Source organism: Planotetraspora kaengkrachanensis, assembly GCF_016862895.1.
Lineage (GTDB): Bacteria > Actinomycetota > Actinomycetes > Streptosporangiales > Streptosporangiaceae > Planotetraspora > Planotetraspora kaengkrachanensis.
The window spans coordinates 57,672-115,342 of the sequence record NZ_BONV01000007.1 but is presented as its reverse complement, the minus strand read 5'-3'; the positions used below and the strand labels follow the sequence as shown (position 1 = coordinate 115,342).

Annotated in this window: 51 protein-coding genes (2 of these 51 cut by a window edge); 27 read left to right on the top strand and 24 right to left on the bottom strand. The window is 69.5% G+C overall.

The window, feature by feature from the left end; all coding sequences use genetic code 11:
- A protein-coding gene (gene recA / locus Pka01_RS11640) for a recombinase RecA (protein WP_203882688.1) crosses the window boundary here: on the top strand, positions 1-932 show its 3' portion. The gene continues 166 nt to the left of window position 1, outside the view; the window shows 932 of its 1,098 coding nt (coding positions 167-1,098); its start codon lies off the left edge, out of view; its stop codon occupies positions 930-932.
- 65 nt (positions 933-997) lie between these two features.
- Here the strand turns inward: recA and Pka01_RS41215 are convergent, their stop codons facing one another.
- Complete coding sequence (locus Pka01_RS41215) at positions 998-1,129, bottom strand: hypothetical protein (protein ID WP_275414447.1); 132 nt, start codon at positions 1,127-1,129, stop codon at positions 998-1,000.
- Here Pka01_RS41215 and recX point away from each other — a divergent pair.
- Both recX and rny read left to right on the top strand, forming a co-directional pair.
- A complete protein-coding gene (gene recX, locus Pka01_RS11635; protein WP_239114913.1) occupies positions 1,076-1,795 on the top strand; it encodes a recombination regulator RecX in 720 nt (239 codons plus the stop codon). The two genes, Pka01_RS41215 and recX, sit on opposite strands and share 54 nt — an antisense overlap.
- 288 nt (positions 1,796-2,083) lie before the next feature.
- Entirely contained in the window at positions 2,084-3,709 is a 1,626-nt protein-coding gene (rny, locus tag Pka01_RS11630; protein WP_203882686.1) for a ribonuclease Y, read from the top strand.
- Positions 3,710-3,848: 139 nt separating this feature from the next.
- Here rny and Pka01_RS11625 read toward each other — a convergent pair whose 3' ends face one another.
- The 6 genes from Pka01_RS11625 to Pka01_RS11600 all read right to left on the bottom strand — a co-directional run bounded on the left by Pka01_RS11625 (position 3,849) and on the right by Pka01_RS11600 (position 9,970).
- A complete protein-coding gene (locus Pka01_RS11625) occupies positions 3,849-5,771 on the bottom strand; it encodes a S9 family peptidase (protein WP_203882685.1) in 1,923 nt (640 codons plus the stop codon).
- A gap of 39 nt (positions 5,772-5,810) precedes the next feature.
- Positions 5,811-6,599 (bottom strand): type 2 periplasmic-binding domain-containing protein, encoded by a 789-nt coding sequence (locus Pka01_RS11620; RefSeq protein WP_203882684.1) that lies wholly within the window; start codon positions 6,597-6,599, stop codon positions 5,811-5,813.
- Positions 6,600-6,663: 64 nt separating this feature from the next.
- Complete coding sequence (locus Pka01_RS11615) at positions 6,664-7,557, bottom strand: amino acid ABC transporter permease (RefSeq protein ID WP_203882683.1); 894 nt, start codon at positions 7,555-7,557, stop codon at positions 6,664-6,666.
- Positions 7,554-8,222: an amino acid ABC transporter permease gene (locus Pka01_RS11610; protein WP_203882682.1), complete on the bottom strand. Its 669-nt coding sequence runs from the start codon at positions 8,220-8,222 to the stop codon at positions 7,554-7,556. Before Pka01_RS11610 ends, Pka01_RS11615 begins: the two co-directional genes overlap by 4 nt.
- Before the next feature lie 65 nt (positions 8,223-8,287).
- Positions 8,288-9,160 carry a glutamate ABC transporter substrate-binding protein gene (locus Pka01_RS11605; RefSeq protein ID WP_203882681.1) on the bottom strand — a complete coding sequence of 291 codons (873 nt, stop codon included), beginning with the start codon at positions 9,158-9,160 and terminating at the stop codon, positions 8,288-8,290.
- A 54-nt stretch (positions 9,161-9,214) separates the two neighbouring features.
- Positions 9,215-9,970, bottom strand: coding sequence for an amino acid ABC transporter ATP-binding protein (locus Pka01_RS11600; RefSeq protein WP_203882680.1), 756 nt, complete (start codon positions 9,968-9,970; stop codon positions 9,215-9,217).
- A 290-nt stretch (positions 9,971-10,260) separates the two neighbouring features.
- On the opposite strand from Pka01_RS11600, the gene miaB reads away from it, so the two are divergent.
- Positions 10,261-11,772 (top strand): tRNA (N6-isopentenyl adenosine(37)-C2)-methylthiotransferase MiaB, encoded by a 1,512-nt coding sequence (miaB, locus tag Pka01_RS11595; RefSeq protein WP_203882679.1) that lies wholly within the window; start codon positions 10,261-10,263, stop codon positions 11,770-11,772.
- Between the two features lie 1,517 nt (positions 11,773-13,289).
- Positions 13,290-14,009 carry a class III extradiol dioxygenase subunit B-like domain-containing protein gene (locus tag Pka01_RS11590; RefSeq protein ID WP_203882678.1) on the top strand — a complete coding sequence of 240 codons (720 nt, stop codon included), beginning with the start codon at positions 13,290-13,292 and terminating at the stop codon, positions 14,007-14,009.
- 12 nt (positions 14,010-14,021) lie between these two features.
- Here Pka01_RS11590 and Pka01_RS11585 read toward each other — a convergent pair whose 3' ends face one another.
- Complete coding sequence (locus Pka01_RS11585) at positions 14,022-14,429, bottom strand: hypothetical protein (RefSeq protein WP_203882677.1); 408 nt, start codon at positions 14,427-14,429, stop codon at positions 14,022-14,024.
- Between the two features lie 97 nt (positions 14,430-14,526).
- On the opposite strand from Pka01_RS11585, the gene Pka01_RS11580 reads away from it, so the two are divergent.
- On the top strand, positions 14,527-15,540 hold the full coding sequence (locus Pka01_RS11580) for a GlxA family transcriptional regulator (protein ID WP_203882676.1): 1,014 nt from the start codon (positions 14,527-14,529) through the stop codon (positions 15,538-15,540).
- Between the two features lie 2 nt (positions 15,541-15,542).
- On the opposite strand, the gene Pka01_RS11575 is transcribed toward Pka01_RS11580, so the two are convergent.
- Complete coding sequence (locus tag Pka01_RS11575; RefSeq protein WP_203882675.1) at positions 15,543-16,466, bottom strand: ribonuclease Z; 924 nt, start codon at positions 16,464-16,466, stop codon at positions 15,543-15,545.
- 507 nt (positions 16,467-16,973) lie between these two features.
- Between Pka01_RS11575 and Pka01_RS11570 the strand changes: the two genes are divergently transcribed.
- On the top strand, positions 16,974-17,627 hold the full coding sequence (locus Pka01_RS11570; RefSeq protein WP_203882674.1) for a TetR/AcrR family transcriptional regulator: 654 nt from the start codon (positions 16,974-16,976) through the stop codon (positions 17,625-17,627).
- Positions 17,615-17,908: a DUF6204 family protein gene (locus Pka01_RS11565; protein ID WP_239114908.1), complete on the top strand. Its 294-nt coding sequence runs from the start codon at positions 17,615-17,617 to the stop codon at positions 17,906-17,908. The genes Pka01_RS11570 and Pka01_RS11565 overlap by 13 nt, the downstream gene beginning before the upstream one ends.
- Before the next feature lie 220 nt (positions 17,909-18,128).
- Here the strand turns inward: Pka01_RS11565 and Pka01_RS11560 are convergent, their stop codons facing one another.
- Positions 18,129-20,993, bottom strand: coding sequence for a helix-turn-helix transcriptional regulator (locus Pka01_RS11560; RefSeq protein WP_239114907.1), 2,865 nt, complete (start codon positions 20,991-20,993; stop codon positions 18,129-18,131).
- Between the two features lie 491 nt (positions 20,994-21,484).
- Here Pka01_RS11560 and Pka01_RS11555 point away from each other — a divergent pair, with 491 nt between their 5' ends.
- Positions 21,485-22,387 (top strand): aminoglycoside phosphotransferase family protein, encoded by a 903-nt coding sequence (locus tag Pka01_RS11555; RefSeq protein WP_203882672.1) that lies wholly within the window; start codon positions 21,485-21,487, stop codon positions 22,385-22,387.
- Positions 22,388-22,710: 323 nt separating this feature from the next.
- Positions 22,711-23,250 carry a hypothetical protein gene (locus tag Pka01_RS11550; RefSeq protein ID WP_203882671.1) on the top strand — a complete coding sequence of 180 codons (540 nt, stop codon included), beginning with the start codon at positions 22,711-22,713 and terminating at the stop codon, positions 23,248-23,250.
- 109 nt (positions 23,251-23,359) lie between these two features.
- On the opposite strand, the gene Pka01_RS11545 is transcribed toward Pka01_RS11550, so the two are convergent.
- The gene (locus Pka01_RS11545; RefSeq protein ID WP_203882670.1) at positions 23,360-23,557 is read right to left on the bottom strand and encodes a hypothetical protein; all 198 of its coding nucleotides are present in this window, start codon (positions 23,555-23,557) and stop codon (positions 23,360-23,362) included.
- A 67-nt stretch (positions 23,558-23,624) separates the two neighbouring features.
- Positions 23,625-24,329 carry an SDR family oxidoreductase gene (locus tag Pka01_RS11540; RefSeq protein ID WP_203882669.1) on the bottom strand — a complete coding sequence of 235 codons (705 nt, stop codon included), beginning with the start codon at positions 24,327-24,329 and terminating at the stop codon, positions 23,625-23,627.
- Between the two features lie 117 nt (positions 24,330-24,446).
- On the opposite strand from Pka01_RS11540, the gene Pka01_RS11535 reads away from it, so the two are divergent.
- The 12 genes from Pka01_RS11535 (at position 24,447) to Pka01_RS11480 (ending at position 38,687) form a co-directional block, all read left to right on the top strand.
- Positions 24,447-25,154: a CGNR zinc finger domain-containing protein gene (locus tag Pka01_RS11535; protein WP_203882668.1), complete on the top strand. Its 708-nt coding sequence runs from the start codon at positions 24,447-24,449 to the stop codon at positions 25,152-25,154.
- Positions 25,155-25,220: 66 nt separating this feature from the next.
- Positions 25,221-25,751, top strand: a complete 531-nt coding sequence (locus tag Pka01_RS11530; RefSeq protein ID WP_203882667.1) for a methylated-DNA--[protein]-cysteine S-methyltransferase — start codon at positions 25,221-25,223, stop codon at positions 25,749-25,751.
- Between the two features lie 29 nt (positions 25,752-25,780).
- The gene (gene miaA, locus Pka01_RS11525; protein ID WP_239114906.1) at positions 25,781-26,686 is read left to right on the top strand and encodes a tRNA (adenosine(37)-N6)-dimethylallyltransferase MiaA; all 906 of its coding nucleotides are present in this window, start codon (positions 25,781-25,783) and stop codon (positions 26,684-26,686) included.
- Positions 26,687-26,744: 58 nt separating this feature from the next.
- Positions 26,745-27,557: a diaminopimelate epimerase gene (gene dapF, locus Pka01_RS11520; RefSeq protein ID WP_203882666.1), complete on the top strand. Its 813-nt coding sequence runs from the start codon at positions 26,745-26,747 to the stop codon at positions 27,555-27,557.
- Positions 27,558-27,660: 103 nt separating this feature from the next.
- Positions 27,661-28,428 carry an SCO6745 family protein gene (locus Pka01_RS11515; RefSeq protein WP_239114905.1) on the top strand — a complete coding sequence of 256 codons (768 nt, stop codon included), beginning with the start codon at positions 27,661-27,663 and terminating at the stop codon, positions 28,426-28,428.
- Positions 28,429-28,517: 89 nt separating this feature from the next.
- Positions 28,518-30,800: a tetratricopeptide repeat protein gene (locus Pka01_RS11510; protein WP_203882665.1), complete on the top strand. Its 2,283-nt coding sequence runs from the start codon at positions 28,518-28,520 to the stop codon at positions 30,798-30,800.
- 78 nt (positions 30,801-30,878) lie between these two features.
- Positions 30,879-31,640: an SDR family NAD(P)-dependent oxidoreductase gene (locus Pka01_RS11505; RefSeq protein ID WP_203882664.1), complete on the top strand. Its 762-nt coding sequence runs from the start codon at positions 30,879-30,881 to the stop codon at positions 31,638-31,640.
- Between the two features lie 549 nt (positions 31,641-32,189).
- Entirely contained in the window at positions 32,190-33,266 is a 1,077-nt protein-coding gene (locus Pka01_RS11500) for a quaternary amine ABC transporter ATP-binding protein (RefSeq protein WP_239114904.1), read from the top strand.
- 2 nt (positions 33,267-33,268) lie between these two features.
- A complete protein-coding gene (locus Pka01_RS11495; RefSeq protein ID WP_239114903.1) occupies positions 33,269-35,191 on the top strand; it encodes an ABC transporter permease in 1,923 nt (640 codons plus the stop codon).
- Positions 35,188-36,168 (top strand): ABC transporter substrate-binding protein, encoded by a 981-nt coding sequence (locus Pka01_RS11490; RefSeq protein WP_203882663.1) that lies wholly within the window; start codon positions 35,188-35,190, stop codon positions 36,166-36,168. The genes Pka01_RS11495 and Pka01_RS11490 overlap by 4 nt, the downstream gene beginning before the upstream one ends.
- A 131-nt stretch (positions 36,169-36,299) precedes the next feature.
- A complete protein-coding gene (locus Pka01_RS11485; protein ID WP_203882662.1) occupies positions 36,300-37,244 on the top strand; it encodes an ABC transporter substrate-binding protein in 945 nt (314 codons plus the stop codon).
- Positions 37,245-37,928: 684 nt separating this feature from the next.
- Positions 37,929-38,687 (top strand): HNH endonuclease family protein, encoded by a 759-nt coding sequence (locus Pka01_RS11480; protein WP_203882661.1) that lies wholly within the window; start codon positions 37,929-37,931, stop codon positions 38,685-38,687.
- 3 nt (positions 38,688-38,690) lie between these two features.
- Here the strand turns inward: Pka01_RS11480 and Pka01_RS11475 are convergent, their stop codons facing one another.
- The 3 genes from Pka01_RS11475 to Pka01_RS11465 form a co-directional block, all read right to left on the bottom strand.
- The gene (locus Pka01_RS11475; protein ID WP_203882660.1) at positions 38,691-39,362 is read right to left on the bottom strand and encodes a response regulator; all 672 of its coding nucleotides are present in this window, start codon (positions 39,360-39,362) and stop codon (positions 38,691-38,693) included.
- Positions 39,359-40,948, bottom strand: a complete 1,590-nt coding sequence (locus Pka01_RS11470) for a sensor histidine kinase (protein ID WP_203882659.1) — start codon at positions 40,946-40,948, stop codon at positions 39,359-39,361. The genes Pka01_RS11475 and Pka01_RS11470 overlap by 4 nt, the downstream gene beginning before the upstream one ends.
- A 152-nt stretch (positions 40,949-41,100) precedes the next feature.
- Complete coding sequence (locus Pka01_RS11465) at positions 41,101-42,222, bottom strand: RNA-guided endonuclease InsQ/TnpB family protein (protein WP_203882658.1); 1,122 nt, start codon at positions 42,220-42,222, stop codon at positions 41,101-41,103.
- 102 nt (positions 42,223-42,324) lie between these two features.
- Between Pka01_RS11465 and Pka01_RS11460 the strand changes: the two genes are divergently transcribed.
- Positions 42,325-43,695: a cation:dicarboxylate symporter family transporter gene (locus Pka01_RS11460; protein ID WP_203882657.1), complete on the top strand. Its 1,371-nt coding sequence runs from the start codon at positions 42,325-42,327 to the stop codon at positions 43,693-43,695.
- 182 nt (positions 43,696-43,877) lie between these two features.
- On the opposite strand, the gene Pka01_RS11455 is transcribed toward Pka01_RS11460, so the two are convergent.
- The 9 genes from Pka01_RS11455 to aceB form a co-directional block, all read right to left on the bottom strand.
- Entirely contained in the window at positions 43,878-44,927 is a 1,050-nt protein-coding gene (locus Pka01_RS11455; protein ID WP_203882656.1) for a CU044_5270 family protein, read from the bottom strand.
- On the bottom strand, positions 44,924-45,574 hold the full coding sequence (locus Pka01_RS11450) for an RNA polymerase sigma factor (RefSeq protein WP_203882655.1): 651 nt from the start codon (positions 45,572-45,574) through the stop codon (positions 44,924-44,926). Before Pka01_RS11450 ends, Pka01_RS11455 begins: the two co-directional genes overlap by 4 nt.
- A 110-nt stretch (positions 45,575-45,684) precedes the next feature.
- Complete coding sequence (locus tag Pka01_RS11445; protein WP_203882654.1) at positions 45,685-45,921, bottom strand: DUF2277 domain-containing protein; 237 nt, start codon at positions 45,919-45,921, stop codon at positions 45,685-45,687.
- 40 nt (positions 45,922-45,961) lie between these two features.
- Complete coding sequence (locus Pka01_RS11440) at positions 45,962-46,696, bottom strand: IclR family transcriptional regulator (protein WP_239114902.1); 735 nt, start codon at positions 46,694-46,696, stop codon at positions 45,962-45,964.
- A complete protein-coding gene (locus tag Pka01_RS11435) occupies positions 46,693-47,952 on the bottom strand; it encodes a (Fe-S)-binding protein (RefSeq protein ID WP_203882653.1) in 1,260 nt (419 codons plus the stop codon). The genes Pka01_RS11440 and Pka01_RS11435 overlap by 4 nt, the downstream gene beginning before the upstream one ends.
- A 49-nt stretch (positions 47,953-48,001) precedes the next feature.
- Positions 48,002-49,222: an FAD-binding oxidoreductase gene (locus Pka01_RS11430; protein ID WP_203882652.1), complete on the bottom strand. Its 1,221-nt coding sequence runs from the start codon at positions 49,220-49,222 to the stop codon at positions 48,002-48,004.
- Between the two features lie 49 nt (positions 49,223-49,271).
- Positions 49,272-50,723 (bottom strand): FAD-binding oxidoreductase, encoded by a 1,452-nt coding sequence (locus Pka01_RS11425; RefSeq protein ID WP_203882651.1) that lies wholly within the window; start codon positions 50,721-50,723, stop codon positions 49,272-49,274.
- Between the two features lie 46 nt (positions 50,724-50,769).
- Positions 50,770-51,849, bottom strand: a complete 1,080-nt coding sequence (locus tag Pka01_RS11420) for a PDDEXK nuclease domain-containing protein (RefSeq protein ID WP_203882650.1) — start codon at positions 51,847-51,849, stop codon at positions 50,770-50,772.
- A gap of 109 nt (positions 51,850-51,958) precedes the next feature.
- The gene (gene aceB / locus Pka01_RS11415; RefSeq protein ID WP_203882649.1) at positions 51,959-53,545 is read right to left on the bottom strand and encodes a malate synthase A; all 1,587 of its coding nucleotides are present in this window, start codon (positions 53,543-53,545) and stop codon (positions 51,959-51,961) included.
- 154 nt (positions 53,546-53,699) lie between these two features.
- Here aceB and Pka01_RS11410 point away from each other — a divergent pair, with 154 nt between their 5' ends.
- From Pka01_RS11410 to Pka01_RS11395, 4 genes are all read left to right on the top strand, one after another.
- Positions 53,700-54,395, top strand: coding sequence for a DUF4097 family beta strand repeat-containing protein (locus Pka01_RS11410; protein WP_203882648.1), 696 nt, complete (start codon positions 53,700-53,702; stop codon positions 54,393-54,395).
- A gap of 108 nt (positions 54,396-54,503) precedes the next feature.
- The gene (gene hflX, locus Pka01_RS11405) at positions 54,504-55,916 is read left to right on the top strand and encodes a GTPase HflX (RefSeq protein WP_203882647.1); all 1,413 of its coding nucleotides are present in this window, start codon (positions 54,504-54,506) and stop codon (positions 55,914-55,916) included.
- A gap of 469 nt (positions 55,917-56,385) precedes the next feature.
- Positions 56,386-57,594 (top strand): imidazolonepropionase, encoded by a 1,209-nt coding sequence (gene hutI / locus Pka01_RS11400; protein ID WP_203882646.1) that lies wholly within the window; start codon positions 56,386-56,388, stop codon positions 57,592-57,594.
- A gap of 63 nt (positions 57,595-57,657) precedes the next feature.
- A protein-coding gene (locus Pka01_RS11395; protein WP_203882645.1) for a DegV family protein crosses the window boundary here: on the top strand, positions 57,658-57,671 show its 5' end (the start). It continues 832 nt past the right edge of the window; only the first 14 of its 846 coding nucleotides appear in the window; it begins with the start codon at positions 57,658-57,660; its stop codon lies beyond the right edge, outside the window.

The window sequence follows — 57,671 nt, the reverse complement described above, 5'->3', positions numbered from 1 at the left end:
ATCCCCGCGGCCGGATCGTGGAGGTCTACGGCCCGGAGAGCAGCGGTAAGACCACGGTCTCGCTGCACGCGGTGGCCAACGCCCAGAGGGGCGGCGGGATCGCGGCGTTCATCGACGCCGAGCACGCCCTCGACCCCGAGTACGCCAAGAAGCTCGGCGTCGACGTGGACGCGCTGCTCGTCTCGCAGCCCGACACCGGTGAGCAGGCCCTCGAGATCGCCGACATGCTGATCCGTTCGGGCGCGGTCGACATCATCGTGATCGACTCGGTGGCGGCGCTGGTCCCCAAGGCCGAGATCGAGGGCGAGATGGGCGACAGCCACGTCGGCCTTCAGGCCCGCCTGATGTCGCAGGCCCTCCGCAAGATCGCGGGTGCGCTCAACCAGACCCGGACGACCGCCATCTTCATCAACCAGCTGCGCGAGAAGATCGGCGTCATGTTCGGATCGCCCGAGACCACCACGGGTGGCAAGGCGCTCAAGTTCTACGCCTCGGTCCGGCTGGACGTGCGGCGGATCGAGACGCTCAAGGACGGCACCGAGCCCGTCGGCAACCGGACCCGGGTCAAGGTCGTCAAGAACAAGATGGCCCCGCCCTTCCGCCAGGCCGACTTCGACATCCTGTACGGCCTCGGCATCTCGCGCGAGGGCGGCCTCATCGACATGGGCGTCGAGCACGGGTTCGTCCGCAAGGCGGGCGCCTGGTACACCTACGAGGGCGACCAGCTCGGGCAGGGCAAGGAGAACGCCCGCAACTTCCTGAAGAACAACCCCGACATCGCCAACGAGATCGAGAAGAAGATCAAGGAGAAGCTCGGGGTCGGGCCGCGACTGGACACGCCCAGCGAGCCGGCGGCCGCCGCCCCCGCGGCTGCTCCGTCGACCGGCCGGGGCGCCAAGGCCGCCGCCGCGCCCAAGCCGGGTGATGTCTGAGCTCCGCCATGAGGGCTGACGACACCCCCGGCCCGGCCGAGGAGATCAGGCCGGGGGACTGGAACTCAGGTCCATGGGACGGCTCCTCCGGAGACGACCGCCCACGGGACACCGCCGCGACGCTCGACGGCCTCCGCGAGCGGATCCGGCAAGGTGAGAGCGCCGGGGCGGGTGGCGCCGACAGGCCCGACGGCCATGCCGGTGACGATGATGACGGTCTCTTCGGAACAGGCGGCCGCCGATCCGCTCGTGCCTCTGACGAACGGCGTGGCAGCGCTCGCCGGGACCGGAGACAGGGCCGTCGGCGGGGATGGTCGCCCGACGGCCCTCAGGAGGGCTCTGCGGCGAGCCAGGGGCCCGATGCGGACCCCGAGGCGGTGGCCAGGGCGATCTGCCTGCGCCTGCTGACGATGGCGCCGAAGACGAGAGCTCAGCTTGCCGAGGCGCTGCGCAAGCGGGAGGTGCCCGAGGAGGCGGCCCAGGCCGTGCTCGAGCGGTTCTCCGAGGTGGGGCTCATCGACGACGAGGCGTTCGCCGCGGCGTGGGTCAGTTCCCGGCACATCGGGCGGGGACTGGCCCGCCGTGCGCTCGCCCAGGAGTTGCGCCACCGCGGAGTAGAGGAGGAGACCGTCAAGGAGGCGGTCGGCCGGCTCGATCCTGAACAGGAGGTCGAGACGGCTCGCGCCCTGGTGGCCCGGAAGCTGGCCGCCACGCGCGGAGCGGATCCGAAAACCCGCACGCGCAGGCTGGCCGGGATGCTCGCCCGCAAGGGCTACTCCCCGGGCCTGGCGTTTCGCGTGGTCCGGGAGGCTTTGGAGGCCGAAGGCCTGGACACCGACGACCTTCCCGGGGAATTCGGTTGACCAAGAACGCCCGATCAAAGTGACTTGACAGACCGTCTTTGCTTGCCCGTTACCTCTCTGACGCTTAATCTCGACCGCAGTGAGGAGTTACTCCGCGCGGCGCGGATTGGCCATAACGGTGAACGACGGACAAGAGAGTTAGACGGGCCTTCGGGTCGTATCGGGTGGCCTACCAGCCGTCCGGCTATCGTGACGATATTTGTCCTGGTGACGCCACCGGGTGGAGCTGTGCTGCGCGTGTGACCCTTCGCTTGCCGGGAAGTGCTGAGGCGAGAGGGGTGAGCGAGCATGAACACGATCGTGATCGTTCTGGCGGTTGCGGTGGTCTTGCTGGCTCTCGTGGCGATAGCCGCGCTCATCCTCGTCGTCCGCAGGACCGCCGCCTCCGGCAAACCGTCCGGCCCCTCACCCGAGCAGCTCGCCGAGACCAAGGCCGAGATGAACGAGGAACTCGAGCGGGCGAGGCAGGAGGCGGAGGAGATCCGCGCCAAGGCCGAGCGGGACGCGGGGGAGATCCTCAAGCGATCGGAGTCCCTGGCCGAGGTCGCCGCGCTGTCGCGCAAGGAGGTCGAGGAGGAGTCCCGCCTTCACAAGAACGAGCTCAAGGAGCTGCGCTCCGACCTCGAACGCCGGGAGAACCGGCTCGGTGAGCGTGAGCAGCGGCTCGACGAGGAGGCCCGTCGGCAGGCCGATCGGGCGCGCAAACTGGCCGAGACGGAGACCGAACTGGCCGACCGTCGCGAGGAGCTCGACCGGGTCGCGGAAAAGCGCCGTCAGATCCTGCAGCGGGTCGCGGGGCTCACCGCGGAGCAGGCCAAGTCGGAGCTGGTCAAGGAGATCGAGAACCAGGCCAAGCGGGAGGCCGCGCTCATCGTCAGGGACATCGAGAGCGAGGCACGCAAGGAAGGCGAGAAGCGCGCCTGCAAGATCGTGACTTTGGCGGTCCAGCGAGTCGCCACGGAGCAGACCGCCGAGTCGGTGGTCAGCGTGCTTCATCTGCCGGGCGACGAGATGAAGGGCCGGATCATCGGACGTGAAGGCCGCAACATCAGGGCCTTCGAGTCCACGACGGGCGTCAACCTCATCATCGACGACACCCCCGAGGCCGTGCTCCTGTCCTGCTTCGACCCGGTGCGGCGGGAGACCGCCCGGTTGACGCTGGAACGCCTCGTGCTCGACGGGCGCATCCATCCGCAGCGGATCGAGGAGGCCTACGAGCGCAGCCGCGAGGAGGTGCGGGAGCTGTGCGTGCGGGCCGGCGAGGACGCACTGGTCGAGATCGGCATCACCGACATGCACCCCGAACTCGTCACCCTGCTCGGCCAGCTCCGTTACCGCACCTCCTACGGGCAGAACGTGCTGAAGCACCTGATCGAGTCGGCGCACCTCGCCGGGATCATGGCGTCGGAACTGGGGCTCGACCGCGAACTGGTGAAGCGGGGCGCGCTGCTCCACGACATCGGCAAGGCGCTCACCCACGAGGTCGAGGGCAGCCACGCCCTGATCGGCGCCGAGATCGCCCGGCGGTACGGCGAGCACGAGGACGTCGTCCACGCGATCGAGGCGCATCACAACGAGGTGGAGGTCCGCACGGTCGAGGCGGTCCTCACCCAGGCCGCTGACGCGATCAGCGGCAGCCGTCCCGGCGCCCGGCGGGAGTCGCTGGAGGCGTACGTGAAGCGGCTGGAGCGGCTGGAGGAGATCGCCCAGTCCTACGAGGGCGTGGACAAGGTCTTCGCCATGCAGGCCGGCAGGGAGATCAGGGTGATGGTCCGTCCCGACTCGGTGGACGACATCCAGGCCCAGGTCATCGCCAGGGACGTGGCCAAGCAGGTCGAAGAGGAGCTGACGTATCCCGGTCAGATCCGGATCACCGTGGTTCGCGAGTCCCGGGCGACCGAGTTCGCCCGCTGAGCCCCGGACACCCGCGAACCCCGGCGAACCCCGAATCTCCGAACCGCCGCGAAGCCCGGGATCCCGAAACCCCTCGGATCCCCCGGAACCCCGGCGAACCGCCGAATTTCTCGCGCGCTTCGAATGCGCCCGGTGGGTGTCAGCCGGTCGTCTGGAAGATCTGCAGGTAGAACGACAACTCGGCGGCCAGGGCGGCGGTCCTGGTCTCCAGCCGCCGGAACCCGTGGGCCTCGCCTTCGAAGGTGAGATACGTGCAGGGGACGTCGCGGGCGGTGAGGCGGTCGGCGAAGGCCTGCGACTGGGACGGCGGCACGACCGGGTCGGCGAGTCCCTGCATGAGGAGCATCGGGCAGGTCACCTCGTCGGCGCGGGACAAGGGTTCGCGGGAGCCGTACAGGGACTCCGGGCCGACCAGCCACTCCACGTAACGGGACTCGAAGTCGTGCGTGGCGGCCACGAACGGTTCGAGGGCGCTGACGCCCGCGACCGCGACCCCTCCCGCGAAGACCCCGGAGGCGCAGCAGGCCGCCATGACCGTCCAGCCTCCGGCGCTCTCGCCGCGGATGGCGATGCGCGCGGGGTCGGCGAGCCCCTCCGACGCGAGCCACTTGGCCGCCGCGACGGTGTCCTCGACGTCGGCGATGCCCCACTGGCCGCGCAGCCGTTCGCGGTAGGCCCTGCCGTACCCGGTGGAGCCGCCGTAGTTGACGTCCAGCACCCCGATGCCGCGGCTGGTGAAGAACGCCTTGTCCAGGCTCAGCGCGGTGGTCGCGTGCGCGGTCGGCCCGCCGTGCACGAAGACGACGTACGGCGAGAGCCCCTCCGCGGCGTGATCCGGATTGGCCGGCGGATAGAGGTTGCCGTGGACGCGGCGGCCGAGACCACCCTCGATCTCGACGGCCCGCGGGCGGGGCAGGTAGGCGACGTCGGGCAGTTCGGGGATGTCGCGGCGCAGTCCCTCGACCCTGCCGGTCACCATGTCGATCCTGACGACGGAGCGAGGGGTGTCCGGGCCGTACGCGATCCCCGCGAGGACCGTCCCGTCGGCGCTGAACGCGGGCATCCACCCCTGGTACGGCACGTCGACGTCGGTGAGGACACCGGTGTGGGGGTCGAGGACGCCCAGGCGCAGGTCGCCCCGCCCGTGGACGACGGCGAGCCGTCCGTCCTCCAGGACGAGGTACGGCAGGCCGCCGAGTTGCCACAACGGCCCCGCGAACTCCTCCTCGGCGGGGAACAGGGCCAGCGGCGAGGTGCCGAAGATGCCGATCTGGTAGAGGTTCCACCATCCCGACCAGTCGGAGATCAGGTACAGATTGCGGTCGTCGCGCCACCGCGGGGCCAGGACCGACTCGGTGACGCCGCCCTTGATGGTCCACGATCTGCCGTCGGCGACGCTGGTGATGCGCAGTTCGGTGCCGACCCACGGCATGCGCGGGTGGTTCCAGCAGATGTAGGCGACGTGCTCCCCGTCGGGGGAGACGGCGGGGGAGGCGTAGAAGTCGCTGCCGCTCGCCCGCTCGACGATCGCGAGGGGCCTGCCGTCCGGCGTGGCGTCCGGCTGCGCGGCCGGCGGCAGCGTGATGGACACGATCGAGCGGGTGACCGTGGCGTCCGGATGGTGCCGCTCCTGGACGCACCACACCTCGGTCCCGTGGGGGAACTCGTGGACCAGCAGGTCGGCGTAGCGCAGGCCGGCCGGCAGTTCGGGCTCGGGGGTCAGCGCCCGGGGCTGTGCGTCCTCCTCCAGGAAGTAGAGCCGCTGGTCCGCATGGTGTGTGAAGACGATGCCGCGGCCCGGGACGACCACGTAGGACCGCCCGCCGTACTCGTGGACGCGGGTGCGCGCGTCCCACGGCGCGGCGAGCAGTTCGCGGCGCGTTCCGTCCTCGGCGCGGTGCACGACCGTGCGCCGTCCGCCCTCGGCGGGCCTGCTCTCCTCCCACCAGACCTCCTCACCCAGGACCGTGGGGAAACCGAGACCCAGACCGGAACGGGCGACGTCGGTCGTGGAGATCGGTGACGGCCAGGGAGCGAAGGGCGCCTGGGACTCGGGGGGCATGACCGCATCCTGCCGGAAACCGGGTCCACGTGAGGCCGGTTACCCCTTTTCGGGAGTGGAGGGAGAATCGAGGGCAGGGGGAGCGGTGTACCGGGTGGCCAGGACGCCGAGATAGTCGATGACCGCCTGTTTCCAGGTGCCGTCGTCGAACATGTGCCGCAACGCCTCGTCGACCTGGTCGCGGAGGGCGACGGACCCGGTGGCGATGCCGTACCTCTGGGCGGCCAGCGGTCTGCCGCTGAACCTGAACCTGCCCGGGTACTGCGCCTCCAGGCCGGCCAGGACGGGGGCGTCGGCCACGATGGCGTCCATCCTCCCGTCGGCGAGCAGGGGGGCGCAGGCCGCCGGGACGTTGGCCTGGGCGAGGAAGACGTCCCGCCACTTCGTGCCGAAACGGTCAACGAGCGGCTTGGCCGACGCCTTGGTGGCGCACACCCGCTTGCGGGCGAGGTCCCTGACGCCGTTGATCGACAGGTCGCCGGCGCGGGCGAGGATGTCGGTGCTGGTCACGAGATAGGGACCCGCCGCGGGACCGGGGCTTCGCGGCCCGATCACGATGTCGGCGCTGGAGGGATCGTAGGTGTAGCTGATCTGGTCGTCGCGATACCCCAGCTCACGGGCGACGTAGGTCGCGACGGCGATGTCGAAGCCGGAGTACCTGCCGTCCGGTAGGCGGGTCACCAGCCCCGGCTCGCCTTGGCGCACGCCGATGACCAGGGGGCCGCCGCCGATCCCGCATCCTGCGAGAAGCCCTGCGGGAAACACGGCCACCAGGCAGGTCACCAGGCTGACGCCACGCCACACCCGCTCAATATCGAGGTCTCGCACGGCGGGAGCCAACCAGCGACACGGCAAGTTCCGCTAATGGGGAGGTGTGGTCCTGTCTGCCTGATCACATCGTCGACTGCTCGGGCAGACCGGCTCCGGCACCCACCCCGACGGCACCCGGTGGGGCGATCGGCCCAGCGGCGGTCTTGCGGCTGCGCCTGCTGCGCTTCTCCAGCCACGTCGCCAGGGCGCTGAGCGCCATGTTGAGGCCGATGTAGATGACGCCGATGACGATGGCCGCGGGCACGAGGGAGCCGAAGAAGACCGCAGGGATGATCTTGAAGCCGTAGTTCAGCAGGTCCACGTAGGCGATGATGTAGCCGAGCGCGGTGTCCTTGAGCAGGACGACCAGTTGGCTCACGATGGCCGGCATCATCGCCGTCACGGCCTGGGGCAGCAGGACCAGCCGCATCACCCCGCCCTTGCGGAGCCCGATGGCGTACGCCGCCTCCGACTGCCCCTTCGGCACGGCCAGGACGCCCGCCCTGACGACCTCGGCGAGAACCGAGCCGTTGTAGAGGGTGAGGCCCGCCACCAGCGCGGCGAGTGTGTAGTCGCCGCTGCCGAGGACGCTGGGCGCCAGGTAGGCCAGGAAGAAGATCAGCAGCAGCAGCGGGATCGCGCGGAACGTCTCGACGACCGTGCCGGCCGGGATCCGGATCCAGCGATGGTCGGAGAGCCTCGCGAGGCCGAAGACCGCACCGAACGCCAGCGCGCACACGGCGCCGAGACCGGCGGCCTTCAACGTGCCGAGCAGTCCGGGGATGATGAACTCGGTCCAGGTCGTGGCCTCGGTGAACGGCTTCCAGATCTTGCCCTGCCACTGGCCCTTCTGGTCGAACTTGACGTAGACGAAGTAGGCCAGCGCGGCGAGCGCGATGACCGCGAGCAGGGTCAGCGCGTTGTTGCGCAGTCGCGCGCGGGGGCCGGGCGTATCGAACAGGACGGTCGAGCTCATCGGACCACCGCCAGGCGACGCGACAGCCAGCCGGTGAAGAAGCCGACCGGGAGGGTGACGGCCATGAAGGCCAGGACGAGCCCGATGAAGATGGGGATCGACACTCCGGTGTCGTCGAAGGTGTCCTTCATCACGAACGCGGAGTCCGCCAGGTAGCCGGCGGCGAGAGCCACCGTGGTGTTCTTGATCATCGCGATCATCACGCTGCCGAGGGGGCCGATGACCGCCCGGAAGGCCTGCGGCAGGATGATCAGGCGCAGGGACTGCAGGAAGGTGAGCCCGATCGCGCGTGCCGCCTCCGCCTGCCCCAGCGGCACGGTGTTGATGCCCGAGCGCAGCGCCTCGCCGACGAAGGTGGCGGTGTAGGCGGACAGACCCAGCACCACCAGCCAGAACCCGTTGGTGGAGGGCTCTTCGGAGAAGGTGAGCCCGATGGTGTCGCTCAGGCCGAGTGCCGAGAAGGCCAGCACCAGCGTCAGCGGGGTGTTCCGCACGACGTTGACGTAGACGGTTCCGGCGGCGCGCAGGACCGGTGTCGGTGAGACCCGGAACGACACGAGGACCGTGCCGAGGACCAGGGAGATCACCGCGCACACGAGGGCGATCTTCACGTTCACCAGGAAACCCGCGGCCAGGTCGGGCGCGTATTTGATCAGGTCATCCATCGTGCTCCACCACGGGTACGGCGGCGGCCGGTGAGCGGGTCACCGGCCGCCATGAGGTGACGGGCTCAGGCGCAGGGCTCGAACGTGGGGGCGCTGGTCGGGGCCGTGAGGCCCTGAGCCTTGCCGAACCACTTGGTGAACAGCTGCTGCGCGGTGCCGTCCGAGTACATCTTGGTGATGGCCTTGTTGACGGCCTCACAGGTCGCGGTGTCGCCCTTCTTGAGGCCCACGCCGTACTTCTCGTCGGTGAACGGCTGGCCGAGGATCTTGAAGTTGCCGCCGCCCTGCTCGGCGGCCTGGGTGGCGAACCCGGCAAGGATCAGGTCGTCGGTCGTGACCGCGTCCAGGTTGTTGCCGCTGAGCTTGGCCACGCACTCGGAGTAGTTCGCGGCACCCACGAGCTGGGCGTCGAGGTCGAGCTCGCCGTCCGGCGGCGGGTCGGTGATCCGCTTGTAGGAGTTGGAGCCCGCGGCCTGGCAGATCCGCTTGCCGGCGAGGTCGGTGGGCTTGGTGACGGCGGTGTCGTCACCGCGGACCATCACGTCCTGGTGCGCCACGACATAGGGCCCGCCGAAGGTGACCTTCTCCTTGCGGCTGTCGGTGATCGAGTAGCTCGCGAAGATGATGTCGACCGTTCCGTTGGCGAGGAACGCCTCACGGTTGGAGGAGGCCGACTCCTTCCAGGTGATGTCGACGTCGTCGGCGCCACCGGCGAGTTCCTTGATGACGTACTTGGCGACGTCGACGTCGTAGCCCTCCGGCTCCGCGCCCTTCTTCAGGCCCAGGTTCGGCTGGTCCCACTTGGTGCCGACGACCACCGTCTTGCCGTCCTTGACCTTCTCGGCGACGGTGGCGTACGTCTTGTCACCTCCACACGCCGCCAGGCTCGCGGACACGGCCGTGACAGCGAGCACAGCCCCGATTCGGCGTAGTCGCATAACTTCCCCCTTCTCTTCCCTGCGCCTGGCCGTTCAGGGCCGACACATATGTGGTCAGTGCGTAAGGATCTTGGACAGGAAGTCCCTGGCCCGGTCTGACTTGGGCTGGGTGAAGAACGCTTCTGGCTCGCTCTCCTCGACGATCTGGCCGTCGGCCATGAAGACGACCCGGTCGGCGGCCCGCCGGGCGAAGCCCATCTCGTGGGTGACGACGAGCATCGTCATGCCGTCGCTCGCGAGCCCGACCATCACGTCCAGGACCTCCTGGACCATCTCGGGGTCGAGCGCCGAGGTGGGCTCGTCGAAGAGGATCATCTTGGGGTCCATCGCGAGCGCCCGGGCGATGGCGACGCGCTGCTGCTGACCGCCGGACAGCTGCGCCGGGTACTTGGCGGCCTGTGAGGCGATGCCGACCCGCTCGAGCAGTTCGAGGCCGCGCTGCTCGGCCTGCTGCCGGGCGATGCCCCGGACCTTGATCGGGCCGAGGGTGACGTTCTCGAGGATCGTCTTGTGGGAGAAGAGGTTGAACGACTGGAACACCATGCCGACCTCGGACCTCAGCTGCGCGAGGGCCTTGCCCTCCGCGGGAAGTGCCTGCCCGTCGAACGTGATGCCGCCCGAGTCGATCGCCTCAAGCCGGTTGATCACCCTGCATAAGGTCGACTTGCCGCCGCCTGAGGGGCCGATCACGACGACGACCTCGCCGCGCGCCACGCTCAGGTCGATGTCCTTCAGCACGTGCAAGGTGCCGAAGTGTTTGTTCACTGCCTCAAGCTTGACTAGAGGGGAAGAGCCACCGGCCTCGGTCATGGTCAACAACGTAGGGGCGTAAATATCGCCAAGTCACTAATCCCTCGGTACCGATCCGATCACAGCCCGCGCACTAACGGGGGATCCGGACGGTTGTCCACGTGGCTGAAAAGGGCCGGGCGGGCCGATCCGGCGGTGTCGCGATGCTCGTCAGGACCGTTCCCATGCTGGGAACCGGGGTTTTCGGGCCGCCCGCATCGGGCTTGCGGCCACCGCTCAGGAACCGTCCAGCCGTACGGGGTTCGCCTGCCGTACGGGATGGGCGGGGGAGAGCCTAACCTTGTACTGCGATGACTGTGACCACTCAGGGCCCCGAGGGCGCGACCCGGACCTACGAGGTGCGCACCTACGGCTGCCAGATGAACGTGCACGACTCCGAGCGACTGTCCGGGCTGCTGGAGGACGCCGGATACGTCCGCGCCCCCGACGGCGAGACGGCGGACGTGGTCGTGTTCAACACCTGCGCCGTGCGTGAGAACGCCGACAACAGGCTGTACGGGAACCTCGGTCACCTGAGGCCGGTCAAGATGGCCCGTGAGGGCATGCAGATCGCGGTCGGCGGATGCCTCGCGCAGAAGGACCAGGGCGAGATCGTCCGCAGGGCGCCCTGGGTCGACGTGGTCTTCGGCACGCACAACATCGGCTCGCTGCCCGTGCTGCTTGAGCGGGCCCGCATCGCCGAAGAGGCCCAGGTCGAGATCAAGGAATCCCTGGAGACCTTCCCCTCCACGTTGCCGACCAAGCGGGAGTCGGCCTACGCCGCCTGGGTGGCGATCTCGGTCGGCTGCAACAACACCTGCACCTTCTGCATCGTGCCGTCGCTGCGGGGCAAGGAGAAGGACCGCCGTCCCGGCGACGTGCTGGGCGAGATCCGCACGCTGGTCGACCAGGGCGTCCTCGAGGTCACCCTGCTCGGGCAGAACGTCAACACCTACGGCGTCGAGTTCGGCGACCGGCTGGCGTTCGGGAAGCTGCTGCGGGCGTGCGGGGACGTCGACGGACTGGAGCGGGTCCGCTTCACCTCGCCGCACCCGGCGGCGTTCACCGACGACGTGATCGCGGCCATGGCCGAGACGCCGAACGTCATGCACCAGCTCCACATGCCGCTCCAGTCGGGCTCCGACCGGGTGCTGAAGGCCATGCGCCGGTCGTACCGCTCGGACCGCTACCTCGGGATCATCGAGCGGGTCCGCGCCGCGATGCCGGACGCGGCCATCTCCACCGACATCATCGTCGGCTTCCCCGGTGAGACCGAGGAGGACTTCCAGCAGACGCTCGACGTCGTGCGGCAGTCGCGGTTCGCCAACGCGTTCACGTTCCAGTACTCCATCCGCCCCGGCACCCCCGCGGCCACCATGGACGGCCAGGTGCCCAAGGAGGTCGTCCAGGAGCGGTACGAGCGTCTCGTCGCCCTCCAGGAGGAGATCTCCTGGGAGGAGAACAAGAAGCAGACCGGCCGCACGCTCGAGGTGCTCGTCGCCGAGGGCGAGGGCCGGAAGGACGACGCGACCCGCCGCCTGTCCGGCCGCGCCGCCGACAGCCGCCTCGTGCACCTGGCCCCCGTCGACGCGCGTCCCGGCGACATGGTGACGGTCGAGGTCACCTACGCCGCGCCCCACCACCTCGTGGCCGACAAGGTCCTCGGCGTGCGCCGTACCCGTGCGGGCGACGCCTGGGAGGCGCGGCAGGGACGGCCCGCGACGGGCAACGCGGTGAGCCTGGGCATGCCCACCATCGGGCGTCCCGCCGCCTCTCCCGAGGCGTCGGACGGATGCTCCGTCCTGTCGCCGCTGGGGAACTAACGGCCGGTCGTCAGTTCGGCGACGACCTGGTAGCAGTAGTCGCGGCGGACGTCGCGGTAGGTCGCGCAGGGGTCGGGAAGCCGGCCGGGACCGAGCCGAGGCGCTCCGGGTTGAGGTGCACCGGGTTGAGGTGCACCGGGCTGTGGTGCTCCGGGCTGAGGTCCTGCGGGTTGGGGTGCTTTCGGCTGACGCGCGGCGGAAGCGGGTCCGGATGGGGCCGAGCTCGGCCGGGGCTGAGGCGCTTCGGCATTCGGCCCGGGCTGGGGTGCTGACGATCTCGCGGCGGGTGGCGCCTGGGCCACTCCCCGGGCCACTCCTGGAGGCGCTCCAGCGCCGGGCGCGGCCGGGGCCGCGGGAGCCGGCCGGGCGGGCCTCTCGCCGGGCGTGTGCGGGGGAACCACCGCGACGGGTGTCCGGTCGGCGTGCCCTGGATGGCCGGAGCCCCGCTGTCGCGGCTGCTTTCCAAGGTCGTCCCGCTGCTTCGAGGGGTGTGCGGGGGAGGCCGCGCCGGGCGGCGCTTCGCCGATGTCCTGTGCGCCGGGAGCCATCCCGGCGATCACGCCGGGCGCCCACGGCACCTCCGGGTACTCCGGGGTCTCCCGGGTCGCCGGGGTCTCCGGTGGCGTGGTCGGCGCCTGGACGACGAAGGACGCGGGTGCGGCCGACGGCGTCGTCGATCCGCGGACGACCCCGGCGTTCGACGACAGGGCAAGAACGATGCCGAGGCCGGCGAGGCCGATGATCGTTATGACACCCGCCAGGGCGAGAGCTGTACGAGCTCGTTGGGGAGGCCCGGGATGAGGCGGGGGAGAAAAGTTCGACAATGTCGTAATTCTTCCGTTATGATTTCGCGACTGTTTCGTTATCTCCTCCAGTCTGCTGGTCCATCTCCACCCGCGCCCCCGAATTTCCAACACCGACCACCCTCACCGCAGCCTTGTGGTGATCATGCACAAGCCTCGTGGTGATCACGCACAAGCCTTGTGGTGATCATGCACAGGTTCGCCGGCAGCCCCCGTGGCCTCCACCAACCCCTGCGCGTGATCATGCACGAATTCGGAGCACTACCCGCTCGCCTGCGCGCACAACGTTCGTGATCATGCACGAATTCGGGGAAACGCCCGCTCGCCTGCGGGTACAACGTTCGTGATCATGCACGGATTCGCGCACATGCCCGCCGACGTGCGCGTATGGCGCCCGTGATCATGCGCGTGCATGATCACGGGCGGCGAAACCGCAGGTGGTCCACCCTGTGGTCGAACCTGCGCATGATCACGCATGGTGTCGTCACAGGTGGATGCGGCGATGGACGAACTCGTGCATGATCACGCGCGGTGGATGCGCAGGTCGGCGGCTGCTTGCCCGAGCCTGTGCATGATCACCCCAGGGGTTCTACGAGCCTGTGCATGATCACCCCAGGGGGTCTACGAGCCTGTGCATGATCACCTCCAGGTTCGTGTGTGATCACCCCCGGGCTTGTGCGTGATCACGTCAAGGGGGGTGGGTAGGCTGGGCGGGTGCTGGTCGCAGCGGGTGTCTGCCCGCATCCTCCGCTGATCGTGCCGGAGCTTGCCGGGGCCGCGGCGTCCGAGCTCGACGATCTCCGTGCCGCTTGTGCGGAAGTGATTCGCTCCCTCGTCGAGTGCGATCCCGATCTGCTCGTGGTCGTGGGGCCCGCCGAGCGGTCCGCCGACTACCCGGGCGACGCGGCGGGGACCATGAGGCCCTGGGGGGCCGACGTACGCGCCGGTCGAGGCGAGCCCGTCCTCCCGCTCTCGCTGACCGTCGGCCGATGGCTGCTCGACCGATACGCCCCGGACCCCGATGCACTGCCCGCGCTGCGCCTGGAGGCCGTCGCGGCGGACGCTGCTCCCGCCGGCTGCGCCGCGCTCGGAGAGGAGATCGCCCGGTCCGCCGGCCGGGTCGCGATCCTGGCCATGGGGGACGGCTCCGCCAGGCTCACCGAGAAGTCCCCCGGCTATCTGCATCCTGGTGCCGTGCCGTACAACGACATGATCGGCAGGGCGATCGCGGCGGGGGAGGCCGGCCTGCTCGCCGGCCTGGACCCGGCGGAGGCCGACGAACTGTGGGTCGGGGGCAGGGTGGCGTTCCAGGTTCTGGCGGCCGCCGCGGCCGAAGCGGCCGGCAGGTGCGCCAGCGGTTCGCTCTACGACGACGCCCCGTACGGCGTCGGCTACTTCGTCGCCAGGTGGACCTTCGAGCCAACGCCGTCGTGAGGACGTCACAGGTCAGTGCACGTGCCCGGTGTACTCGTCGCGGCGCCACAACATCGCGACGAGCATGAGCGGGAACATCGCCACGTGCGCGAGGACCATCAGCGACTCGCCGTCGACGATGTCCAGCCACAACAGTGGGAAGAGCGGCAGCGCGGGAGCGAACATGGCGCCGCACATCTCCAGGGTCGGCGCCCAGCCATGCCCGCGAAACCGCATCCACGCGGCCATGCCCACGGACATGTCGAACGCCATGAGCAGGTAGGCGAGCTCGGGATCCCGTTCGTGTGAGAACCCGAGCCCGGCGGCGTGCCGGAGCATTCCGAGGAGGATCATCCCGGCGAACATGGCGATGATCATCTCGATGTAGTGCCGGATGAATCGCAGCCGGCGGGAGCGGGTGTCCGATGTCGTCGAAGCCATGCCCCAACGATGTTTCCCCGCCGGCCGGTGGCCAAGAAAGGTGGATGTGCCGGTCCGAATACTTGGGCTCCCTGTCTTTGCGACATACTGTCGCGCCATGACGGAACGGCGGGTCGTCGTCATCGGGTACGACGCGGCGGAGTTGCTCGACATCGCATGTGTGACCACGGCGCTCCAGGTGGCGAACGCCGAGGGCGCGTCGCCCTGCTACATCGTGCGACTGGCCGCCCCGGGAGGCCGCCCCATCACCTGCGGCACGGGACTGACGCTCCACGCGCAGGAGCCGCTGGAACGGGTCATCGGCCCCCTTGACACGCTCGTCGTGGTCGGCGGCATCGGGCACGAGGGCGCGGCCCGCGACCGGTCGATCCTCGGTCATGTCAGGCGTCTCGCGCGGGAGAGCCGCCGTACGGCGTCGGTGTGCACCGGAGCGGGCATCCTGGCGGCCGCGGGGCTGCTCGACGGCCGGCGGGCCACGACTCATTGGCAGTGGGCGGACACGTTCGCCGCGCGCAATCCGGATGTCGTCTTCGATCCGGGCCCGATCTTCATCAGGGACGGGGACACGATCACGTCGGCGGGGGTCACCAGCGCGCTGGACCTCACGCTCGCCCTCATCGAGGAAGACCACGGCCCCGAACTGGCGCGCAGGGTGGCCAGGATCCTGGTGACCTACATGCAGCGGCCCGGCAACCAGGCCCAGATGAGCATGTTCACGACCGCGCCGCCGGTCGCGGACGGCCTGGTCAGGAGGATCGTCGACCGCATAATGCGCGATCCGTCGGCGGACCTGACCACGATGACGTTGGCGGCCGCCGCCGGGGTGAGCGAACGGCATCTGACCCGGCTGTTCCTGCGGCACGTGGGACGGACACCGGGCCGGTTCGTACGGCAGGCGCGCATTGAGGCCGCGGCGAACCTGCTGGCCTCCACGTCGCTGCCCGTGGCCGTTGTGGCGGCGCGCTGCGGTTTCGGCACGGCGGAGACCCTGCGCCAGGCGTTCGTGGACCGGTACGGCATTCCGCCGTCGCGCTACCGGTCCGTGAACTCGTCCACCGCCGGGCCCCAGGACACGGCCGCCGCCACGGCCATGTCCACGTCGCGCGCCTGAGGTCAGGGACGCCGGCGCGGCACCGGAACCCGCGACAGGTCGCGAGCGGCGACGATCTCGCCTGCGAACTCCTTGGCGGCCTCCCCGACGAAGCGCGGCTCGTCGGCGAACGAGTATCGCTCGGAGAAGTGGGTCAGCACGAGGCGCCGCACTCCGCAGGCCTGCGCGACCTGGCCGGCCTGGGCCGCCGTCAGGTGGCCGTACTCGGCCGCCAGCGCCGCCTCCTCCGACAGGAAGGTCGACTCGATCACCAGGAGGTCGACCCCCTCGGCCAGCGCGTACACGCCGTCGCAGAGGCGGGTGTCCATGACGAAGGCCGCGCTCTGCCCCGGCCTCGGCACGCTGCAGTCCTCAAGCGACACGACCGAGCCGTCGTCCAGCGTCACCGAGCCCTCGCGCTGCAACTCGCCGATCAGGGGTCCGGCGATCCCGCGCCGGGCCAGTTCGGCGGGCAACATCCGCCGGCCGTCGGGCTCGTCGACGCGGTAGCCGTACGACTCGACGGGATGGGAGAGGGGCCGTCCGGTGAGGGTCACGGGTCCCGCCGGCAGCCGGACGACGTCACCGGCGACCGGCCGCGGAGTGATCACGGACGTGTCGGCGAACGCGGCGGCATGGCGCAGCCGCCCCCAGTACTCCTCGCCGCTCGCGGGATAGGCCGCCTGTACGGCATGGCCCACCTTGTCGCGCGCGATGCGCTGCACGATGCCGGGCACGCCCAGGCAGTGGTCTCCGTGGAAGTGCGTGACGCAGATCCACGTCACGTCGTGCGCGCTGACCCCCGCCATCGTCATCTGCCGCTGGGTGCCCTCGCCGGGGTCGAACAGGAAGCCCTGGCCGTCCCACATGAGCAGGTATCCGTTGTGGTTTCGATGCCGCGTGGGCACGGCGCTCGCCGTCCCGAGCACCACGAGCTCGCGCGTCATGCGGGTCAAACTACCGCCTGCGGGGTGCCGGTCGTTCACTCAAAGCCGCCGCCCTCTGGTGCGGCCGTCGGGGGACGAGGCCCAAGGCCAGGACGGCCCTGAGCGGGACGCACGCGCCGCCGTCACGGGGCACGCCGCCGTCTCCCGCTGGCGCTCCCGGCGGACAGCGCGCAAAGAACGCCGGACGGCCGGCGCGGACGAGAGGAAGGGCCGCCAGGCGACAGTACAAGTCCGCTTACAGGTCGTCGGGCTGAGCAGAACAGCCGTCAGGAACCTGTCAACCGGCGCTGTGCAGGTAGGACGACCAGCGCGCGTGGAAGGTCACCGGGAACATGGACACGTGAAGCACCAGTTGACAGAACCCGGGCGGCAGTCGCGAATCCGGCAGCTATCGGGGAGGCCGACGGATGGGGAGCTTCCTGGTGCGGCACCAGAGGACTGACGATTCGATCTCGCGCCAAATAATGCAGTCGACTCTAAATATAGAGTTCAGTTAAAGTCTTCGGCATGACCGAAGGGCTGCGTGAACGCAAGAAACGCGAGACACGGCGACACATCTCGGATACGGCCATCGGGCTGTTCGTCGAGCGAGGCTTCGAGCACGTCACGATCACCGAGGTCGCCGCCGCGGCCGGGGTCTCGGCCAACACCGTCTACAACTACTTCGAGACCAAGGAGAACCTCGTCCTACCGCCCGACCAGGCGTCCCCGCAACGGCTCGCCGACATGGTGCGCGACCGCGGGCCCGGCGAAGCCGCCGTACCGGCCGTGCTGCGAACCCTGCGCGAGGAGGTGCGCCGCCGCGACCGAAGGCTCGGCCTGTCCGACGAGTTCGGCCGCGTCTTCGAGATGATGCGAGCAGCACCCACGCTGACCGCCCGGCTTGAGGACCTCGGCCGGCAGATGACCGACGCGCTCGCCGCCGTCCTCGCGGAGGAGACCGGCGCCGCCCCCGCCGACCCGCTGCCCTGCGTGGTGGCCTGCCAGGTCGGCGCCCTGCACGAACTCGTCTACACCGAGATCGGCAGGCGTACGGCCACCGGCGAGGACCCCGGCACCATCGCCGCGGCCGTCCTCGACATCGTCGACGCCGCCGAGGACCTGCTCGGCGGCCACATCCTCACCTATGCCGTCCGAGAGGAACCACGGTGTTCAGAGTGATCATCTCCGGCCGGTTCGGCGATCTCGGCGAGTCCGGCCGCGCCTCCGTGCTCGCCGCGTCCGGGCTCGCCTTCAGCGAGCAGGGCGCCTTCACCCACGACGGCACCCTGTCTGCGTTCACCTTCCGCTGCCAGGTGCCGGCCCAGCCCGACGATGGCGAGCAAGACGCCACCCGGCGGGCCCTCGCGGCACTCGACGCCTACGGTCAGCCGTACGACGTGCTGCGCGTCGCGGTGACCGACATGCGCACCATCAAGGTCCGCCGGCGTCCCCGGCCATGATCCACTCGCGTCGTCAGATGGCGCCGCCGTTGACATGGATTACCTGCCCCTTGATTCAGCGGCCCGGACCGGCGAGGAAGTTCACCACTTCGGCCGCGTCGGCGATGGCGCGATCGCGCTCCAATGTTCGGAGCCGCGCCTGTTCGGCAAGAGGTAACGAGGCGCCGCCTCCATCAATGGCCTGCTCGACTGGCCTGCAGCCTCATCTGCCTTCGCCGCCCTACGCCTCTGCGCCTTTGATGAGCTCAGGGCATTCTTCGGTGACGATGCAGGCCAGCTCGGTACGGGATGCGATGTCGAGTTTGCTGAACATCCGGCGAAGGTGGGTGGACACCGTGTGGTGCGAGAGGAACATCCGCTCGGCGGCCTGGCGGTTGGTCATCCCTCTGGCGATCAAGCCGGCCACCGCGCGTTCTGTGTCGGTAAGGCTGTCCCATCCGAAGGTCGGCCGCTGGGATTGAGTCCAGTGGCGGCGCCGCACACCCAGCGCCCGCAGCCGGGCTCGCACCCGGGCCACGTCCCAGAGCGCACCGATGCGCTCATAACCGTCGAGCGCCTCATCCAGGCTGTCGACGGCCTTCGCCGAGGCATCGGCGCCGGACGTGGTGGCCCACAAGACGCCGAGGTCTTCGGCGACCAAGGCGCGTGCCCACGGCTCAGGCTGATCGGCGGCGGCGGCCAACGCGTCGGGGTCCTGGTGGAAAATGCCGCGGGCGTGGGCGAACGTGATGGCGAAGACGGGGAAGTCCGGGTTGTTTCGGGCCAGGTACTCGGCCGTGTCAACGATGGCCTGCGCATACGGACGGTTCGCCGCGGCCAGCGCCAGCCGAGTCATCCAGGCGGCCGTGAGAGGCGTCGTGAGGAGTGCCCAGCGCCGCTCCTCCTCGTCGGTGTAAATGGCGTGGAGTATCTCGATCGCCCGCCCGGTGTCACCCTGGGCGTCGGCCACCGCCGCCATCACCCACCGTTCCCACACCGATCCGAACAACATCTCGGGCGCGGCGGGGATGGACTGGCATCGCTCGATGTGCCCGACCGCGGCGTCGAGGTCACCCCGCCGCAGGGCAACGACAGCGAGCATGGACAGCCCGACGCGGATGAACCCGTGCGTGCCCAGCTCCTCGGCGATCATTTTCCCGGCCTGGGCCTCGGCGGCGGCGTCATCAAGTCGACCGACGCCCAGATTCAGCACGGAGCGGAACAGTGCGGGTTGTGCGGCGAGCACGGTCAGCCCGAGGTCGTTGATTTCCTCCTCGGCGGCCTGGATAGCGATGTCGGCCGCATCGAACTCACGCATGGCTCTGTAGTGGAGGCTCAGTATCAGGCGCGTATACGGGCGCTGGATGGCTTCGACGGTGCCGCGGTCGGTGATGTGCAAGGCTTCGCGTAGATGCGCGAACGAGTCGGCGATCCGCCCATCGACCATCGCGAACCGAGCGAGCAGCAGGAGAGCTCCGACGACGGCGGCATCGGCGTGCCGCTCGCGGTCGGCCAGAACGGCTTCCGCCCGGTGCCGTCCTTTCCGGAAGTCGTTCAGGCAGGTAAGCCCCCAGAACATCGTCCATTCGGCGATGCCGCGAAGGTCATCTGGGATGTCCTGCTGGGCGAGCAGGCTTTCTGCCTCGGATACCGCATCCGCCGGTCGGCCGCTCAGGAGCAGGATGTGCGCCAGCGCGCATCGCAGGCGAGGGCCGTGCAGGGGCGGGGCCCTGCCGAGTGCGGCACGGGCAAGTTCGGCTGCCTCGGACAGCCGTCCGATCACCGTCAGGGCGTCGACCGCTGTGGCGGCGCGACCGAACCAGCCAGGGTCGGCGGAGCCGCTGAGTTCAAGCGCCCGCAGGGCGAGGTCGGCGGCGGTCTGAGGTGAGGACCGCAGCACCTCCCGCGCCGCCTGGTCCAGTCCGAGCAGTGCGGACGTATCACCACGGCCGGCACCGTGAATCAGGTGCGTGGCGGCGGGAACAGCCGACCCGCCGCGTTTGAGCAGCATCTCTGCTGCGTCGTGGTGTAGGGACCGGCGTACGGGAATGGGGATGGTCCCGATCACCGCCTGCCACAGCAGATCATGCCGGAAGGTGAGCTCCTCCCCGGCGGGTTCGATGATGCCCGCCGACGTCGCCTCCTCCAGCATCGGCAGCAGACCATTGGTCGTTTGGCCGAGCATTTCGGCCAGATCCTTCACCGAGAACGAACGGCCTAAGATTGCGGCGCACTGAAGCAGATACCTGGTCCGTGCGGACAACTCCTGCAGGCGTTCCTGCGTCACCGCCTGAGCATGCGGCAGGCATGCCGCCATCCGCGCGTGACCATCGGCGATCTGGAAGACGCCCTCGCTCTTGAGCTTCTCAAGAAGATCGACGAGCAGGAAGGGATTGCCGTCCGCTATGCCGGCCAGGGCCAGCACGTCCGGCTCGGGCGCTGCCCCGAGGACGTCGGTGACGACGTCCGCCACTGCTCGCTCGTCCAGCGCCTCCAACGTGATCCGGATCGCGCCATCACGTTCCAGCACGTCGAACAGACAGTCGAGGCGGGGACAGTCGCCGCTGCCGCTGGTGCGGGCCAGCATCCAGACGAGCGGATAGGAGGCGAGATCTCTGGTCATCGACCGCAGCGCCAGCAAAGTTATCGGATCGGCCCAGTGCAGGTCATCCAACGCGAGGAGCATCGGTTCCTGAGCCACCCGCTGCTCCAGCGGTCCCTGCAGTTGTTCCACCAGCAGCAGTCGCTGATCGGCCGGACCGCGGAGGTTCATGTGACCGCCCGCGGGAGGCGCGCGGCCCGATTTCCCGAGCGCCGATGTCAGCGGGGCCAGTGGTATCAGCTGGGTCAGTTCGTCCGCCTCGCCCCGGGCGACTCCCAACCCCGCCCTCGCGGCCGCGGTGGCGGTTATGCCGAGCAGGCGACTCTTTCCGACGCCAGACCGGCCTTCAACCAGTAGGACCCCGCCCCGGCCTACCTTGGCCGCCTGCAGCAATCCGACGACAAGCTTCCACTCCCGGGCGCGGCCACGCCAACCAGGCCACGATGATCGGCAGAAATTGGACCTGTCGACAGCTTCGCGGTCAGCATGGGTTGAGTGCCCCATAAATCCATAAATCACCCATGCGTCAGCCGTGTCAAGCGCGGGGCCCGAGGGAGACCTGCGGGGCGGGGTTCTCCGTCTTCTTGACGTCACCTTCGGGAGGAAAGCCGTCGCACGTTCGCGAATGCAAGGCTTTTGCCTGGATTCATCCTCCTTGCGCTCTTCATCATTCGACATCGTCGTTATAGCCAATATTTGATCTCAAATGTCCGTCAAAACAGGATTACGCCCCACCCCGCTGCGAACCTAGTCACGACGGTAACCGGAACACCACATGCGGGCACACCCCGGCCAACGGATGGATTGCCGGCGTGCCCGCTGCGTGCCCGTACGGTCGGCAAGCAGCGGGGACTCACGGTCGCTCGACCGGCATACGGGCAGGTCACCGTTTCCCCAGGTTACCCGGCATGATGTTGAAAGACTCCAAAACCTCCCCGCCTGCCACGCAGAAAATACAAGGCACGCAAGCGAGTTGGTGGCCTACCGTGCCGTGAGTGAAGGATCACATTCCCCAAGCAGTGCTGGATGCGGTGCTGGAGCACCCCGGAGGCTCGCTCGTGTGGTGCTGCAGTGAACCGATCACCGGCAGTTCCGGGGCCGCCACCGGCGCCGTGACCAGGTTGTCGGGCCTGGCACAGCTCGATCACGACCAGGTCGCCTTCACCGTGATCCGCAAAGCCTGCCGACCAGTGACCGCTGGACGCCACTCCGCCGGTGCCGCCGATCCCCGGCACTGGGCCTACTGGCGGCGGGAATCTCTCGCCTACGCCAGCGGACTGCTACCAGAGGGACCCGGTCTGGCCTCCGCACGCTGCTACGGCGTCATCGACGACATCATCTATCTCGCCGACGTCGGCACCACACCACAATCGCCACACGTGGCTGCGCACCAGCTGGGCCGCTGGCAGGCCAATTCCCCTGTGCCAGACGTACCGTGGCTGACAGGGCACCAGCTCGCCCAGCGGATCGCGGTCAGTGAGCTGGACTGGACCGGCATGGACGTGCATCCGCACATCCCGGCATTGTGGCAACGACGCCGGGAGCTGCTGAAGCGGCTGGACGGGGTACCTCGAGTGCTCGTGCATGGCGACTTCTCCAGTGGCAACCTCATCGCTGCCGACGACGGTGCCGACACCGTGGTGCTGGACTGGGCGACGTTCGGGGTGGGCCCGGTGGGCGCCGATCTTGCATCACTGACGCTGACCACGCTCGGCCGCCATCTCGCCGACTATCTTGACGGGTTGGCCGGCTGCTTCGATGCCGGCGACGTCGAGCTGGGCTACCGGGTGACGCTCGCACTGACCGGAGCTGGTCGCATCCACTGGATGCTGTCGCGCGGGATGACGCTTCCCGCCGGTTATGTCGACATCATCACAACCGAGACCGCCTCAATGTGACCCGGATGCAGAAAATCGGCATCTGATTCAGAGGGTGCCGCCCACGGGGCGCACCAGGCCAGACGAGTAGGAGCATGCCACCTTCGAGACGGTGCCGTCCGCGCGATGAGCCGTCCATCCACACGGCCCCGTGCCACATCCATGCCGGTCATGAGGGGGAATCACGGGGACTCCGGATGATCCCCAAAGCCATGGGGAATGGCGCATGACGCAATGGCTTACCAGCTGAGCATGAGACGGACAGGCCCGCGTTGATTACTCTCCCGCAGAAGGGCACGTTCGTGGCTGCTCCTGATCAGGTCCAGTACTAGGTGGCGACGCAAATGAAATGGGAGATGGATCGCCACAAGTGGACAGATCTCGGTGAGGGCGGAATAGCTCTCTCGGAGCGGATTATGGAGTTCATCTCCGCTCGCGATCCTGATCGTGTGCGTGAGCTCTTTTTTCTGATCGAGGAGGCTGTCGTACCGGTAAACGGACCAATGAGAGTCGGTGCAGAGGCTGTCTCGGCCTGTTTGGTCCAAGGGTTGTTGTCCGCGACTCCAAGCTCCAGGCGTGAAATTCTCTATCTACTCTTTCAGCTTGCAGGAGGAGTGGTAGATACGCCGGACTCTAATCTCGTTCACGGTGTGCGGCGAGAGCTGGAACTCGGGTTTCCGATATACGGCCAGATTGCCGAAGTGGGAACGAGTGATGAGAGGCTTCAATGTATAGATTTGTTGTCGCTGTGTGCGAGATTCAATAAGCCATGCCTGGACCGTGCAACGTCGCTAATGCGTCGAATTGCTGAGGTCGGAGATAGAGAGGCATCGACTGTCTCCGTCGAACTCGAAGATCTAAGACGGGACGGTTACATTCCCTAGCCTCAATCCTTCTCGATCTTGGCGTAGTTGGCCAGGTGCCCGTTGCGGTGGCCAAACCCTCGGGGGTCCCCTCGCATTACGCCGGCCTCACACGTCCCGCACGGATGCGTCAGCGGTCAGGCGGGTTAGGCGGAACGTCGGCAAGATCGCCCTGGTCCTCCTCGACGGTGTCATGGGCGGGGTTCCGGCCGGAATATGCGCCTGGGCTGACCGCGGGGCCTCCGGGTTCATCTTCGTCTTCCTCAAGTCCGGCGAACAGACAGCGGCCGAATTCGTGAAGATGCGCGGTGAGATCGAGCAGCGCCACTGAGCCACAACACGCTGCGATTCCAGACCGGCGCGGGAACCGACCGCTCCCGCGCCGGCGGCGCGCCTCAGCCGGACACCGTCAGGCCTTCGACCGGGCCGGAGAGCGCGGCCTTGAAGTGACGGCTGAAGTCGTCCGCGAGCAGCTCTGACTCCCCCTTCTGGAGGGCCGAGACGATGTCCGCGGCCACCGCATGCGGATCGTTCTTGGGTCCCTCCAGCCGCCTGACCAGGTCCGTGTCGGTCAGGCCCAGCTGAACGCCGAGGACCTGGGTGCCCTGGGCGCCGAGCTCCACCCGGAGCGTGTTGGTCATCGAGATCAGAGCGGCCTTCGCGGCGCCGTAGGTGCCGGAGCCGGGGAACCCGGCGATCCACGACGTCAGCGAGTGGAGGTTGACCAGCGCGCCGCCGCCGTTCGCCGCCAGCACGGGGGCGAACGCCTTCGCGACGCGCAACGGGCCGAACGCCACGATCTCGAAGACGCGGCCGACCTCCTCGTCGTCGTCCTCGAGGAGCGGCCCGAAGGTCATGATCCCGGCGTTGTTGACGACGATGCCGACGTCACCGGCCACTCGCGCGAGCGCGGCCGCCGAACGGCGGTCCTCCAGTTCGAACGCGAGCGGGACGATCCTCGGGTCGTCCTCGGCCGCGGGCCGGCGGGAGGTGACGTACACCTTCGAGGCCCCGGCCCCCAGCAGTTCCCGCACGATCTCCTTGCCCAGGCCTCGCTGTCCACCCGTGACCAGGGCGGTCGCTCCACTGGCAGTGGTCATTTCGCACTCCTTCAACCGGCGAAGCACCCCGTCGCTCATGACAGAGGTGTATGTGATTTTGCCTCTGTCAGCCAACGATGCCCGTCCCGAGTGACGTAGTCAAATAGACTTTGGTCTATGTCATGGGTGGCGACTGAGAGGTTCGGGGCCAGGACGGCTCCCGACGGCCTCACGCTGGTGCAGGAACTGGTCAACACGCACGCCGTCGAACGCGGGGGCGGTGCGGATCTGCTCGCCGACCGCACGTCGGCGGAGGAGTGGCTGCGGGGAGCCGCACGGCAATGGGCCCGCGGCCGGAAGGTGGACGCCCCGGAAACGGCGCTCTCCCCAGACGGCTGGGAGACGCTGCGGAACCTCAGGGCGACCGTGGCGGAGTTGCTGTCCGTTCCCGCCGACGAACGGGCCGCCGCCATGCCCGCCGCCATGCCCGCCGCCATGCCCGCCGCCATGCCCGCCGCCATGTCCGTCGCAGAGGCGGGCGTCAGGCGTCGCGCCGAGGTGGTCCTCGTCTCCGACGACGCCGGGCGGGTGGCGATGGTCCCCTCGGGGGCGGGCGCCGCGTGGCTGGAATCGGCCGTCTGGTCGGAGATTCTGCTCGCGCAGCGGACAGGCGAGTGGTCCAAGCTCAAGTTGTGCCGCGAACCGGGATGCCGGTCCGCCTTCTACGACACCTCACGCAACGGCAGCGGCGTCTGGCACAACGTCCGCACCTGCGGGAACATGGCCAACCTTCGCGCGTCCCGCAGTCGCAGGAAGATGCGGACCCGGACGGACGACGGTGCGGCCACGAATCCCGCCGATCCGCGAGACGCCCGTCCGGCGTGACCGGCTGATCATCATCGCGCGGCGTCACAGGTCGCCGTCAGGACGGCGAACCGGGAGAATGGGGGAATGGCGGAGACTGTTGCGTTCGGCAGCGTGCCCACGAAGCTCGGCGACGTGCTCGCGGCCGTCACCGAGACGGGCGTCGTGGCCACGTCCTTCAACGACGGTCCGGACGTCCGGGCGCACATCGCCGGCCGCGTCGGCCTCGCCGTCGCCGACGACCCCGCCCGTACGGCGGCCGCCCGCCAGGAACTCGAGAGGTACTTCGAGGGTGAGCTCAAGGAGTTCGCCGTCGCCGTCGACTGGCGGCTCATGTCGGACCTCCAGCGACGGGTCCTCGGCACGCTCTACACGACGGTTCCGTACGGGCAGGTCGTGACCTACGGCGAGTTGTCGGTCAGAAGCGAAACCGGCGTTCCGGCCAGGGGCATCGGATCGATCATGGGCAGCAACCCGATTCCGATCATCGTGCCGTGCCACCGCGTCGTGGCGGGCAACCGGCTCGGCGGATTCAGCGGCGGCGACGGGGTGGAGTCCAAACGCTGGCTGCTGACCCTGGAAGGCCGTCTTCCCCCGACACTCGACTGGGACCTGTGAGCACTCCCGGCGCTGGGAGACTGGTCGGTGTGGGGCAACTACCAGTGATCGCCGTCGTGGGCGCCACGGCGGCAGGCAAGTCGGACCTGGCGGTCGAGCTGGCGCTCGAACTCGGCGGTGAGGTCGTCAACACCGACTCCATGCAGCTCTACCGCGGCATGGACATCGGCACGGCCAAGCTCTCCCTCGCCGAGCGCATGGGAGTGTCCCACCACCTGCTGGACATCTGGCCGGTGACCAGGACGGCCAGCGTCGCCGAATACCAGGCGCTGGCGCGCCCGCTGATCGAGGAGATCCGGGGCCGCGGCCGTGCGCCCATCCTGGCCGGCGGCTCGGGTCTGTACGTCAGGGCGGCCATCGACGACCTGGAGTTCCCCGGAACCGACCCGGCGATCCGCGCCCGGCTCGAGGAGGAGCTGTCGTTGACCGGCCCGGCCCCTCTCTACGAGCGGCTGAAGAGTCTCGACCCGGCCGCCGCGGAGAACATCCTGCCGAGCAACGGCCGCAGGATCGTCCGGGCTCTGGAGGTCATCGAACTGTCCGGCCGCCCGTTCTCCGCCACCATGCCGTCGTTCGACGCGGTCTACGACAGCGTGCAGATCGGAGTGGAGGTGCCGCGGCCGGTCCTCGACGAGCGGATCGAGCTGCGAGTCGGCCGCATGTGGGATGCGGGCCTGGTCGACGAGGTCCGCGCGCTCGCGGCGGAAGGCCTGGCCGAGGGCAGGACGGCGAGCAGGGCGCTCGGGTACGCCCAGGTGCTCCGGTTCCTCGACGGCGAGTGGACCGAGGAGGAGGCCCGTGCGGAGACCGTCCGCGCCACCAGAAGGTTCGCCAGAAGGCAGGAGTCGTGGTTCCGCCGCGATCCCCGGGTGGTGTGGCTGCCGTACGACGCGCCCGACCTGACCGCCCGGGCGCTCGCCCTGGTCACCGGGTGAACCCGGAGGCGGGACCGGTCGCCGGAGAAGACCGGCGGGACGCCTAGAATTCGTTCACATGCGGTTCGTGAAGGGGCACAGCACCGAGAACGACTTCGTCATCCTGCCGGATGCCGACGCCCGTCTCGATCTTGGTCCGATGCTGGTCAGATGGCTGTGCGACCGGCGGGCGGGCATCGGGGCCGACGGCGTGCTGCGCGTCGTGCGGACCAAGCTCTGCGCCGAAGTGGCCGACCAGGCGGACGAGGCCGAGTGGTTCATGGACTACCGCAACGCGGACGGCAGCGTCGCCGAGATGTGCGGCAACGGGGTCAGGGTCTTCGCCCGCTACCTGGTCGACTCGGGGCTGGCCGGTGCGGGAGAGCTGGCCGTCGCCACCCGAGCCGGCGTCAAACGGGCGCGGCTCGGCACGACGGGCGACGTCTCCGTCGACATGGGCATGCCGCGGGTGCTCGGGGTGAGCAGCACGACGGTGAACGGCCGCGAATACCAGGGCCTGAACGTGAACGTCGGCAATCCGCACCTGGCCTGCGTCATCGACGACCCGATCGCCGGCCTCGACCTGACCAGGGAGCCGGGCTACGACCGCGAGGTCTACCCCGCGGGCGTGAACATCGAGCTGCTCAACCGCGTCGGCGACCACGCGGTCTCGATGCGCGTCCACGAGCGGGGCTCCGGCGAGACCCGCTCGTGCGGCACCGGAGCGGTGGCCACCGCCATGGCCGCGGCGCACGCGGCCGGGGAGACCACGGGCACCTGGACCGTGCGCGTCCTCGGTGGAACGGTGACGGTCACGCTCGACGACCGGACCAGCCATCTGGCCGGCCCCGCCGCCCTCGTCGCCTCTGGCGAGTTCCCCGCCGTCATCTAGTCCGCGCTCCGCTGGACTCTGATCCCCACCCCCACGGTGGGTTGCAGAATGTTGTTCTGCTGCCTCATGCTCGGTTCGTTTAGTAGACCGAGAAGGAGGACGCATGGACTCGCGCGGCACGGTGGCGGCGACGAAGGCGGCGATCTGGGCCCTGGGCGGTGGCTTCATGATGTCGCGGGAGGTCAAGACTCTCTGCGACCGCTACGCCCTGAGCAGCAGGGAGATGTACTTCCGCGGGCGGTGCGGCGTCCTCGGCGAGGTCCATCCCGACGTGGTGGTCGCGGCGTCGATCTTCTTCCCCGCCGACCGCGTGCGCGAGTGGTGGGAGGGCGGCAGGAAGCTGGCGGCCGACGAGGCGGCGAGCCTGTACGCCTCGGCCTGTCACCAGTGGGGGCGGCGCAGGCTGGCCGGATTCGAGGAGGCGGGACGCCTCGCCGAGCTCCTCGCCGCGGTCGCCGACGGTTCGGACGTCTTCTGCGCACCCCTGTTCGCCGGCTGGCGCGCCATGCCGCGCCCGACGGCCGACGTGGAGCGCGCGGCCCACATGCTCCACGTCATGCGGGAACACCGCGGGGCCCAGCACACGACGGCCGTCGTCGCGTGTGGTCTCGGCCCCCTCGAGGCCACCCTCATCGGTGCGCAGGGGGCCGGCGCGTGGGACCCGCAGACCGGCAACGCCTCCGTGGCCCGCTTCCTCGAGTGGCCGGAGCCGTACGGCACGCCGTCGGCCGAGGCCGTCGAACGGCGGGCCAGGGCCGAGGAGATCACCGACGACCTCGTGGCACCCGCGTTCGGCGTGCTTGACGAGGCGGAGCGAGCCGAGCTCGCCGATCTTCTCACCGCGGCCGCCGCCACCGCTTTCCCCCGGTGACATCCCCGGTTCTTCTTGGCGACATCCCAGGTGTGACAGCCCTCGAGGCTGTTTGGGACACGCTTGCCGACCTGGCAGACTGACTGCCCATGGACGTGGACATCTGGGCCTGGGTCGGCGGCACCCAGCGCGAACTGCACGAGGCCGGCAACACCGGCCTGGCCATGGCGCTGGGCGACGTGCCCGGGCAGGCCCTCGAGGGGCGCTACGCGCAGCTGGACGTCGTGGCGCCGGCCGTCGCCGAGCAGGCGGAGGCGCTCGGCCTGCCCTGGCTGGAGCTGTTCGTGCGCTACTGGCACCTGCTCGGCAGGGTCGGCGACCGGGCCAACGGCGCAGTCGCCCTCGGCGACGCCGCCGACCTGGTCGAGTACGCCAGGCGAGACGACGTCCGCGAGTGCCCGTCCGCGCCGGGGGCCGTCGAGGTGCTGGCCATCGCGCAGGCGAACACCGACGGTCCCGGGTACGCCGAGGAGCGGCTCGCGGCGCTCGGTGCCGCCCTGGACGGGGTCGAGCCGGACTCGCTCGCCTTCTCCGGCCTGACCACCCAATACGTCGCCGCTCTGCTGGACGCCGGACGTCCCGAGGAGGCGGTGACCTACGCCGAGGCGGCCGTCGAGCGGCTGGGGCAGGCGGGCCGGGAGGCGAGCTGGGAGCTCGGTGCCGAGGCCGCCCGCGCGCTGCTCGCCGCCGGGCGCGGGGAGGACGCCCTGACCGCGCTGCAGTCCGCGACCGGCTTCAAGCCGGACGACCCGGTGGCGAAGGGCCGCCGTGAGGCGTTGCTGGCCTCGCTGATCCAGGGCACGATCGGGCGCATGGACGGGGCCTTCGAGGCCCTGCCCGACCTCGACGTCGTCGGCGACCACCCGCGCGACTGGGTGGAGTGGTCCCGGGCAGTCAGCCTGCTGGCCGGCAGCGGCTCGATCGCCAACACCTGGCAGCTCGGCCGCGTCCTCCAGCAGTGGATCGCCTACTTCGAGACGACGGGCGGCCACCGGGCGCGGTTCGAGCTCGCCCTGGCCGCCGGCCACCTCGCCGTCGCCCGCCAGGGGATCTGGCAGGCCCGGCTGCTGGCCGACAAGGCGGAGGCGGCGCTGGCCGACCTCAGGAGCACCGAGGGCCTGCCCGAGCGGATCGCCGCGCTGCGCGCCGCCGCCGACGGCGCCGCCGAGCTCCCGCCGCCGGGAGGCCCGGACGAGCTGGTGGCCCTCTTCGACGCCGCCGACGGCCAGAGCGCGGACCCGGAGCGGTGGGTCGGCTGGCTCGCGCCGCGCTCCGGCCCGGATCTTGAGGTCACCCGCCGCCACACGACCACGCTCGGCTTCCTCGGGTACGCCTCCGTCGGTGCCGACATCTACTGGAAGGCGATCGCCGAGGACGGCGATCCCGCCGCCGCGGGCGAGGAGGACATCGCCTATCTGACGGGCCTGCTCATCGAGGCGGGGCAGGACGACCGCGTCGAGCAGCTGGCGGCACGCCTTCCCGCGTCTGGCTCCCACCTCGCCCTGGCGCGCCTCTACCGTGCCCGCGAGCGCTGGGCGGAGACGGCCGCGGAGGCCGAGGCGGCGGTCGCCGCCCACGAGACGGCGGAGGGCCGCCGCCTGTGGTCGGTGGCCACGCAGCATCTCGGCGACAGCGCCGCCGCGGCCGAGATCCTGCGGCCGATGCTCGACTCGGAAGAGGCCGAGGAGGAGGACATCTGGCGGCTGATCGTGGTCGCCACCGCCGCGGAGGACTGGGCGACCGTTCACGCCGCCTCCGCCAGGCTGAACCTCCCGGTGCAGACGAAGGAGGGGCCCATCGACGAGCAGTGGCACCTCATGCGCGCGGTCCTCCCGGCTCCCGACGGAGGCCGGCGCGAGGTGCTGTCCCTGCGCACCGGCCCGGCGACCGCACGCCTCGCCGTCCCGCAGCCGCGCGGCATGGAGTACAACGCGGGCGACGTGATCGTCTTCGACCCCAGCCCGCTGGAGCCGATCCCCGAGGACCCCAAGGCGCAGGAGGACTTCGTCATCCCGTTCGCGGGGGTCACGATGTTGCGGCCCGGCGGCTTCACGAGCTGGTTCTTCGACGGTGTCGCGCCCACCGAGCACGAGTGGACCGAGTTCAACGAGGTGCTCGCCGAGCGCGGCTGGCCGATGTGGGTCTACAGCGACGAGACCTACGGCGTCACCAGCCCGGCGACCGGCGAGCGCCTGCCCGGAGTGTTCGGCTGGATCGCGGTGCCGCCGACCGTCGAGCCGGCCGAGCTCGACGCCGTCCTCGACGACGCCACCGAGCAATGGACCCACCCGATCACCTGGGTCGACCTGGCCCGCGAAGTCGGCGTCGAGGTCGAGCGGCACGAGCGCATCGCCAAGGAATACGGGCTGTGACCCGCCGCCGGTCGCTGCTCTAGGATCACGTTCGGTCGATCCCGGGGACGGGAAACCCCCGGGGCCAAGGAGGTCGGCGTGGTACTGGAGCGCTTCCGGCTGGACGGCAGAGTCGTGATCGTCACCGGGGCCTCGTCGGGTCTCGGCGTGGCCTTCGCCCGCGGCTTCGCCGAGGCGGGCGCCGACGTCGTGATCGGGGCGCGCCGGCTCGACATGCTCGAGAACACGCGGCGGCTGGTCAAAGAGACCGGCCGCCGCTGCCTGGCCGTCGCCACCGACGTCGCCGTCCCCGAACAGTGCCAGGCTCTCGTCGACGCGGCGGTCGCCGAATTCGGCCAGGTCGACGTGCTGATCAACAATGCGGGCGTCGGCACGGCCATGCCGGCTCTCCGTGAGACGCCCGAGCAGTTCCGCCAGGTGATCGACGTCAACCTGCACGGCACCTACTGGATGGCGCAGGCGTGCGCCCGGGTCATGCGGCCAGGATCGGCGATCGTCAACATCGGCAGCGTGCTCGGCGAGACGACCGCCGGATTGCCGCAGGCGGCCTACAGCGCGTCCAAGGCCGCCGTCGCGGGGCTGACCCGGGACCTGGCGCAACAGTGGACCTCCCGGCGAGGCATCCGCGTCAACTGCCTGGAGCCCGGGTTCTTCCACTCGGAGATGACCGAGCAGTACCCGCCCGGCTACCTGGACCGGGTGATGGCGCAGCGCGTGCTGATGGACCGGGCGGGTGAGCCGGTCGAACTCGTGACCGCCGCCGTCTTCCTGGCCTCCGACGCGGGCTCCTACATCACCGGCGCCGTCATTCCCGTCGACGGCGGAATCCTGATCACCTGATCGGCCGGCGCCCAGCCGGGTGCGTGCTCTTCGGCGTTCTTCTCTTTCCAGCGGTCGCCCTGCGACCCCCGGCCTGCGCTCTGCCGTCCCGCGGCGGCTGCCGTGTGGTTCTCAACCGGCCGCCTGGTTGTCGTCGGCGCGTGCCGTGTCGTCCCACTTAGTGGTCGCGCGTCCCAATTATTGACCAGCGATCTTCGTCGGGCGGTCCCTCGGGCACCCCTCCAGGGCGACAGCTTTCCCTGTCCTGCAGTGGTTCCCGTGCTCGGACGGGCGCATACTCGAGGCCCCCACGGCTAGATCACTGAATGATCACGATATGGAGCTTATCGTGTTATTTCCGCCCATCTGTGGGGCTGATGGGGCCTAGCCTCATCACTGTTCAACACGATGAGTTGCGCATCACGCAACTCCTGTGCATATGCCCAATGAGGAGTCGTTGACCCCCAGCTCTTCATCGACGGCGTGCGAGCGACGATCTCCACGCCGTGCTGTGGCGTTCCCGGGCGTTCACGCCGCTTCTCGGGCGATAGCCGAGTGAGGGGAAACAGAGTGGGCACTGCCGCGATCGAGGTTCGCGGGCTCTGGAAGATCTTCGGCCCCAAGGCCGACCGGATCATCGGTAGCCCCGACGCGGAGCTCGACTCCGCCGCGCTCCGGGCCAAGACCGGATGCACCGCCGCCGTGAGGGACGTCAGCTTCGAGGTCCGTCCGGGCGAGGTCTTCGTCGTCATGGGGTTGTCGGGCAGCGGCAAGTCCACGCTCGTCCGGTGCCTCACCCGGCTCATCGAGCCGACGGGCGGCGACATCGCCATCGGCGGCGAGGACGTGCGGGGCATGTCCGCCGCGCAGCTGCGCGAACTGCGCCGCCACCGGGTCAGCATGGTCTTCCAGCACTTCGGGCTGCTCCCGCACCGCCGGGTCCTCGACAACGTCGCCTACGGCCTGGAGATCCAGGGCGTGGCGAAGGCCGTACGGCACGAGAAGGCGCGCGCGATCCTCTCCCTCGTCGGGCTGGAGGGGCACGAGGACTCCTATCCGGACCAGCTCTCCGGCGGCATGCAGCAGCGCGTGGGCCTGGCCCGGGCGCTCGCCGTCGACCCGGAGGTGCTGCTTTTCGACGAGCCGTTCAGCGCGCTCGACCCGCTGATCAGGCGGGACATGCAGGCAGAGGTCGTCCGCCTGCACCGTGAGGTGGGCAAGACGATGGTCTTCATCACCCACGACCTGTCCGAGGCGCTCAAGCTCGGCGAGCGGATCGCGATCATGCGGAACGGCTCGATCGTGCAGGTCGGCACGCCGGAGGAACTGGTGGGTGCACCCGCCGACGACTACGTGGCCGACTTCGTGCGCGACGTTCCCAAATCGCACGTGCTGTCGCTGCGCTGGATCTCCCGGCAGCCTGACACGGACGAGCCGCTGGACGGACCGGAGCTGCCGGCCGACACGGTGATCCACGACGCGATCCCGGCCGCGATGGCGTCCGCCCGGCCGATCCGGGTGGTCGCCGACGGTGAACTCGTCGGCGTGGTCGACCGGGTCGACCTGCTCGGCGCGGTCCGCCTCGGCGAAGCCGGCGGCGACCCCGAGCACGCGGCCCTCGCGGGCTCGACGGCCGAGGAGGCGTAGTGGTGGCCGCCCCCGCCGACATGGCGTCGCCCGTCCCCGTGACGGCGCGCGCCCAGCGGTTCGTGCGATGGCTCCCGGCCGCCGTGGCCGTGCTCGTCGTGGCGCTCTACGTGGTGTTCAAGAACACCGCCGTGCTGCCCCACGACGACGACGCGTCGTTGTTCCACTGGGTCAACGACGCCCGCGACTGGGTCGACGAGAACCGCAACACCAGCCCGTTCTTCCTGTTCTTCGTCAACTACGTCCGCCTCGGGGTGGCCGAGCTCTTCACCCTGTTCCAGACGGCGCTGACCGCTCTCGGCTGGCCTGGGCTCGTCGGCGTGGCCGCGGGGCTCGGCTGGCTGGCTGGCGGGTGGCGGATCGCCGCCGTCTCCGTCGCCGCGTTCGCCGGCATCGGCGTGCTCGGCCTGTGGGACGCCAGCGTCGACACGCTCGCGCTGACTCTTTCTGCCGTGCTGCTCTCGCTGGTCATCGGCATCCCGATCGGCGTGCTCGCCGGCCGCTCGCCGTCGGTGCGGCGCATCGTGTCGCCCGTGCTCGACGTCATGCAGATCATGCCGACGTTCTCGTACCTGTCGCCGGTCGTGCTGCTGTTCCTCATCGGCCCCGCCTCCGCGACGATCGCCACCATGATCTACGCGATTCCGCCGGCGATCCGGATCACCGCGCTGGCCATCGAGCGCGTCTCGCCCACGGTGGTCGAGGCGTCGGAGTCGCTGGGCGCCACCCGCTGGCAGACCATGCGCAAGGTGCGGCTCCCGATGGCGCTCAACACGATCACCCTCGGCGTGAACCAGACGATCGCGGCGGCGTTGTCGATGGTGCCGCTCGTCGCGCTGATCGCCGCTCCCGGACTCGGCGTGGACCTCATCCGGGCGCTCGCCCGGGTCAACGTGGGCGCCGCGCTCGTGCCGGGCATCGGGATCGTCCTCATCGCCATCGTGCTCGACCGCATCACCCGGTCGGCGGCGGTCTCGCGCGTGCGTTCCAGGATCGTGAGCTGGTCCGGCTTCGCGGTGCTGGTCGTGGCCGGGGTGGCGCTCACGCCGGTGCTGGCGCCTGAGTTCCCCGAGCAGTGGGAGATCCAGATCGTCCGCCCGATCAACGATGTCGTGAACTGGATCGAAGGCAACTGGTACGGCTTCACCGGCTTCCTCAACGACACCGTGGCGTACGGGCTGCTCAACCCGCTCCAGGACGTGCTGACCACCGCGCCGTGGTGGTTGATCACGCTGGCCGTACTGGCCTTCGCCTGGCGGATCAGCGGACTGCGCGCCGGCCTGATCGCGGCCGGATGCCTGGTCGCGATCGCGGCGCTCAGCCTGTGGGAGCACAGCATGGAGACGCTGACGATCGTGGTGGTGGCCGCGGTGATCACGATCCTGGCGGGTGCGCTTCTCGGCATCGGCGCGGCCAGGTCGCGGTGGTTCGCCGCCGTGCTGCGGCCGGTGCTCGACGCCGCGCAGACCATGCCGTCGTTCTCCTATCTGCTTCCCGCCGTCGCGTTGTTCGGCAACGGGCGGTTCACCGCGATCATCGCCTCGTTCATCTACGCGGTGCCCGTGGTCGCCCGCCTCGTCGAGGACGGCCTGCGGGCGGTGCCGGGAACGGTGCTCGAGGCGGCCAGGTCGGCCGGCTCGACCGACAGACAGCTCTTGTGGAAGGTGCAGCTTCCGATGGCCAGGAGCTCGCTGCTCCTCGCCGCCAACCAGGGCATCGTGATGACCCTGGCGATGGTGGTGATCGGTGCGCTCGTAGGCGCGGGGGCCCTCGGATATGACGTCGTGGCCGGGATCTCGCAGCAGGAGGACTACGGGAAGGGCCTGGTCGCCGGTGTGGCCCTGGTCCTGCTCGGAATCATGCTCGACCGGATCACGCAAGGCGCCAGCGGGCGCCTGAACCCCGAAAAGAAGAGGATCGCATGAACAAGTTACGCCTGGTCGCAGGTGTTCTCGTCCTTGGACTCGCAGCAGCGGGCTGTGGTGGCGCGAAAGTCGACGACACCTCTGGCGCGGCGCCGAGCTCGAACGCGTCCGCGGGCGCGGGCACGGCTCCGGCGGGCACCGTGAAGATGGCCATCAACGGTTGGGTCGGGTACGAGGCCAGCGCGGCGGTCGTCGACTACCTGCTGGAGAACAAGCTCAACTACAAGGTCGAGAAGGTCAACCTCGCCGAAGAGCCCTCGTGGCAGGGCATGGAGTCGGGCTCGGTCGACGTCGTCCTCGAGAACTGGGGCCACGACGACCTCAAGAAGAAGTACATCGAGGAGAAGGGCGTCGCCGTCGAGGCGGGCTCGACCGGCAACAAGGGTGTCATCGGGTGGTACGTGCCCGAGTGGATGGTGCAGAAGTACCCGGACATCACGGACTACAAGAACCTGAACAAGTACGCCGACCTGTTCAAGACCTCCGAGTCCGACGGCAAGGGCCAGCTGCTCGACGGCGACCCGTCGTTCGTGACCAACGACGAGGCCCTGGTCAAGAACCTGAAGCTCGACTACAAGGTCGTGTACGCGGGTAGCGAGGCTGCCCTCATCAAGGCGGCCCAGCAGGCCACCCAGCAGCAGAAGCCGCTGCTCATGTACTTCTACGAGCCGCAGTGGCTGTTCAACCAGCTCAAGCTCGTGAAGATCAACCTTCCTCCGTACACGGACGGATGCGACGCCGACCCCAAGAAGGTCGCGTGTGACTACCCGCCCTACGATCTCGACAAGATCGTGAGCAAGAAGTTCTCCGAGACCGGTGGCCCGGCCTACGAGCTCGTCAAGAACTTCAACTGGACGAACGACGCCCAGAACCAGGTCGCCGACGACATCACCAACAACGGCATGACCCCCGAGGACGCCGCCAAGAAGTGGGTTGAGGCCAACCCCACCGTGTGGCAGGCCTGGATCCCCCAGTGATCGAGTGAATCGGCCGCGATCCCTTTGGATCGCGGCCGATTCGCCGCTTTCGGTTGTGAAATACTCTGCCGGTGTCGCCCGCGGTTTCGTCGTCCGCGTTCGCCGCCCGTCCTACTTCTGATGAGGTCAATATGAGGGTCCGACTTCTTGCCGGGGTGCTCACGATCGCGCTGGCGTTGACCGCGTGCAGCGGGAGTTCCGACAACGCGGGAGGCCCGGGCGGGGGCGCCGGGACGGTTCGCCTGGCCATCAACCCCTGGATCGGCTACGAGGCGAGCGCGGCCGTGGTCGAGTACCTGCTCGTGCACGAGCTCGGCTACAAGGTCCAGCGCGTGGAGGCCGTCGAGGCGGATTCCTGGAAGGGCTTCGAGAACGGCAAGGTCGACGCCATTCTCGAGAACTGGGCCCATCCGGAGCTGAAGAAGGAATACATCGACGAGAAGAAGGTCGCCCTTACGGCGGGCGAGGACGGCAACAAGGGCGTCATCGGGTGGTACGTCCCCGAGTGGATGGTGAAGCAGTATCCGGACATCACGGACTATCACAAGCTCGCCGACTACAAATCCCTGTTCCAGACCGCGGCGTCGGGCGATATGGGGCAGTTCCTCGCGGGCGACAAGAGTTACGTGACCAACGACGCCGCGCTGATCAAGAACCTCGACCTCCCGTTCAAGGTGGTCTACGCCGGCAGCGAGGACGCGCTGATCAAGGCCGCGCAGGAGGCGACCAAGAACAAGACGCCGCTGCTCATGTACTTCTACGAGCCCCAGTGGCTGTTCAACCAGCTCAAGCTCGTGAAGATCAACCTTCCGCCGTACGCGATCGGCTGCGACGCCGACCCCAACAAGGTCAAGTGCGACTACCCGCCGTACCTGCTGGACAAGATCGTCAGCAAGAAGTTCGCGGCCGAGGGCGGCAAGGCGTACGAACTGATCAAGAACTTCGTCTGGACGAACGACGACCAGAACTCCGTGGCCTACGACATGGCCGTCGGGAAGCTGAGCGCGCAGGCCGCGGCTCAGAAGTGGGTCGAGCAGAACAAGATCGTCTGGCAGGACTGGATCCCCGCCGCCTGACCCCTCCCACGTGTGCGTTGGTAGGTGTTGGTAGGTGTTGTGGTGATCATGCGCAGGCTCGGGGATAGGCACCGCGGCCTGCGCCAACCCAGGGTGTGATCATGCACAGGTTCGGCGATCGGCACCGCGGCCTGCACCGCTTCCCGCGCGTGATCATGCACAGGTTCGGGGAGAAGCGCCTCGGCCTGCGCCAACCCAGGGTGTGATCATGCACAGGTTCGGCGATCGGCACCGCGGCCCGCGGTTATACCGCTCGTGATCATGCGCGGATTCGGGGAGGCGGCGTGCGGCCTGGCCGTTCGCGGTTCATGATCATGCAGTAGGGCCGTCTGTCGTCTGTCGTCTGTCGTCTGTCGTCTGTCGTCTGTCGTCCGTCGTCCGTCGTCCGCGCGGGCCCTGCATGATCACAATCGCCGTCAACTGAGCTCGCGGCAGGTCCTGCCGAATCTGTGCCTGATCACAAAATGCGTACGCCCTGCTCGGGCGGTGTGTCGCCGAATCCGTGCATGATCACGCCTGAGGGGGTGGGCTGGTCGGCGGCGGTTTCCTCGAATGTGTGCATGATCACCCCATGGGGAGTTGGGCGTTTATTTGCCTACTCTTGGGCATTTGCTATACCTAGGTGGCAAATTTCATGACCTAGGGGTGACTGTGGGCGGGCGCGGATCTCGGATCTTCGTCGGTATGTCGGTGGCGATCGCCGTTCTCGCCGGATGCGGGCCCACGGAGGGGCTCAGCCTGGATCCGCCGGGGCGCTCGGACTCCCAGGGAGGTGACAAGGGCGGCGGCCAGGGCGACGACACCGCGAAGTCGCACGGCACGAACCCCCTGGACAACCCGGACGGCACCGACCCGGGTCTGGGCCGGATCACCTCCGGCAAGGACCGGACGGACGCCAGGAACCTGATCGACCAGGTGAAGACCAAGGGGCGCGGACCCAAGACCGGCTACGACCGCGAGGAGTTCGGCTACGCGTGGGCGGACAACGCCGATGACGTCCCCCTCGCGCACAACGGGTGCGACACCCGCAACGACCTGCTCAAGCGGGACGGCGAGAAGGTCAAGTACCGCAGCGGCTCCGACTGCGTCGTCGTCTCGATGACGTTGTACGACCCCTACACGGGCGACACGATCGACTTCCGCAAGGAGGACGCGTCGGAGGTCCAGATCGACCACGTCATGCCGCTGTCCTACGACTGGCAGATGGGCGCCTCCCGCTGGAGCGACGCGGAACGCAAGCGCATCGCCAACGATCCGCTCAACCTGCTGCCGGTCGACGGCTCGGCCAACTCCGCCAAGGGCGATTCGGGTCCGGCCTCGTGGCTGCCGCCGGCCAAGGGCATTCGGTGCTCCTACGCCGTGCGGTTCGCCCAGGTCGCCATCAAGTACGACCTGCCGGTCACGGCCGCGGACAAGGACGTGATGCTCGACCAGTGCGCCTGACCGTCAGACGAGCCGGTAGAGCAGTTCCGGCCGTCCGACGGTCCCGTACTGGGGGACCCGCTGGGCGACCCCGGACTCGGCCAGATGTTCCAGGTAGCGCCGGGCGGTGACGCGCGCGACGCCGATCGACACCCCCACCGTGTGGGCGGAGGCGCCGCCGGGATTGTCCGTCAGCACCTGCATGATCGCCGCCATCGTCATCGGGGACATCCCCTTCGGCAGGCGGGGCTGAGCGGGCCCGTGCAGCGCGGCGAAGGCCTGGTCGACCTCCGCCTGGCCGCTCGCCTCTCCCGACGCGTCGACGGAGGACCGGAACCGGGCGTAGTGCCGCAGCTTGTCACTGAACGCGGTGAACGTGAACGGCTTGAGCAGGTAGTGCGCCACCCCCACCGACACCGCCGACCGCACGATCGACAGGTCCCGCGCCGAGGTGATCACGATGACGTCGCACAGGATGCCCGCGCCCCGCACGGCCTTGCACAGGTCGAGCCCGTGCATGTCGGGCAGGTAGAGATCGAGCAGGATCAGGTCGACCGGCTGCCGCCCGAGGAATCGCAGCGCCTCCCCGCCCGAGCGGACCACGCCGGCGACCTCGAAGCCCGGCACGCGTTCGACGTAGACCCGGTTGGCCTCGGCGGTGATCTCCTCGTCCTCCACGACCAGTACGGAGATCATGGCCGGGACTCCACAGGCAGCGGAAGCCGTACGGTGAAGACGGCGCCCGCGTCGCCGGACACCTCTATCGTGCCGTCCAGCCGCCGGACGGCCTGGGCGACCATGGCGAGGCCGATGCCGCGGCCGCTGCCCTTGGTGGTCCAGCCGCGCTGGAACGCCTCCTGCGCCGCCGCAGGGGAGAGCCCGGGGCCGCTGTCGCTCACCTGGATGAGGCACGACCTCCCGTCGGTCGTGATGCGCACGCCCACCCGGGCGGGCGGGCTGCCGGACATCGCGGCCTCCACGGCGTTGTCGATGAGGTTGCCGAGGACCGTGACCAGGTCGCGCTCGTCGAGGCCGACGTCGTCGAGTTCGGTGTCGTCGCTGATCGACAGTTCGACGCCGCGTTCGCCCGCTTCGGCCGACTTGCCGAGCAGCAGCGCGGCGAGCACGGGCTCGCGGACGGCCGCGACCACGCGGTCGGTGAGCTCCTGGGCCGCCTTGATCTCCGCGGTGGCGAAGGCCACGGCCTGCTCCGGACGGCCCAGCTCGACCAGGGTGATCACGGTGTGCAGCCGGTTGGCGGACTCGTGCGCCGCGCTCCTCAGCGACTCGGCGAATCCGCGTTCGGCGTCGAGCTGCCCCGCCAGCCCCTGCAGTTCGGTGTGATCGCGCAGGGTCACCACGGTGCCGAGCGAGCGCGACCCCGACCGTACGACGGCGACGTTGACCAGCAGCACCCGCTCGCCGGTGAGGTGGATCTCGTCGGTGCGGTTCTCCCCGGAAGCGAGCAGTTCGGTGAGGGACGGCGGCAGCCCCAGATCCGTGACGTTGCGGCCCTCGGCGTCGGCGCCGAGGCGGAGCAGTTCGCGGGCGCCGTCGTTGCACAGCGTGAGCGTGCCCTGGGCGTCGACCAGGAGCAGCCCTTCGCGTACGGCATGCAGGATCGCCTCGTGGTAGTCGTAAATTCGGCTCAGTTCGGACGGGCCGAGGCTGTGCGTGTGCCGTCGCAGCCGTGACCCGACCAGATAGGAGCCCACCACTCCGGCCGACAGACCGATCAGCCCGGCGAGCCCGGCCGCGCCGATCTGCGCGTGCAGCCTGCTGCTGATCCTCTCGACCGTGATCCCGGCGCTGACCAGAGCCCTGACCCTGCCCGCCGGGTCCTTCACGGGCGTGATCGTGCGCACCGAAGGGCCGAGCGTGCCCGTGTAGGTCTCGCTGTAGGTCCTTCCTGCGAGTGCCTCGGAGATGCTGCCCAGGTAGTGCCCGCCGATCTGGCTGCGGTTGGGGTGGGTGAACCGGATCCCGGCCGGGCTCATGATGGTGATGAAGTCGACCTTCGTCTCCGCGGTGACCCGATCCGCGTACGGCTGCAGCGTCTCCGTCGGGTCGGGATCGTCCAGCGCGTCGAGCACAGCCGGCGAGTCGGCCACGCTGATCGCCACCGCGGTGGCGACGCCCGTGGCCTCATCGGTGAGCAGGTCGCGGGCCTGCAGGAAGCCGATGGTGGTGCTCACCGCCACCGTCACGCCCACGATGACGATCTGCAGCACGAGGATCTGCCGGGCGAGGCTCCAGCGCCGCAGCCGGCCGGGAAGCGCCATCTGCCGTCTCACTTCCCCGAACACACTTCGGTGATGAACGAAATGTACGCAATGGTGACCCAGGTCCTACCGCGACGCATAGTCACTCCAGTCAACGACTCGGGCGTAGAGGCCCGAGCTTGCAGCTCATCGTCCCGACTGGAGGTCAGGTGTCAGGCCGCGTTCGGCTGATTGACAGCAGCCCAGCCCGCAACACCGCGCAAGGCGATGTTGCGGGCTGCGTTGACGTCGGCGTGCTCAGCGAAGCCGCACGACGTACAGGCGAAGGTTTCCTGGTTGGGCCGGTTGCATTTGTCGATATGCCCACACGCCGAGCACCCCTGCGAGGTGTAGGCCGGGTTGACGTACACCACGGCGACGCCGGCACGCCCGGCCTTGTAGGCGATGAACTGGCCGAGCTGGTGGAAGGACCACGAGTGCAAGGTGACCCGCTGGGGCTTGCGGAGCCGTACCCGTTCGCGGATCCCACTCAGGTCTTCGAGTGCGATGCCGCGTCCGGTGCGTGCAGCCTCGGTCACGATGCTCTTGGAGATGACATGGTTGACGTCCCGGGCGAACCGGGACTCCTTGCGACGCCGGGCCTTCAGCAGCCGCTTGGCGGACTTTGTTCGCTTGGCCTGGAGGCGGCGGCGCAGTTCCCGGTTGCGGTGGCGGACCGCGTTCAGGTGCTTCCCGGAGTGCCGTTCGCCGTCGTCGGTGGTGGCGATATTCGCGATCCCGAGGTCCACACCGAGGAAGGTGTCGGGTTCGGTGACGTCAGTGTCGGGGACGTCGCAGGTGGCGATGAGAAGCCATTTGCCGTCCCGGAGGACCAGGTCAGACTCGCCTTTGCGGTAGGAGGCCAGCGCGCGGGCCTGGTCTTCGGAGCAGCCGAACGCGACGCCCTTCATCCGGCCGTCGGCGGTCCAGATGCTCACGGTGCGCGCGTCGACCTGCCAAGACAGGCACCGGTCGTCGAACGGCTGCGCCGCGTCCGGCCGGAACTTGATCGGGTCGGTGAGCGGCTTGCGCAGCTTCGCTTTCACGTGTGCTGTGACGGTCGTGTAGGCGTCAGTGACCTTCTTGATCACATGCTGGGCCGGCTGCGCCGACAAGCCCATGTTCTTCAGTTCGCCGTAGGTGTGCGGCCGCAGGTCGTAGTTGCGGAACGTCTTGGTGTCCCACGCAACCTGGGAGACCAGGTTTGCCGCCTCGTTGCACAGGCGGAGCGTGTCCGCCAGCGCCGCCTCCTGGGCGGGCGTGGGGAACAGCCGTACCCGCACAACGAATTTCACGCTGTGAAGTTTATGACGGAAGCCGTTCCTCCCGGGTGTGAACGCCCGGGGTTCCTGGCTAGATCGTGCTGAAGTTCCTTCCCCCGAGGAAAGTGAGTGCCGATGTCCGCGTCCCCGGTTGAACCCCAGGCCGCCACCCCCGAGCGCCCAGACCGGACTCGTTATTTGTATCTCGCCGTCATCGTGGCGGTGCTGGCCGGCATCGCCGTCGGCTTCGTCGCGCCTGACCTCGGCACGGCGCTCAAGCCGCTGGGCACCGCCTTCGTCGCGCTGATCAAGATGATGATCAGCCCGATCATCTTCTGCACGATCGTGCTGGGAGTGGGCTCGGTCGCGAAGGCGGCGAGCGTCGGCAAGGTCGGCGGGCTCGCGCTCGTCTACTTCCTCGTGATGTCGACGGTAGCGCTCGCGATCGGACTGCTGGTCGGCAACCTCATCGATCCGGGGCAGGGGCTGCAGCTCACCGACGAACTCCGCAAGGCGGCCGAGGCCCAGGCGGCCACCGGTGGGGAGAGCGACACCACCGAGTTCCTGCTCGGCATCATCCCGACCACGCTCGTGTCCGCGTTCACCGAGGGACAGGTCCTGCAGACGCTGCTCGTCGCCCTTCTCGCCGGGTTCGCCCTGCAGGCCATGGGCCCGAAGGCGGCGCCGATCCTGGCCGGGATCGAGCACATCCAGCGGCTCGTCTTCCGCATCCTCGCCATGATCATGTGGGCCGCGCCCGTGGGCGCGTTCGGCGCGATGGCGGCGGTCGTCGGCGCGACGGGCATGGACGCGCTCAAGAGCCTCGGCCTCATCATGCTCGGCTTCTACGCGACCTGCCTGGTGTTCGTCTTCGTCGTCCTCGGCCCGATGTTGTGGTCGGTCGCGCGGATCAACATGCTCGCGCTGCTGAACTACCTGCGCCGGGAGTTCCTGCTCATCCTGTCCACGTCGTCCTCCGAGTCCGCCCTGCCCCGGCTGATCGCCAAGATGGAGCACCTCGGCGTGAGCCGCCCGGTCGCCGGCATCACCGTGCCGACCGGCTACTCGTTCAACCTCGACGGCACCGCCATCTACCTCACGATGGCCACGCTGTTCGTCGCCAGGGCGACGGGGGCTCCGCTGTCCATCGGAGAGCAGTTCGCCCTGCTGGCGTTCATGATGATCGCGTCTAAGGGAGCCGCCGGCGTGACCGGCGCGGGCCTCGCGACGCTCGCGAGCGGCCTGCAGTCACACCGGCCCGAACTGGTCGACGGCGTCGGCCTCATCGTCGGCATCGACCGCTTCATGTCCGAGGCCCGCGCGCTGACCAACTTCGCCGGCAACGCCGTCGCCACCGTCCTCGTCGCCACGTGGACCGGCGAGTTCGACCGGGAGCGGGCCGAGGCGGTGCTCGCGGGACATGATCCGTTCGACGAGACCACCCTGCTCGACGACGACGCCCCCACGCCGGCCAAGGAACGCGAAGAAGCCGCCCTGCAGTCCTAGAAGCGGGTACGGCGCCCTCCCCTCGCACGAGGGGCGGGCGCCGCGGGTTCCTCAGCACACGTCGCGCCTGGCTCGGTCGACCAAGCCCAGGCGCGGCCGCGGGAAACCGGTCGGTCAGGCCCAGGCGCGGCCGCGGGAAACCGGTCGGTCAGGCGCAGGCGCGGGCGCGGGAAACCGATCGGTCAGGCGCAGATCTTCTGCTTCTCGCTGATCGGGTCGGGCGCGTCCGGCGCCGCGTCCACGATCGAGACCTGGAGTTGCGCGGTGGACGAGAGCACGCTTCCGGCAGGCGCCTGCGCCGCCTTCGCGTCGACCACGGTTCCCCGCTCTCCGAGCAGCTGGAAGGTCTTCGCGTCGAAGACGAGATCCTCACGGATGCCGAAGCGCACCACGCCGACGCCGATGCCCCGCCGGCCCGCGGCGTCCGTCACACCGCCTGTCACCTCGACTCGGGGGATGGTGGCCGCCGCCTTGAACAGCGCGGCGCGCTGGGGCGCCGGCATGTAGGTCTCCCGCAGCAGGTCACCCACCATCGTCCACGCGTCGACCTCCGGGGGATTCTTGGTCCGGGGGCCCGCGAACAGGTGGGCGCGCATCTCCTTCTCGCTCGTGGGCAGCCTCTTGAGCCGCGTGTAGACGGTGTCCGGCACGTGGCCGCACGTCGGGAGCTTCATCGATTCGGTCGTGCCCGCCGCCGAGTAGGCCTGCTTGGGAACGGGCCAGCCGGGATACGGGCGCGGCTGCAGGTGTTCCGTCGTGAGCGTGCCGTCCCTGCTGCCGTCGACGGACAGCCAGATCGTGCGCCTGTCCCGGTAGAGGTACCGCGGCTCCTTGCCCGAAGAGCCGGTGGGAATCCCGATGGCGCTGTACATGGTCTCCGAGGTGACCTTGATGAACTGGTCGTTGCGCGGGTTGAGGTCGGTCGCGGCCTTTGCGGCCCTGCTCAGCACCTCGCTCGCCGACATGTTCTCGACCTTCGGCAGGGCGACCACACCCGGGGCGGGCTTCGGCGCGGGAGCCGGCGCGCCGGCCGGCTGTACACCGTTGACCACGACCACGCTCGCGCCGGCGACCACCGCCACACCCGTGATCATGATGCCGAACGGCCTGCGCCGCGAGGGGGCCTCGGCGGCCAGGGCGGTCAGCCGGCGCCGGGCGGACGCCTTGGCGGCGGGGGAGTAGGCGGGCGCCTCCGGCCGCGCCTCGGCGATCATGTCGAATTCGTCGGTCATGGTGTGGTCTCCCTGGGAAGGTCAAGGTGGCGGCGGAGCTTCGCGCGGATCCGGTGCAACCGGGATCGGACCGTCCCTGCCGGGATCTTCAGTGCATGCGCGGTCTCCTCATAGGTGAGGTCGGCCCAGGCGACGAGCAGCAGCAGCTCCCGCTCGGCGGCCGACAGCCGCGCGAGCGCGGCCGCGAGGGCGGGTCGCAGCGCGGCGGCGCTGGCGCGCTCGGCGTTCCGCTCCTCTTCGTGAAGCTCGTGCGCCCCGGCGCCGCCCGCCGTCCGGGCGAGGGCCTTGAGCCGCCGGACCTCCGACCTGCGGTGGCCGGAGATGAGGTTGCCGGCGATGCCGTACAGCCATGGCCGGGCGTCCGGCCTGTCCAGGTCGTAGCGGTGTCTCTTGCGGAACGCGACGAGGAACGTCTCCGCCGTCACGTCGTCCGCGTGCCCGTGATCGAGGCCCAGGCGCCTGCTCGCGTAGGCGTGGATCTCGTCCGAATGCCGGTCGAAGACGCCCGCGAACTCGTCGGGGTCGGTGAGCGACGCGCGGATCAGCCCGGCGTCCGTGGTCGTATCCGCCGGACCGGCCTGCGGGCCTCGCGTGGCGGCACGGCGACTCCAGGGACGGGTGCCCTGTTCGGTGGCCGCGGTACTCACCACCCGTTCTGTCCGTTCATAGGGGGATTCCTTCCGTTGGCGGCTTCGCGCCTTTCACCCCTACTCCGCCGGACCCGCCCGGGCTGTTCCCTACGTTCCGCGGACCGGATTCACGACGCGGCGGCCCCGCCGGAAGGCCGCTGACCGCGCACCTCGAGGGAGGCGAGCAGCGCCGCGCTGGCCTCGGTGATCGCCTGGACGGCGCGCTCGAAGGCCTCCGCGTTGTGCGAGGCGGGCGCCCGGAATCCCGAGATCTTCCGCACGTACTGCAGGGCCGCCGCGTGGATGTCCTTGTCCGTCACCTCGTCGGTGAACGGCGGACGCAGGGTCTTGATGCTTCGACACATACGTTCATCTTCCACGGAAACGGCGTAAACGTGTGGGGGATCAGAGCCCGAACACCGCGGAGCCGAAATCACCCGCCGCCTTGTGCAACATCGACGCCAGTTCGACGCGGTCGATGGCGTCGATCCGATCGGCCGGGCCGGACACCGACATCGCCGCGAACGTCCGGCCGCCGTCCACGACGGGGACCGCCATGCAGTGCACGCCGCCCTCCTCCTCGCCGAGGTCCAGCGCGTACCCCCGGGCGCGCACCTCGTCCAGCTCGTGGAGGAGGCCGTCGACGGTCGTGATGGTCCGGTCCGTACGGCGCGGCAGGCCGGTCCGCCGGAACACCGCGGCGGCGTCCGGGCGCTCGGCGAGCAGCACCTTCCCGACCGCGGTGCTGTGCGGCAGCACCCTGCGGCCGACCTCGGCGAACATGCGCAACCTACGCGGCGACGGCACCTGCGCCACGTAGACGACGAAGTCGCCCTCCAGCATCGCCAGGTTCGCCGTCTCGCCCGACTGCTCCACCAGACGGGCGAGGTACGGCTCGGCCCGGGAGGCGACCATGCGTTCGGCCGTGCCCCCGATCCGCAGCAGCGCCCCGCCGAGGGCGTACCGGCGATCGGACTCCTGCCGGACGTACCCGCGCGCGAGGAGCGTCTGAAGGAGCCGGTGGATCGTCCCGTACGGCAGGCCGGTCCGAGCCGCGATCTCCGACAGCCCGGCCTGGCCGCCCTGCTCGGCGAGGGCCTCCAGGACGTCGAGCGCGCGGTCGACGCTCTGCACGCTCACCTGGCGTCCTCCGAGACCCACCCCAGTGCCTGCGGGGACAGCCCGCGCAGTGAGGCGTCGAGCACCTCCGCGGTGTGCGCGACGCGGATCTCGCCCTTGCCCGCGCGCCGGATCGCGGCGGCGATCTGCATCGTGCAGCCCGGGTTGGCGGACACCAGCAGGTCGGCGTGAGTGGCCAGCACCCGTTCGGCCTTGCGGTCGCCCAGCTCGCGCGCCGCCTGAGGCTGGAACAGGTTGTAGGTGCCCGCCGATCCGCAGCAGATGGCGGACTCCGCGATCTCCCTCAGGTCGAGCTCGGGGATGCCGCGGAGCAGCTCCCTCGGCTGCGCCCGCACGCCCTGGGCGTGGGCCAGGTGGCAGGCGTCGTGATAGGCGACCGAGATCGGCAGGGGATGGCGCTCCGCGACCGTCCCCAGTTCCACGAGGAACTCGGCGAGGTCGAGGAACCGCAGCGCCTCGGCGCGTGCGGACCAGCCGGGATCGTCCTTCAGCACCTCGGCGTAGTCCTTCATGCTCGATCCGCACCCGGCCGCGTTCACCACGACCGTGTCGACCCCGGCCCGCTCGAAGGTCGCGATCGTGCGCTTGGCGAATCTCTTCGCCTCCGCCTCGCGGCCCGAATGCAGCGACAGGGCGCCGCAGCACCCCTGTCGCGGCGGGATGACCACGTCACAGCCCTCGAGCGCGAGCACTCGGACGGTGGCCGCGTTGACCTGCGGAAAGAACTCGGCCTGGACGCAGCCGGTGAGCAGCCCCACGGTCGCCCTGCGGCGCCTGCGCGCTCTGACCACGGGCGGAAGCCGTACGTGCCCGGGGACCGGGGGCGCGAGCTCGGCCATCGCCCCGAGCGTGGGGTTCACCCGCTCGAGCAGCGGCCGCAGGCGCTTGCTCATCGCCATCGGCAGCCGCATCGCCCGCAGCCTGCGCCGGTAGGGGAACAGCGCGAAGACCATGGCCCTGACGGCCCGCTCGTCGGGCGTCCGCGTGTGCTCCCGCTCGACCACGGCGCGCGTCTGCTCGATCAGGCGGTCGTAGCGCACACCCGAGGGGCAGGCGGTCACGCAGGCCATGCAGCCGAGGCACGCGTCCAGATGTCCCGCCATCTCGTCGGTGACCGGCGTGCCGTGGACATGCTGGTCCATCAGCTGGATCCGGCCCCTGGGGGAGTCCATCTCCTCGCCCCACAACACGTACGTGGGACAGGTGGGCAGGCAGAACCCGCAGTGCACGCAATCCTTGATCAGCTCGGGGTCCATGCGGCGTCCTCCATGCGAAGGCCCGGCGGCCTGCGGTCGCGGGGGTCCATCAGATGCCTCCGACGAAACGGCCCGGAGACAGCCGGCGCTCCGGGTCGAAGCGGTCCTTCACCCGGCGCATCAGGTCGAGCGCTCCGGCCGGGCCCCAGAAGTCCACCTCGACGCCGGGCGGCAGCGCCACACCGGTCATCCGCCCGCCGAACGGCCGGATCTCCTCGCGTACGGCGGTGACGAAGGCGGCGACCCGGTCCGGATCCGGCGACCCGGGCAGCGCGACGTGCAGGTCGGCCGTGGCCGCGGAGCCGCGCACGTGCGGGGCGAGGGCCATGGGGGCCGCCAGTTCGTCGACCGCGCGAAGCGCGTCGGCGGTCGCCGCCGGCGGCACGCGAAGCGACAGCAGGACGTCGTCGCCGGGCAGCCGGCCCCACCAGGAGGGCGGCTCCTCGCCGATCCCGGCGTCCACCCCCATGAGGTCCTGTACGGCTTTCGCCCGCTCGGCCGCGGCCACGCCTTCGACCAGGACCGCGAGCACGCCCCCGCCGGGAGCCGGCCGGTCGAGCTCGATCGCGGCGGGTTCGAGGGGGGACGCGGCGAGGGTCCGTAGGAGTTCCCGCCCGCGCTCGGCCTCAGGAAGGGGAGCGGTGACCCAGCGGCTGTCGGCGGGCAGCGGATGCAGGCGGAACGCCGCCTCCGTGATGACGCCGAGCGTGCCGTACGAGCCGGTGAACAACTTGCCGAGGTCGTAGCCCGCGACGTTCTTCACGACCTTGCCGCCCGACTTGGCGATCGTGCCGTCGGCCAGCACGACGGTGACGCCGATGAGCAGGTCGCGGCTGGTTCCGTAGCGGAATCCGAGCGGCCCGGCGACTCCGGTCGCGAGCATCCCGCCGACGGTGGAGCCCTCGACCGGCGGTTGCGCGACGAGCCGCTGGCCCTGCGACGCCAGCGCCTCGCCGAGCGAGCCCACCGTCACCCCGGCCTGGACGCGGGTCACCAGGTCACCGGCGGCGTGCTCGAGGATCTCGTTCAGGCAGCAGGTGTCGACCAGCAGGTCGCAGCGCTCGGGCGGCGGGCCCCAGTGCAGCATGGTCCCCGCGCCGGTGGGCACGACGGCGAGGCCGTGCGCGGCGGCCACGCGGAGCACGGCGGCGACGTCCTCGGTCGTCTCCGGCAGCGCCACCCAGCGCGGCCGGACGCCCGCCACCGTGTCGTCCTCGCCCGCCGGGCGCACTGTGGTGCCGCAGGCGGCGAGATCGGCCTCGGCGCTCATGGCAGCCACCTCCTGTGAGAGTCGGCCGGGGGCTGCGGAAAGGTGCTCATCAGAACTGCTCGGCCATGCCGGACTCCACCAGCGGATGCACGCCCTTGCGCACCCCGGGGACCTCCCCGCACAGCCGCGGGGTGGGGAAGACCTTGCCGGGATTGGACAGGCCCTTCGGATCGAAGGCGCACCGCACGAGTTGCATGGTGTCGAGGTCCTCCTCACTGAACATTCGCGGCATATATCGAGATTTATCAACACCGACGCCGTGTTCGCCGGTGATCGAACCACCGTGTTCGATGCACAGGTCGAGGATCCGGCCGCTGGCGGCCTCGGCGTGCTCGCCCTGGCCGGGCACGGAGTCGTCGAACAGGACGAGAGGGTGGAGGTTCCCGTCGCCCGCGTGGAACACGTTCGCGACCCGGATGCCGAACTCCTCCTGGAGCCGGTCGATCCCGGCGAGCACCTCGGGCAGGGCCGTCCGCGGGACCACGCCGTCCTGGACGATGTAGGCCGGGCTGATCCGCCCCACGGCGGCGAAGGCCGACTTGCGGCCCTTCCAGATCGCGGCCCGCTCCTCGGCGGAGGCGGCGACCCGGATCTCGAAGGCCCCCGTCTCGCGGCAGATCCGCTCGACGGCGGCGAACTGGTGGTCCACCTCGGCGTGCGGCCCGTCGAGCTCCACGACGAGCACGGCGCCCGCCCCCTCGGGGTAGCCGCAGTGCACCGCGGCCTCGGCCGCCTCGATCGCCAGTGCGTCCATCATCTCGATGGCCGCGGGCACGATCCCCGCGCCGATGATCGCCGACACCGCCCGGCCGCCGCCCTCGATCCCGGTGAAGGCCGCGAGCACGGTCGTGACCGCCTCGGGCGTCCGCGACAGCCGTACGGTGATCTTGGTGGCGATGCCCAGAGTGCCCTCCGAGCCGATGAACGCCCCGAGGAGGTCGTAGCCGGGATCGCGGTCCGACAACTCCACGATCTCCCCCTGCGGGGTGACCAGCTCGATCCCGACGACGTGGTTGACGGTGAAGCCGTACTTCAGGCAGTGGGCGCCGCCCGAGTTCTCCGCCACGTTGCCGCCGATCGAGCAGATCTGCTGGCTCGAGGGGTCGGGCGCGTAGTAGTAGCCCTGGTCGCGGACCGCTTCCGTGATGGCCAGGTTGGTCACCCCCGGCTCGACCACCGCTCGGCGGTTCGGGATGTCGATCTCCAGGATCCGGCGCATGCGGGAGGTGACGATCAGCACGCCGTCGGTCCGGGGGAGGGCGCCGCCGGACAGCCCGGTCCCCGACCCCCGCGCCACGAACGGCACGCCGTACTCGTCGCACAGCCGCACCACGGCCGCGATCTGCTCGGCCGACTCCGGCAGGACGACCACGCCGGGGGTGGCCCGGTGATAGGTGAGCCCGTCGCAGTCGTAGGTCCGCAGCCGTACGGGATCGGTGATCACCGAGTCCTGGTCCAGGATGTCGCCGAGCCGCTCGGTCAGCCGCTGGAGGGTGGACATCGCTACCGTTCCTCCTCATGCGCCCGCGGCCCCCGGCCCTGGTCGTTCATAGGCCGGCCGGGCCTTCTGTGATGATTCGCTCCTGAATGTCGTCTTCCCTTGCATCATCTCGCAGAGCAGGAGCGATGGCACCTGCCAGCTCCGCGGGCGTCGGGAGGGCCGCCTGGAGATCGGCGGGCAGTGTGTGGGGGCCCACCGAGAGCGGCGAGATCATCGCGCCGAGCCGGTACTCGACCATGATCTGGTCGCGTGAGGCGACCAGGAGGATGCCCAGCGTCGGCTCGTCCCGCATCCGGTCGCGGACCTGTTCGTCCACGGCGGCGACGCAGAGGTCCAGCCGGTCGGCGTGCTCGGGGGCGAAGCCGTCGGTCCGGAGATCGACGACGACGTAGCGGTGCAGCGCGAGATGGTAGAAGAGCAGGTCGGCGACGAACTCCTCGCCCCGCGCCGACAGACGGCGCCGCCTCGCGGCGAAGGCGAACCCCACCCGGAGGTCCTGGAGGAAGGTGACGACCGTGTCGATCAGCCGTGCCTCGAGGTCGCGCCCGCGCCTTTCGCCTGCGTCGAGCAGTTCCGTGACGTAGGGGTCGGTCAGCATGTCCCGCACACAGTCGCGCTCCTCCACCGGCACTGTCCTGCCGGTGTCGTACAGGGGGTGGTCCGGCCGCAGATGCAGCCCACTTCGGATCATCATCGTCAGCGTGCTCCGGGTCCAGCCCTCGTGGGCCGCCTTCATCGCGTAGAACTCGCGGGTCGGGCGGTCGTCGAGCAGGTCGAGCAGGACGACGACGTGGCCCCACGGGATCAGCTCCAGCGACTGCGGGACGAACTCCGGCCAGGCGGCGGCGAACGTCGTCATGTGGTGCAGGTTGGCCCGGGAGTACCCGCGTGACCAGGGGTATTCGGCCCTGAGGCCGGTGGCCAGGCGGGCGAGGACCTCGTCGTACCGGGTGTCGCCCAGCCGGTGGCCGAGGATGTGGCGGCCGATGCGCCAGTACTGGTGGATCAGCTCGGCGTTGGCCGTGAGCGCCGACCGGTAGTGGCTCCTGGTGATCTCGCGGGTGATCGCCCGGGGCGGTCCGGCGGCGGCGCCGGCGTGGTCGCCGGCCTCTCTGAATTCGGTCATGCTCCAGATGTACCAACGTCTGGACGGATGCGCTCGTCTAGTCGTATCTAGATTGGGATCAGGAACCTTCCGCCGGGTGGGAAGATTCCTGACCTCCAAGTCGGTCATGTCATCGCATGCGGGCATATGCGGGGAGGGTAAGGAACTCCGCGAAATCGTCGTCGAGCGCGACTTCCTTGAACAACGCGGTCGCCTGGGCGAACAGAGCCTCGTCGTGGCCGGGCTCCTCGGCGATCTTGGCGAGCTCCTCGGAGATGATCCGTTCGACGAGGTCGCGCGTCACGACGGCGCCCGTGTCGGCGAGCTCGATGTCGTTGTGGATCCACTGCCAGATCTGCGACCGCGATATCTCGGCCGTCGCCGCGTCCTCCATGAGGTTGTGGATGGCGACCGCGCCCAGCCCGCCCATCCACGCCGCCAGGTACCGCAGCGCCACGTCGACGTTGTTCCGCAGCCCGGCCTCGGTGATCTGGCCGGGGGTCTTGGAGACGGCCAGCAGGTCCTCCGCGGAGACGTGGACGTCCTCACGCAGGCGGTCGAGCTGGTTGGGGCGCTCGCCCAGCACGCCGTCGAAGACCTCGCGGCAGATCGGCACCAGGTCGGGGTGGGCCACCCACGAGCCGTCGAACCCGTCGCCGGACTCGCGCGTCTTGTCGGCCCGCACCTTCTCCAGAGCGACCCTGTTCACCTCGGGGTCGCGCCGGGAGGGGATGAACGCGGCCATGCCGCCGATCGCGTGCGCCCCCCGCTTGTGACAGGTGCGCACCAGGAGTTCGGTGTAGGCGCGCATGAAGGGCGCGGTCATCGTCACCGAGTTCCGCTCGGGCAGCAGGAACTCCCGCCCGCGGGTGCGGAACTTCTTGATGACGCTGAACAGGTAGTCCCAGCGGCCGGCGTTGAGGCCGGCGGAGTGGTCGCGCAGCTCGTAGAGGATCTCCTCCATCCCGAACGCGGCCGGGTACGTCTCGATCAGCACGGTCGCCCTGATGGTCCCCTGCGGGATGCCGAGCAGGTCCTGGGCCCGGACGAACACGTCGTTCCACAGCCGCGCCTCGAGGTGCGACTCCATCTTCGGCAGGTAGAAGTACGGCCCGCGCCCCTTGTCGAGCTGGCGCCGGGCGCAGTGGAAGAAGTAGAGCCCGAAGTCGAGCAGCGCGCCCGAGATCTCCGCTCCGTCGACGAGGACGTGCTTTTCCGGCAGGTGCCAGCCGCGAGGGCGCACCACCACCGTGGCCAGCTCGCCGTCGGGCCTGAGCGCGTAGTCCTTGCCGCCGGAGGAGAAGTCGATCGTCCGGTCGAGGGCGTCCCGGAGGTTGAGGTGCCCGTTGATCGTGTTCTCCCACGTGGGCGCGTTGGCGTCCTCGAAGTCGGCCAGCCACACCTTGGCGCCGGAGTTCAGCGCGTTGATGGTCATCTTGCGGTCGACCGGGCCGGTGATCTCCACGCGGCGGTCCTCGAGCCCGGGGGCGGGCGGCGCGACCCGCCACTCGGACTCGCGCACCTGCCTGGTCTCGGGAAGGAAGTCGAGTGTTCCGCCTGCGGACAGCCGCGCCTGCCGTTCGTCACGCGCGGCGAGCAGCTCCCTACGCCTCGTGTCGAATTCGCGATGGAGGGTAGCTACGAGGGCGACCGCCTCGGGAGTGAGGATCTCGTCGAACCGATCGAGCAGGGGACCTGTGATCTCAACGCCTTCCATCGGCACCCTTTCCACGATATGGAAATATAGTTCTAAATGGTGGAATCGACGCTACTCCACCGCTGATCCGAGGGTCAACGTGGGGGACGCGTCAGGGCGGGCCGGGGGATCTCCCCGATGGGGCGGAGCCGTACGCGGCACAAGAATCGGTGCCATGAGAAAGCAGAGCATGATCGTCGCGGGAGTGGCACTGGGTGCCGCCCTCGCCCTCACCGCGTGCGGCACGGAGATCGACCTCGGCAAGGTCGGCTTCGGCGGCGAGCAGGCCGTCCAGTCCTACGACGTGACGGACGCCATCACGGCCCTGCGCACCGCCACGGGGGCGGGTGAGATCGTCGTGAACGAGTCCGGCAGGACCGGCGTCCACGTCACCGAGACCCTGCACTGGCGTGGTGAGAAGCCGCAGAACGGCCATCGGGTCGAGGGCGGCACGCTCACGTTGCGGTACGACTGCCGTGACTGCTCGGTCGACTACCGCGTGGAGGTCCCGAAGGGCCTCGACGTGAAGGTCGACACGGGATCGGGCACGATCACCCTCCGCGACCTGACCGGCCCGGTGGGCGCGGAGACCGGTTCCGGCGACATCGACGCGAGGGGCCTCTCCGGTCGCCAGGTGACCGCCTCGACCGGGTCGGGCGACGTGAAGCTCCGCTTCGCCGCCGCACCCGACAACGTGCGCGTCGACACCGGCTCGGGAGACGGGACCGTCTGGGTGCCGTCAGGGTCCTACAACGTGACCGCCGACACGGGCTCGGGGAACAAGGAGGTCGCGGTGACGCGGGATCCTTCGTCCTCCCGTACCGTCGTCGTCAAGACCGGTTCCGGCGACGCCAAGGTCCTGCAGGCCTGACGGATTCACGGTGGAAAGCCGCAGGCCATAACCAGATGCGGACATCGGGGCGTCGTGCCACCATCGATGGGAAGACACCGAGGGTGTCGGATTGTTCCTCTAGAAGAGATGACATATATGCATGACGAGCCCGAAGACCTTGCCGTAGGCGATTACGAACTGGAAGAGCGCCAGGCGCTCCGCCGCGTGGCCGGTCTTTCGACGGAGCTCGAAGACATCACCGAGGTCGAATACCGCCAGCTGCGGCTGGAGCGGGTCGTCCTCGTGGGCGTCTGGACCAGCGGCTCCGTCTTCGACGCGGAGAACTCCCTGCAGGAGCTCCGGCTCCTGGCGGAGACCGCGGGATCGGACGTCCTGGAGGGACTGATCCAGCGCCGCGACAAGCCCGACCCCGCGACGTACATCGGATCGGGGAAGGCGATCGAGCTGCGGGACATCGTGGCCGCCTCCGGCGCCGACACCGTGATCTGCGACGGCGAACTCACGCCCGGCCAGCTGCGCCAGCTGGAGGAGGTCGTCAAGGTCAAGGTCATCGACCGGACCGCGTTGATCCTGGACATCTTCGCGCAGCACGCCAAGAGCCGCGAAGGCAAGGCCCAGGTCGAGCTGGCCCAGCTCCAGTACCTGCTTCCCCGCCTGCGAGGCTGGGGTGGAAACCTCTCCCGGCAGGTCGGCGGTCGCGCCGCCGGCGGTGTCGGCATCGGCGGCCGCGGCCCCGGTGAGACGAAGATCGAGCTGGACCGGCGCCGCATCCGCGAGCGCATGTCGAAGCTCCGCCGCCAGATCAAGAACATGTCGACCGCGCGCGAGACCATGCGGCACCACCGGCAGGCCCGCGAGGTGCCGGCGGTGGCGATCGCCGGCTACACCAACGCCGGCAAGTCGTCGCTGCTCAACCGGCTGACCGGTGCGGGGGTGCTGGTCGAGGACGCGCTGTTCGCGACCCTCGACCCGACGGTGCGCCGGGCTCGCACGCCCGACGGCCGCCTGTTCACGCTCGCCGACACCGTCGGGTTCGTGCGGCACCTGCCCCACCAGCTGGTCGAGGCGTTCCGGTCGACCCTTGAGGAGGTCGGAGACGCCGACCTCATCCTGCACGTGGTGGACGGGTCGCACCCGGATCCCGAGTCGCAGCTCGCGGCCGTCCGCGAGGTGTTCGCCGAGATCGAGGGCGCGAGCGCGATCCCCGAGATCGTCGTGATCAACAAGGCCGACGCCGCCGACCCGGTGACGCTCGCCCGGCTGACCATGAAGGAACGGCACAGCGTGGTGGTGTCCGCGCGCACCGGCTCCGGCATGGGCGAACTGATGGCGATGATCGAGACCGAGCTGCCGCGCCTGGACCACGAGGTGCGCATGCTCGTGCCGTACGACAGGACGGATCTGGTCGCGCGGGCCCACAAGGAGGGCGAGGTGCTGTCCCTGCAGCACACCGGCGACGGGACCATCCTGCACGCCAGGGTTCTGGGCGCGCTGTTCGCCGAGCTGGACCGGGTGGCGAAGCCCGTCGAGACCGTCTGAGCGGCCTTTTCCGCATCCCCGACACGCCCCTGTGAGGGTCACGCTTGGTCAGTGGCTCTCCAGGGGTGACCTTGGTAAGATAACGCCAGCCTAACGAGACCTTATGGCGCGGGTAACAAGATGACACCAGAACATGCTGTTACGCGTTGGCGAGTGCGAGGGCATCGGGATCGAGCCGCGGGGAACGGCTGCCGGTGCGAATTCGGGGACAGACGTGACGTATCTATACGGCTGTGGCGTATTGGCGTGCTTTCTCAATAACCCTGTACATCCAGTCGACCTGTGAAATAACGTAACTGAACTGAATTCGCCCGGGTTCAAGATCCTGGCGATAGGGTCATCGCACAACACCGGTGCGCGATGAGGCAGGAGACCCCCCAATGACGTCCGGACACGGAGCGGACCCAGTGGGCGAGGCGCCCATGACCTGGGACTTTGTCGTGTTCAGGGACGATGGGCGGGTGGTCGGATGACCGTTCGGCTGCTCACCAACATCGGCCGGCTCTGGACCGGTCACGACGTATGCAGCAACGCGGCCATCCTGGTCCACAACGACCGCATCGCCTGGGTCGGTCGGGCGGCTGACCTGCCGCAGAGCGTGCCCGGGGTCGTCAACGACATCGTCGACGTCGACCACGTGGAGAACCTCGGCGGCGCGCTCGTCACGCCCGGTCTCATCGACGCCCACACCCACCCCGTCTACGCAGGTAACCGCTACGCCGAGATGGCGATGCGGTCGGGCGGCTCGACGGCCTCCGCGATCAACGCGGCCGGCGGCGGCATCGGCTCGACCGTCACGGTGACCCGCGGCACCGACCCCTGGACTTTGTGCAACGGCGTGCGCGAGCGGCTGCGCGAATGGCTGCTGGCCGGCACGACGACCGTCGAGGCCAAGACGGGCTACCACCTGACCCGCGACGGAGAACTGGCGGACGTCCGGCTGCTACGCGAGCTCGAGAAAGAGCCGATGATGCCGCGGGTGCACGTGACGTTCCTGGCCGCGCACGTGGTCCCGCCGGAGTACTTCGGCCGCCAGCGCGACTACGTCGAGGCCGTCGCCACGTGGTGCGCGGACGCGGCCGCCGCCGGGGCCGACAGCGTCGACGTCTACTGCGACGACGGCCACTTCAGCGTCGACGAGGCCCGCTGGGTGCTCGCCTCCGGCCGCAACGTCGGCCTCCTCCCGCGTGTGCACGCGGGCGCCTACAACCGCCGCGGCGCGGTCCAACTGGCCGCCGAGATGGGCTGCTCGTCCGCCGACCTGCTCCACCACACCTCCGACGAGGACATCGCGCTGATGGGCAGGTACGGCGTGCCCGCCGTCGTCTGCCCGGCCACCGCCCTGCAGGGCGGCACCCTTCCGCCGGTCCGCCGCATGATCGCCCAGGGCGTCCCGATCGCGCTCGGCAGCGACCACAACCCGGGTCACTGCGGCATCACCTCGATGTCCCTGGTGATCAGCCTGGCCGTCTCGGCGTTCGGGATGAGCGTGGGCGACGCGCTCCGCGCGGCGACGCTCGGCGGAGCCCAGGTGCTCGGCGCCCCCGACCGCGGCATCCTCGCCCCCGGCCGGCTGGCGGACATCGTGCAGTGGGACGCCGACCACGAGGGCGCCTTCGCCTGGTCGTACGGTCTCAAGCCCCGCCGGGTCTGGCGTGGCGGGACCCCCGTCCAGTAACCCGTCTCCCACTCGCCCGATCATCCACGTGTCCCGGAGATCGCCAGCGGTTACTCTCTCGATATGCCCCCGATGAT

Bases quoted from the DNA above. Each gene is read 5' to 3' on its own strand.
- Pka01_RS11425 (WP_203882651.1), bottom strand. From the start codon at position 50,723: ATGTCCACCCTCCAGCGGCTGACCGAGCGGCTCGGCGACATCCTGGAC.
- Pka01_RS11600 (WP_203882680.1), bottom strand. From the start codon at position 9,970: ATGACCGAGGCCGGTGGCTCTTCCCCTCTAGTCAAGCTTGAGGCAGTG.
- Pka01_RS11485 (WP_203882662.1), top strand. From the start codon at position 36,300: ATGAGGGTCCGACTTCTTGCCGGGGTGCTCACGATCGCGCTGGCGTTG.
- rny (WP_203882686.1), top strand. From the start codon at position 2,084: ATGAACACGATCGTGATCGTTCTGGCGGTTGCGGTGGTCTTGCTGGCT.
- Pka01_RS11585 (WP_203882677.1), bottom strand. From the start codon at position 14,429: ATGGCTTCGACGACATCGGACACCCGCTCCCGCCGGCTGCGATTCATC.
- Pka01_RS11460 (WP_203882657.1), top strand. From the start codon at position 42,325: ATGTCCGCGTCCCCGGTTGAACCCCAGGCCGCCACCCCCGAGCGCCCA.
- Pka01_RS11550 (WP_203882671.1), top strand. From the start codon at position 22,711: ATGAAATGGGAGATGGATCGCCACAAGTGGACAGATCTCGGTGAGGGC.
- Pka01_RS11445 (WP_203882654.1), bottom strand. From the start codon at position 45,921: ATGTGTCGAAGCATCAAGACCCTGCGTCCGCCGTTCACCGACGAGGTG.
- Pka01_RS41215 (WP_275414447.1), bottom strand. From the start codon at position 1,129: ATGGCCGTCGGGCCTGTCGGCGCCACCCGCCCCGGCGCTCTCACCTTG.
- aceB (WP_203882649.1), bottom strand. From the start codon at position 53,545: ATGGAAGGCGTTGAGATCACAGGTCCCCTGCTCGATCGGTTCGACGAG.
- Pka01_RS11455 (WP_203882656.1), bottom strand. From the start codon at position 44,927: ATGACCGACGAATTCGACATGATCGCCGAGGCGCGGCCGGAGGCGCCC.
- Pka01_RS11625 (WP_203882685.1), bottom strand. From the start codon at position 5,771: ATGCCCCCCGAGTCCCAGGCGCCCTTCGCTCCCTGGCCGTCACCGATC.
- Pka01_RS11510 (WP_203882665.1), top strand. From the start codon at position 28,518: ATGGACGTGGACATCTGGGCCTGGGTCGGCGGCACCCAGCGCGAACTG.
- Pka01_RS11410 (WP_203882648.1), top strand. From the start codon at position 53,700: ATGAGAAAGCAGAGCATGATCGTCGCGGGAGTGGCACTGGGTGCCGCC.
- dapF (WP_203882666.1), top strand. From the start codon at position 26,745: ATGCGGTTCGTGAAGGGGCACAGCACCGAGAACGACTTCGTCATCCTG.
- Pka01_RS11530 (WP_203882667.1), top strand. From the start codon at position 25,221: ATGGCGGAGACTGTTGCGTTCGGCAGCGTGCCCACGAAGCTCGGCGAC.
- Pka01_RS11480 (WP_203882661.1), top strand. From the start codon at position 37,929: ATGTCGGTGGCGATCGCCGTTCTCGCCGGATGCGGGCCCACGGAGGGG.
- Pka01_RS11610 (WP_203882682.1), bottom strand. From the start codon at position 8,222: ATGGATGACCTGATCAAATACGCGCCCGACCTGGCCGCGGGTTTCCTG.
- Pka01_RS11540 (WP_203882669.1), bottom strand. From the start codon at position 24,329: ATGACCACTGCCAGTGGAGCGACCGCCCTGGTCACGGGTGGACAGCGA.
- Pka01_RS11535 (WP_203882668.1), top strand. From the start codon at position 24,447: ATGTCATGGGTGGCGACTGAGAGGTTCGGGGCCAGGACGGCTCCCGAC.
- Pka01_RS11430 (WP_203882652.1), bottom strand. From the start codon at position 49,222: ATGAGCGCCGAGGCCGATCTCGCCGCCTGCGGCACCACAGTGCGCCCG.
- Pka01_RS11435 (WP_203882653.1), bottom strand. From the start codon at position 47,952: ATGGACCCCGAGCTGATCAAGGATTGCGTGCACTGCGGGTTCTGCCTG.
- Pka01_RS11420 (WP_203882650.1), bottom strand. From the start codon at position 51,849: ATGACCGAATTCAGAGAGGCCGGCGACCACGCCGGCGCCGCCGCCGGA.
- Pka01_RS11570 (WP_203882674.1), top strand. From the start codon at position 16,974: ATGACCGAAGGGCTGCGTGAACGCAAGAAACGCGAGACACGGCGACAC.
- Pka01_RS11580 (WP_203882676.1), top strand. From the start codon at position 14,527: ATGACGGAACGGCGGGTCGTCGTCATCGGGTACGACGCGGCGGAGTTG.
- Pka01_RS11470 (WP_203882659.1), bottom strand. From the start codon at position 40,948: ATGGCGCTTCCCGGCCGGCTGCGGCGCTGGAGCCTCGCCCGGCAGATC.
- hutI (WP_203882646.1), top strand. From the start codon at position 56,386: ATGACCGTTCGGCTGCTCACCAACATCGGCCGGCTCTGGACCGGTCAC.
- Pka01_RS11475 (WP_203882660.1), bottom strand. From the start codon at position 39,362: ATGATCTCCGTACTGGTCGTGGAGGACGAGGAGATCACCGCCGAGGCC.
- Pka01_RS11560 (WP_239114907.1), bottom strand. From the start codon at position 20,993: ATGGGGCACTCAACCCATGCTGACCGCGAAGCTGTCGACAGGTCCAAT.
- Pka01_RS11615 (WP_203882683.1), bottom strand. From the start codon at position 7,557: ATGAGCTCGACCGTCCTGTTCGATACGCCCGGCCCCCGCGCGCGACTG.
- Pka01_RS11605 (WP_203882681.1), bottom strand. From the start codon at position 9,160: ATGCGACTACGCCGAATCGGGGCTGTGCTCGCTGTCACGGCCGTGTCC.
- Pka01_RS11515 (WP_239114905.1), top strand. From the start codon at position 27,661: ATGGACTCGCGCGGCACGGTGGCGGCGACGAAGGCGGCGATCTGGGCC.
- Pka01_RS11490 (WP_203882663.1), top strand. From the start codon at position 35,188: ATGAACAAGTTACGCCTGGTCGCAGGTGTTCTCGTCCTTGGACTCGCA.
- Pka01_RS11575 (WP_203882675.1), bottom strand. From the start codon at position 16,466: ATGACGCGCGAGCTCGTGGTGCTCGGGACGGCGAGCGCCGTGCCCACG.
- miaB (WP_203882679.1), top strand. From the start codon at position 10,261: ATGACTGTGACCACTCAGGGCCCCGAGGGCGCGACCCGGACCTACGAG.
- hflX (WP_203882647.1), top strand. From the start codon at position 54,504: ATGACATATATGCATGACGAGCCCGAAGACCTTGCCGTAGGCGATTAC.